Here is a 57,671-nt window from a genome sequence, read left to right as displayed (position 1 = left end):
CAGATTCGGGCGGTAATTAATTTCGAATTCTTCATCGTATGGCGCGCTTTCGGGCGTATCCTGACGTGTAATGATAAACCGTATCTTTTTCTCACTCATGATTATTTCGCCACCTTCTTCTTCGAGTAGTCGCGTTTACGGGGCGCAATCAGTGATACATCGACATCCTGATATTCAAATTCCGGAGCTTCAAACGGACCGGCATGTTTAGCCATCGTCGTTTTGAGCCACTCATCGTCATTTCTTTCAGGGAAATCCGGTTTATAGTGCGCTCCCCGGCTTTCATTTCGGTTATATGCGCCGAGCGTGATGACTCTGGCAAGCTGAAGCATATTGGAGAACTGGCGGGTGAACATCGCCCCTTGGTTGCTCCATTTTGTCGTATCGTTGATATTGATTTTCTTAAAGCGTTCCATCAGCTCTTGGATTTTGTCATCCGTTTTCAAAAGCTTGTCGTTGTGGCGGACCACCGTGACGTTGGCCGTCATCCATTCTCCGAGCTCACGGTGAAGCACGTAAGCATTTTCGTCGCCGTCCATTTTCATGATATCGGCCCATTTTTCTTCTTCTTTTTTCACATAGGAATCAAATAATGAAGAAGACAGGTCTTCCGCTGATGTTTCAAGTCCGGAAACATATTTCACCGCATTCGGTCCGGCCACCATTCCTCCGTAGATTGCGGAAAGCAGAGAGTTCGCCCCTAAACGGTTTCCTCCGTGCATTGAATAATCACATTCACCCGCTGCGAACAGTCCGCGGATGCTTGTCATCTGATCATAATCAACCCACAGTCCGCCCATTGAATAGTGAACGGCAGGGAAAATTTTCATCGGAAGCTTGCGCGGGTCATCGCCCATGAATTTTTCATAGATTTCGATAATGCCGCCAAGCTTAACGTCAAGCTCTTTCGGATCTTTGTGCGACAGATCGAGATACACCATGTTTTCACCGTTGATGCCGAGTTTCTGATTCACGCACACGTCAAAGATTTCACGTGTCGCAATATCCCGCGGCACGAGGTTTCCGTAAGCCGGATATTTTTCCTCAAGGAAGTACCAAGGTTTTCCGTCTTTGTACGTCCAGACTCTTCCGCCCTCGCCGCGCGCCGATTCACTCATCAGACGCAGTTTATCGTCCCCCGGGATTGCTGTCGGGTGAATTTGGATAAATTCGCCGTTTGCATAATAAGCGCCCTGCTGATAAACGATTGATGCGGCAGATCCCGTGTTGATCATGCTGTTTGTTGATTTTCCGAATACGATTCCGGGTCCTCCCGTCGCCATAATAACGGCGTCAGAACGGAATGACTCGATTTGCATATTGGTCAGATTTTGGGCTACGATACCGCGGCACGTGCGCTCATCGTCAAGAACGGCGCCGAGGAATTCCCAGCCTTCGTATTTTGTGACGAGACCTGCCACTTCATATCTGCGCACCTGCTCGTCCAGTGCGTAAAGAAGCTGCTGACCCGTCGTCGCTCCCGCGTATGCGGTTCTGTGATGCTGTGTCCCCCCGAAACGGCGGAAGTCCAAGAGCCCTTCCGGCGTTCTGTTAAACATAACCCCCATGCGGTCCAATAAGTGGATAATGGACGGCGCCGCTTCACACATCGCTTTTACAGGAGGCTGGTTTGCCAAAAAGTCGCCTCCGTATACCGTGTCATCAAAATGCTCAAACGGAGAGTCTCCTTCCCCTTTTGTGTTGACAGCTCCGTTTATCCCGCCCTGCGCGCAGACCGAGTGAGAGCGTTTGACCGGAACGATGGAAAACAATTTAACGGCCGTGCCTGATTCCGCTGCTTTAATTGTCGCCATGAGGCCGGCAAGACCCCCGCCGACTACGATAATGCTTGATTGACTCATGATAGCCCCTCTCCCTCTAGTAATCTAGTTCTCTTACACAAACGCAAAAATCGCTTTTAAACCTACGTATGAAAGCGCTAAAAATATAATCAGCGTCACGTAAGTCGAAATTCTTTGTGAACGCGGCGTGACCGTGATCCCCCATGTGACCGCAAAAGACCATAAGCCGTTTGAAAAGTGGAAAATGACCGATAAAACGCCTACAATGTAAAAACCGAGCATAAACGGCGAGCTCAGAATATTCGCCATCATATCGAAGTTGACTTCAGCGCCCATCTGCGCGGCAACCCGCGTCTGCCATACATGCCAGCTGACGAAAATAAGGGTGAGAATACCAGTGACACGCTGAAGCACAAACATCCAGTTTCTGAAATAACTGTAGTGGCCAGCGTTGTTTTTCGCAGTAAATGCTATGTACACACCGTAAACCGCATGATAAATTAAAGGTAAGAAAATAATAAAAATTTCTAACGCATACCTGAACGGCAGACTGTCCATAAAGCCGGCCGCCTTGTTAAACGCATCCGCTCCCCTTGCGGCAAATTGGTTGACGACTAAATGCTGGATCAAAAAGATGCCGACCGGAATAACACCGAGCAAGGAATGCAATCTTCGAAAATAAAACTCTCTGTTCCCAGACATTACTTTACCCCCTGTTTGATTTAAGTGCGAAATGTACTAAAATCTCTGCCCCCACTTCGTTTCAATTGTAAGCACTTTATTAAAATTTATTGACAATTTCATTTTACTCCTCCCTCAAAAGGGCGTCAAGAAAACGTGTACATAAATTATAATTTTCGGAATTGATTATCTGGAGGGAAAATTTTATTTTCCTGCGATATCTTTCTCACATTTTTTCGCGTGTTTTATAGGATCATCCTGTAATCCTCCCCCATGTTTAAGCTATAATAAACGAAGGAGAGAGGGGAATACATAATATGAAGAATAATTATGAAGCAGCTTTAGAACCTTTAACTGAACTCGACGTCAGCGCATACGGCTACGAATTAATCCGGGAAATCGTGCTTCCGGATATCCTCGGCCCGGAGCATTCATCCATGATGTATTGGGCGGGAAAACGCCTCGCCCGCAAATTTCCTCTTCAATCGTGGGAAGAAATCCCCGCCTTTTTTGAAAAAGCCGGCTGGGGAACTTTGACAAACGCAGGATCAAAAAAACAAGAACTGGAATTCGAACTGGAAGGACCGCTCGTATCCAGCAGGCTCAAACATCAGAAAGAGCCTTGTTTTCAGCTTGAAGCCGGTTTTATAGCCGAACAGATTCAATTGATGAACGATCAGATTGCAGAATCTTATGAACAGGTAAAAAAGAGAGCGGATAAAGTCGTCCTGACCGTAAAATGGGATATGAAGGACCCTGTATAATTGAAAAAAGGCGGTGACTCCAAGTCCCGCCTTTTTGCCTGCCCGTTTACACGGCAGACGGCTGTTTAGAAAGCTCAAACGCATCATGAAGCGCTTCGACCGCTTTCACCATATCATTTTCGCTGACAACCGCTGATACTTTTATTTCAGATGTGCTCACCATTTTGACTTGTACATTTTTTTCCGCCAGTACGGCAAACATGTCCGCGGCGACGCCGGGATTTGAAACCATGCCCGACCCGACAATAGAGACTTTCGCCAGTTTTCTTTCGGTTTCAATTTTTTCATAGTCAAGCGCGTTTTTATATTCTTCAAGCACGGCGACCGTTTGCGCGGCATCTTCCGTTTTCACCGAGAAAGAAATATCCGCTTCCCCATCGTCCGACTGTGTCTGAATAATAATGTCAACGTTGATGTTTCGTTTTGCCAGCGCGGTGAAGATTGTTGAAAGTGTTGTCAATCCGCTTGCAAGGCCTGTAACGGACACCCTCGTGATCTGGTCTTCAAATGCAATTCCTCTGACGATTAAATTCTGCTCCATTGATGATTCCTCCTCAATTAATGTTCCAGCTTCATGTTCTGTGCTTGACCGCACTTCCAAAGGCACTTGGTAGTTTTTCGCGAACTCAACCGCCCGCGGGTGAAGAACACCCGCTCCTAGATTTGCAAGCTCCAGCATTTCATCATAAGAAATTCCCGCCAGTTTTCTCGCTGACCGGACATACCGCGGATCTGTCGTAAATACGCCCTGAACATCTGTATAAATGTCGCATTTATCCGCTTCCAGCGCTGCTGCAAGAGCGACCGCCGTCGTATCGGAACCGCCCCGTCCGAGCGTCGTGATGCCTCCGTCTTCCGTTACGCCCTGAAAACCGGCAACGACTGTAATTTTGCCTTCTGCAAGCTGCGAACGAATCGCCGTGATATCAATATCCGTAATTCTCGCATTACCGTGAACGGCTTCCGTGCGGACACCCGCCTGCCAGCCCGTATAAGAGACGGCGTCATATCCTTTTTCCTGAAGCGCCATGGCCAAAAGCGAAATCGTGACCTGCTCTCCCGTAGACAAAAGCATATCCATCTCGCGTCTGCTTGGTTCAGATGTGATTTCAGCCGCGAGGTTAACGAGCGCGTCGGTTGATTTTCCCATTGCCGAAACGACGACTACGACATCATGGCCTTTTTGCTTTTCAGCAATGGCGCGATTTGCGGCATTTTGAATTTTTTCGGCAGAGCCGACGGAAGTGCCTCCGAATTTTTGTACGATAAGACCCATACTAGACCACCCTTTACATTTTGGTTCGTGCGGGTGAGGAGAAAAGAGCGTTTTGTCCACAATAAAAAAAGCAATGAGAGGAATAGCTCTCATTGCTTTTTCATATCATTACGATTGATTATGAACAACGAGATAGCCCTCCAAGAAAATGAATTCTTGACAGCCTTACATTTATTTAATGCAAGGCCAGCAAATCACACCGATGGGATGTGATACACTTCGGCGACGCTCCCCTTTCAGCCTTTTTCGCAGAATCCATCATTCTCCAAAGGCTTACTATTGAAGTTCGCACCTCTATCTTCACCATATAACACGATCTTATGAAATTAGTTCACATTCTAGCAGATTTTTCAGAAAAGCACAATACTATTTTTTTAATTTTTCAAACAGCAGCTGGGCCGCCGCGGCCGGCACACCCGCTTTTTTGATATCGTCAAGGCTTGCTTCCTTCATCTTTTTGACAGATCCGAAATGTTTTAAGAGCATTTTTTTGCGTTTTTCGCCGATTCCGGGGATATCATCCAGAACGGATTGAAAGACGCTTTTTCCCCGGATCTGTCTGTGAAAGCTGATCGCAAAACGGTGAACTTCGTCCTGAATACGCTGAAGCAGGTAAAACTCTTGGCTGTTCCGCTCCAGAAACACCGGTTCAAGCGGGTCGCCGATCAAAAGGTTGGATGTTCGGTGTTTATCATCTTTCGCCAATCCCGCTACCGGTACATCAAGGCCGAGCTCATTCTCGAGCACGTCGCGCGCCGCGTTAATCTGCCCTTTTCCGCCGTCAATGATGATTAAATCCGGCAGCGGAAGGTTTTCGCGGAGCACCCTCGTGTACCTTCTTCTGACGACTTCCCTCATTGAACCGTAATCATCCGGCCCTGTTACGGTTTTAATTTTATATTTGCGGTATTCCTTTTTATTCGGTTTTCCGTCAATAAAGACAATCATGGCCGATACGGGGTTTGCGCCTTGAATATTGGAGTTGTCAAACGCTTCAATCCGATGCGGCGTGTAAATATTCAGCGCTTCGCCGAGCCGTTCGGCTGCACCGATTGACCGTTCCTCATCCCGCTCGATTAACGAGAATTTTTCCCGCAGGGCGATTTTCGCATTTTTGTGCGCAAGCAAAAGCAGCTCTTTTTTCGGGCCTTTTTTCGGCTGATGCACGGCGGTTTCAAACAGCTCGCTGATCATGTCCCTGTCAACGCTCTCAGGCACCAGAATTTCCTTAGGCAGAAAGTGATTGTTTTTAGAATAGAACTGGCCGATGAAGGTCAGAAATTCTTCATCCGCTTCCTGATACATCGGAAACATGCTGACGTCGCGTTCGATCAGTTTTCCTTGGCGAATGAAAAAGACTTGGACGCACATCCAGCCTTTATCGTAGGCATATGCAAACACATCGCGGTCCAGAAGGTCATTCATGGTCATTTTTTGCTTCTCCATCGTCGATTCGATGTGAGCAAGCTGGTCGCGGAATTCTTTAGCCCGTTCAAATTCAAGCTTTTCCGCCGCTTCTGCCATTTTCGCTTCGAGCTCTTTTTTGATTTCGTTATGCCCTCCCTTTAAAAAACGGGTGATGTCTTCAACAATCTCGCGGTTTGTCTCCTCAGATATATCCTTTACACATGGGGCGAGGCATTGTCCGAGATGATAATAGAGACAGACGCGGTCCGGAAGCTTTGAACATTTCCTGAGCGGGTAAAGGCGGTCCAGCAGTTTTTTCGTTTCCCGCGCCGCCTGCACATTCGGATACGGGCCGAAATAGCGTCCTTTGTCTTTTTTGACATTCCGGGTGACAATCAGCCGCGGATGGCGTTCATGGGTGATTTTAATAAAGGGATAGGTTTTATCATCTTTCAGCATGACATTGTATTTCGGATCGTATTTTTTAATCAGATTCATTTCCAAAATAAGCGCTTCAAGATTGGAGGAAGTCACGATATATTCAAAGTCCTCAATCTCCGTCACAAGCCGTTGGGTTTTTGCGTCATGAGAACCGGTGAAATAAGAGCGCACCCTGTTTTTCAAGACTTTCGCTTTCCCCACGTAGATGACTGTTTTTTGACGGTCTTTCATTAAATAACAGCCCGGCTGATCGGGAAGGAGGGTCAGTTTTTCTTTCAGTTGTTTATTCATACGTTACCCTTCCTTACATTCATTTCTCGTGTCCATTCAGTGTATCACGAACATTTGTTTTTCTCCATTCTCAGCTTTTGGAAGATCAAAAAAGGCGATTCCCTTTCAAAGGAATCGCCCTGCCGTAACGGAAGCTTTCGGCTTACAGATGTTTGTTTACAAGCTCTTCAAGAGCTTCTTTCGGTTTGAAACCGACAGATGTTTCAACGACTTCTCCGTCTTTCAATACGAGAAGTGTCGGGATGCTCATGACGCCGTATTTACCGGCAGTTTCTTGGTTTTCATCCACGTCGATTTTAACGATTTTCAGTTTGTCTCCCATTTCTTGATCAAGCTCTTCAAGAACGGGCGCGATCATTTTACAAGGTCCGCACCAAGGAGCCCAGAAATCAGCCAATACGACACCTTCACTTGTTTCAGCTGAGAACGATTGATCAGTTGCTTTTACGATAGCCATTTTGTTATTCCTCCAATTGTCAAATGATGATTTTTAGTATAGCATCTCCCATTCGTTCATGCTAATTTAATGCTTATATTATTTTCTCCCGAACCCGCCGGAAATAATCTTTTTTATACAGTGTATTATAACCGGGCGGCGGGCGTTCATAACTTAAGATGGGCCCGCAGGCAGCGTGATTAATACAACCGCCATCGGAGGAAGCTCCGCCTCAAGTTTTCCGCCCTTTTGAGCAAACCCGGAAAAAGGCTTCGGTTTGACGTTTTCCGGACTGCTGAATGTATTATGGGCATTCATTTTTTCCGCGTGCAGAATCGTTCCCGAAGGCTTCCCTGTCTTTTTCATGCCCCGCAGTTCAATCTTCACATCAGCTTTGTGCAGATGATCGATATTGCAAATGCTGATATGTATGTCTCCGTTTTGCTGTTTGGACGCTGAAATGCTGACTTGCGGGAGCCGGCCGTCATTCCATTCGTACCCGGCTGCTTTTGTTTCTGTCGCCAAAAAAGAAGCGTCCTGATGCACCTTAAACATATCAAACACATGATACGTCGGCGTCAACAGCATTTCTTTCCCTTTTGTCAGGATCATTGCCTGAAGCACGTTGACGGTTTGCGCGATATTGGCCATCTGTACGCGGTCTGCGTGCTGATGAAAAATGTGAAAATGCGTGGCTGCGACAAGGGCGTCACGGATCGTATTCTGCTGATACAGAAAGCCCGGATTCGTGCCCGGCTCAGGATCAAGCCACGTGCCCCATTCATCAATGATCAGCCCGACTCTTTTTTCGGGATCGTACTGATCCATGATGGCACTGTGCCTTGTGATCAATTCATCCATATGCGCTGCTTTTTTCATCGTGATGAACCATTCATCTTCCGTAAACTCCGTCGCTGATCCTTTCCCCTTCCAGAAGTCGCCCGGTATTGTGTAATAATGAAGGCTCAGCCCGTCCATGAGATCAGCGGCTTTTTTCATTAGAGTTTCAGTCCAGCGGTAATCGTCGACATTCGCGCCGCCGGCAATTTTATAGATTTCATTACCGCTGTAATTGCGGACATAGGTTTGAAAGTTTCTGTAAAGGTCGGAATAATACTCAGGATGCATGTTTCCGCCGCAGCCCCAGTTCTCATTTCCTATTCCGAAATATTTCAGCTTCCACGGTTTTTCCCGCCCGTTTTCTTTTCTCCAGTCGGACATCGGCGTGCCCGCTTCAAACGTCATGTATTCAATCCAATCAGCCATTTCTTTAACCGTTCCGCTGCCGACGTTTCCGGCGATGTACGGTTCGCAGCCGAGCAGTTCACAAAGCATCATAAACTCGTGCGTGCCGAATTCATTGGAATCAATCGTCCCGCCCCAATGGGTATTCAGCATGGTTTTGCGTTTCCCTACGCCGTTTGCCCAATGGTATTCATCTGCAAAACAGCCGCCCGGCCATCTGAGGACGGGAATCTGAAGCTGTTTGAGGGCGTCGGCGACATCCGTCCTGATCCCGCCGGTATTCGGAATATCGGAATCTTTTCCGACCCAGATGCCCTCATATATGCCTCTTCCCAGATGTTCCGCGAAATGTCCGTATATGTTTTTATTAATGGTTCCCCGTGTGATATCAGTTTGAATGACTGCCGTATTGTGAGACAAACTTGATCATTCCTTCCCCTTAATAAGAATGAAAGCACTAGAGACGATCTATGTATCTGGGATGTGTGCTGAATGGATAAGTTTGTAAGCGCTTTACAAAAGCTTATTACATTGGTTCGTACATGTCAATCTATTGTTTTATTAATCTGTAATTTGTCCGAACCAATTAACACAAACCAAAACCCTCTGACAAATAAGCCAGAGGGTTTTGATTATGAATGAATATTGGCATTTTTAAATTCCTGGGTCAGAAGCGGAACCACTTCGAACAAATCGCCGACAATTCCGTAGTCCGCTATTTTAAATATTTCCGCTTCCGGGTCTTTGTTAATGGCAACGATGACCTTACTGTTTGACATGCCCGCCAAGTGCTGAATCGCTCCGGAAATTCCGCAGGCGATATACAAATCCGGCGTGACGACTTTTCCCGTCTGGCCGATTTGAAGGGAATAATCGCAATAGTCCGCGTCACACGCGCCGCGTGAAGCGCCCACCGCTGCTCCGAGCACCTCGGCAAGTTCTTTTAACGGTTCAAATCCATCTTTGCTTTTTACACCGCGGCCGCCTGCTACGATAATTTTCGCTTCTGATAAATCCACGCCGTCCGCCGTTTTTTTGACTACTTCTTCAATGACCGTCCGCAAATCTGCCGGAGGTGCCGCAAGCTCTTCAATATCACCCGTGCGGCTCGCGTCTTTTTCTAATGCCTGAATGTTGTTCGGACGGATTGTCGCCAAAATGAACGGATCGGTTGAAATCACCTGTTCAAAGGCTTTGCCCGAATAAATCGGTCTTGTAAAAACGATGTTGTCTCCGGTAACGCTTACATCCGTGCTGTCTGAGATCAGCCCCGTTTCAAACCGGGCCGCAAGCTTAGGTGACAAATCTTTTCCCATAGAAGTATGGCCGAAAATGACCGCATCAGGCTTTTCATTTTCGATCAGATCCCCGAGAACCGCGGCATATCCGTCCGCCGTATACTGAGTAAGCCCCGGCGCATCGGCCGTAAATACTTTGTCGGCGCCGTACTGAATGAGTTCCGGTGCTGCATCAGCCGCGCCTTTTCCCATCAGCACGCCGATGACATCTCCTCCGCCGGAAATGGTTTTGCCTGCGGCTATGGCTTCAAAGGTGACGTTCCGTAAGGCGCCGTCACGAATTTCTCCGAGTACGATCACTTTTTTTCCCATTCTGACATCCCCCAGTTTCTTTAATATCGGTTTATACGACTTTGGCTTCTTTTCTCAGCAGTGACACAAGCTCTTTCGCCTGATCAGCGGCTTCTCCTTCGATCAGTCTGCCCGCTTCTTTTTGCGGCGGCAGAAAACGTTCGATCGTTTTGAGCTTCGGTGCGGCTTCATCTTCATCAATGTCGAGATCATCAAGCTCAAGTTCTTCCAGCGGTTTTTTCTTCGCCTTCATAATGCCCGGAAGCGACGGATAGCGCGGCTCGTTTAAGCCTTGCTGTGCCGTGATGACTAAAGGAAGTGAGGTTTTAATGATTTCGGTATCCCCTTCATTGTCTTTCTCTGCCACAGCTTCATCGCCGCTGATTGTCAGTTTTGTGATCGTTGTGACGCAAGGAATGTTCAGCAGTTCGGCAAGCCTTGGAGCCACTTGGCCTGAACCGCCGTCAATCGCGACATTTCCGCCGAGAATCAGATCATATTCCCGGTCCTTAAAATAATGATATAAGATAGTTGAAATGGAGTATTGGTCAGGATCGCTCAGATCATCTTCAATATTGATTAACACCGCCTGGTCACAGCCCATCGCAAGGGCGGTTCTCAGTTCTTTCTCCGCATCTTCTCCGCCGACGGTTACGGCGGTAACGGTTCCGCCGTGCTCTTCCTTCAGCTGTATGGCTTCTTCAATGGCGTATTCATCATACGGATTGATGATAAATTCGGCCCCGTCCTCCTGAATCTTTCCTGCTTCAATGACGATTTTCTCTTCTGTGTCAAACGTCCGTTTCATCAGTACAAATAGATTCATAATCTTATCCCCTTTATCTTCGCCCACCGAATTGAGGCTTTCTTTTTTCGAGAAATGCCTGAATGCCTTCTTTTGCGTCATCTGATGCAAATGCTTCCCCAAAGCGCTTTGCTTCAAGCTTTAAGCCCCCGTCATAAGAATAGATCTTGTTTGAATAAAGGAGCTCAAGCAGATAAGCCATCGACTGCGGGCTTTTTTCCGCAAACTTGCCCGCGAGCGTTTTCGCCTTTTTCAGCAGCTCTTCCTCATGTTCGGCGCCTATCGTCACAAGGCCGAGGCTGAGCGCTTCTTCTCCGGTCACAGGTTCTGAAGTGCCGATCATTTCAAGCGCTTTCGCCGTACCGACGTACCGGGGAAGCCGCTGCGTCCCGGCAAAGCCCGGAATAATGCCGAGATTCAGCTCGGGCAGGCCAAGCTTTGCATCCAATGTAGCGATTCTGATATGGCAGGCCATGGCTAGCTCAAGACCGCCGCCGAGCGCAGCGCCGTGAATCGCTGCGATAACGGGCTTCGGAAACCCTTCAATTCTTTCCATCAGCTGCTGGCCTTTATCCGCCATGGCAGAAGATTGCTCAAGATTTTCAAGCGACGTAAATTCCTTTATATCGGCGCCCGCCGAGAAAAATTTTCCCTCACCGCGAATGATGATGCTTCTGACGCTGTCATCCGTTTCACACCTGTCGAACAGACCGGACAACTCATCTAAAACCGCACCGGACAGCGCGTTGGCCGGCTGATGATTAATGGTGATCACCGCAACAGATTGTTCTACCGCCATCGAAAGGCTGTTCATCCGTCAACCCCCTTTAGTTTTGATGAATTCCTGACACCAACAGCTCCAATACCTTGTCTGACAAATCCGGAAGATCATATTTCTGATCGTTCATCACCCATGTTGTCACTGTTTCATCTATCGTCCCGAATATCATCTGCCGGGCGAGGCGGACGTCGAGATTGTCTTTCCATTCCCCCGACTTGATTCCTTCGGTCAAAATGGTGTCCAGCATGTTTAAATAACCTTTTAAAATATCATTGATTTTCAGGCGCAGCTTGATATTCGACTGTCTGAGCTCAAGCTGGGTCACAATCGCGAGGTGGCGGTCATTGCCGAGCAGTGTGAAATGCTGCTTAATAACGAGAGCGAGTTTTTCTTTTGCCGTCGTTTTTTCTTTCACTTCTTCTTCCATGCGTTCAATGAACTGGCCCATCTTTTCTTTAAAAAGAGAAATGAGTATATCCTCTTTGTTTTTGAAATATAAATAGATGGTGCCGTCCGCAACGCCGGCCTGCTTGGCGATTTTGGATACCTGTGATTGGTGATAGCCGTTTTCCGCTATGACTTCTACTGCTGCATCAATAATCTGCATATACTTTGGCCGTTTTTGGTTCAATGTCATCGTTCCTTCCTTCGATAAATGAATGACTATTCATTCATAACTTCATGATAAAAAGGAATCCGGATTTTGTCAAGTTTTTCTTTTAAGGCACCTTGTTTTCACGGGAAGCATCTTCCTCTTCGACTAAACGCCTTCTTAATATTTTTCCGACGGCCGTTTTCGGAAGCTCTTTTCTGAATTCGTAAAGCTTCGGGACTTTGTACGGCGCAAGCCGCTCTCTTGCAAACGCATCAAGCTCATCGGCATCTGCCTCGGCGCCTTTTTTCAAAACGATAAATGCTTTCACCGTTTCCCCCCTGTAGGAATCAGGAACGCCCGCTACGACGATTTCCTGAACGGCTTCATGCTCATACAGCGCCTCTTCCACCTCTCGGGGGTAAATGTTGTATCCGCCGGCAATGATGATGTCTTTTTTCCTGTCGGCGATGTAGAAAAATCCTTCCTCATCCATATATCCCATATCTCCGGTAAACAGCCAGCCGTCTCTGATGACACGCGCGGTCTCCTCCTGCTTATTCCAGTATCCTTTCATGACTTGAGGGCCTTTTACAATCAGCTCGCCGTGTTCATACGGCTCCGCAAGCCCGCCTTTTTCTTCTGAATAGATTCCGGCGTCGGTATTGGGCCAGGGACAGCCGATGCTGCCGGGTTTGTTTTTTCCCCAGATGAAGTTTGAATGGGTAACCGGTGATGCTTCGGATAATCCGTAGCCTTCCACAAGCTTTCCTCCGGTCACTTTTTCAAATTTCTGTTTGACCTCAACCGGAAGCGCCGCTGAACCGCTCGGACAATTTTCAATGGAGGACAGATCATATTTATTCAGCTCCGGATGATGCAACAGCCCGATGTAAATCGTCGGCGCCCCGGGAAAAACCGTCGGCTTCAGCCTGTCGATTGTTTTCAAGGTATCCAAAGGATTGAATTTGGGAAGAAGGATCATTTCACATCCCTGCATAATGGAAAAATTGAGCACGGCGGTCAATCCGTACACATGAAAAAAAGGCACGATGCCGAGCACCTTTTCGGCTCCCTTTTTCATTTTGTACATCCAGGCGGCGCACATTTCTGTATTGGCCTGAATGTTCCGGTGTGTGAGCATGACACCTTTCGGATAGCCGGTTGTTCCGCCCGTGTATTGAAGCACGGCGATGTCATGCGCAGGGTCAATATCAAATGGCTCCGCTTCCTCCGCTTTTTCGTTTTTTAAAATATCCGCTAATTTGTGAATTTGTTCGCATCCGTCATAATCAATATGAACCTGCTGTTTTTGTGTGAGCGTATACAGCATATTTTTCGGAAACGGCAAAAAGTCTTTTATACTCGTTGTAATAATGCGTTCGACGAGTGATAACGTTTTCATTTTTATCACTTTCGGAAACAGCATATCGAGGGTGATGATCACGCGCGGCGCACTGTCTTTCAGCTGATACTCAAGCTCGTGTTCCGTGTAGAGAGGATTGGTCTGAACGACAATGCCGCCGGCAAACAATACGCCGTAAAAAGCGATGACCGACTGCGGACAATTGGGCAGCATAATGGCGGCTCTGTCCCCTTTTTTCAGGCCTGTTTTGCGTAAAAAAGCGGCTAGCTTTAACGAATCTGTGAGAACGTCTTGGAATGTGAGTTTTTTTCCGAGAAAATAAATGGCGGTGTGGTTCGGGAATTGAGCTGCGGAGTTTGTCAGATTGGATGGCAGGGTTTGATCGGTAAATTCAAGCTCATGCGGAATCTCTTCGGGATATTGAGAAAGCCATGGCTTTTCAGACTGCATAATACCTCTCCCTTCTGTTTTCCTATACGCTATTATTATAGCAGAAGGGTGATTGGAATTGGAAAGCGTTTCATGTGAAATTTCGAGTTTCAGGAGGTGTTGAGTTTGCTGGAAACGCTGCATTTTGAAGAAGGAGTTCCTATCCTGCGCCAGCTGCCGAAGCCGTTTACGTCAGCCGCCTTTTTGCTCCATCCCTTTGTCCGGATGCCTGATGGGTGGGAAGAGCAAAAGCGCAAACGGCCTTATGAACATATGTATCCGAGTGATGAGGAGATCATCGCGATGGGCAGACCCGTTTCCTGGCAAACCGTCATGACCGTTTGCGGATTGCGCTCTGAAAAAGAAACGGCACTTGCGCTTATGAGCGCTGTCATGGCACTTCGGGATGAATATGCACATCCTGAATCCGCCGAGCTGTTAAATCGGCTTCATCATCCCGATCTGTACTTGCCGAGCGAGGATGTCACTTCACCATTTTTAATTCCGGGACTTTTGGATGTGTTCCGTTCAAAAGGCATAAAGCGCTGCACTTATTATGAGCCTGTCGAAGAGAAAGGCATATTTTCACTCAATCAAACGGCGGCTTCGGATGTATGCGGATTGCTGCGGGCTGACATGATCATTGCCGACGAAAAACGGCGCGCCGCTTTTATGAGCATATATGATTCTTTTACGACACTCTTTCTCATGGAAGATCAAGACATGCCGTCTGTCATCCGCGCCATGAGTTGGGAAGCCGTCATTTGCTCTGATACGGCCTGCATAAACTGGTATTCTCAATAAAAAAGGCCGCCGATTTTAGTTCGGCAGCCTTTTTTCAGTATTAAGATGTCATGACCAGATAAATAAGTCCGATGAACAGAAAAATTCCCGCTGCCGACAGCAGCACTTTCGCAAGCTTCTCCATTTTTCCCCGTCCCCTTAAATCCCGGCGGCCACCACAAATGACAGGCCGACTGAGATGACAAATGAAATAAAGCCGACAGCTCTGTTATCTTTTTCAATTTCTTTATCAATTTTAAACCGGGGCGTCAGAAATTCAAAGATAAAATAGCTGATTAAAAGCATAATAAATCCGTATACGCCCCAGCCGATCATTTGCAAAAGCGAATTATGCTGGGCGATGCTGTGCTGAAAGACATTTGCGATACCGAGAATTTTCCCTCCGGTCGCCATTGCCACTGCAAGATTGCCTTTTTGGATTTCCACCCAGTTTTTATAGGATGTCACCAATTCAAACACGGTCAGAAAAATGACGAGACACAAGACGGCTACACTGTAATAAGCCGCGATTTCAACAAGCTCATTTTCCCAAAAAGCATTCATGACGTTTACTCCCTTTTTATTTTAGTTCGACAATCGTTACGCCTGATCCTCCTTCTCCCGCTTCCCCGAACCGCGAGCTTTTCACGCTGCGGTGGTTTTTCAGAAGATCCTGCACCCCTTTTCGGAGGGCGCCCGTGCCTTTTCCGTGAATGATGGACACTCTCGGATAGCCGGCAAGCACCGCGTCATCTAAATATTTTTCGACGCGGCTGAGGGCGTTTTCGTAACGCTCTCCCCTGAGGTCAAGTTCAAGGGATACGTGATAATCCTTCCCTTTTACGGCGGTGATTGCTTTTTCTTTTTTCGGTTCAGGAGCCGATTTGAGGAACTCAAGATCTTTTTCCTTCACCTTCATTTTGAGAATGCCGATTTGGACGTTCCATTCTTTCTCGCCGGTTTTCTCAAGCAGCGCCCCTTTTTGTCCGAATGTGAGCACCTTTACTTCGTCGCCCGGCTTGAGCTCGCGTTTTTTCTCTGTTTTTCTTTCCGGCTGCTTTGATTTTTCAAAAGCCGGCATCGCGTCTCCGAGACGTTTTTTGGCGTCAATCAGCTCGTGTTCCTTAAAGGATCTGTGTTCTTGCTTGATGGACCGGAGTTCGCGGATGATCTGTTCGGCTTCTTTTGCGGCGGCTTCCAGTTTTTCCGCAGCTTTCTGCTCGGCTTCTTCCATCATTTTATCTTTTTGGGCGTTCAGCTCAATGATTTGCTGCTGAAGCTCTTTGTGCAGTTTTTCTGCTTCTTTTCTGATTGATTCGGATTCAGAAAGTTCTTCATCCGCTCTTTTTTTGCTTTTTTCAAGCGATGCGATCATCAGATCGACTTCGTTATGTTCGGCGGTCATTTCTGACTTCGCCTGGCCGATGATATGCTCCGGAAGCCCAAGGCGTCTTGAGATTTCAAATGCGTTGCTTCGGCCCGGCACTCCGATCAGAAGCTTATAGGTAGGCGAAAGCGTTTCGATGTCAAATTCAACGCTGGCATTCATGACGCCTTGTCTGTTATATCCGTATGCTTTCAGTTCCGGATAATGCGTTGTCGCAAGCACTCTGGCGTTTGTCCGGTGAACTTCGTCAAGGATGCTCATGGCAAGCGCCGCTCCTTCCTGCGGATCTGTTCCGGCACCGAGTTCATCAAACAGCACAAGACTGTTTTCAGACACGTCTTTTAAAATATTGACGATATTGACCATGTGGGAAGAGAACGTACTCAGACTTTGTTCGATCGACTGTTCATCGCCGATATCGGCAAACACATTGTCAAATACGGCTGCTTCCGATCCTTCATCAGCCGGTATGTGCAATCCTGCCTGCGCCATTATCGTCAGCAGCCCGAGTGTTTTTAACGTAACGGTTTTACCGCCCGTATTCGGTCCCGTGATAACGATCGTTGAGTAATCTCCGCCCAGTTCAATATCGTTGGCCACGACTTGATCTTGGGGCAGCAGCGGATGGCGCGCTTTTTTCAGCCGGATAAAACCGTCTCCGTTCATGAGTGGTTTTGTTGCCTTCATTGCTTTTGCGTATCTCGCTTTGGCGAAAATGAAATCCAGTGTCTGCAGCACTTCCACATTTTGAGCGATTTCTTGTGTGTGTTCAGCCGTATGCTCCGTCAGCATTCGGAGAATCCGTTCGATTTCCTGTTTTTCTTTTACTTTCGCCTGCTGAAGCGAGTTGTTCATATCTACGATCGCCTGCGGTTCAATAAACAGTGTCGCACCGGATGAAGATGTATCGTGGACAATTCCGCCGTAGCTTGATCTGTATTCCTGTTTGACCGGGATGACAAAGCGGTCATTCCGAATCGTAACGATGGTGTCAGACAGCATTTTAGAAGCGGAAGATGAACGCAGCATCGATTCAAGCCGGTCTCTGACTCTTGATTCAAGCGTCCTGAGCTGCGTGCGGATTCCCCTTAAAGCGGGAGACGCATGATCAAGCACTTCACCATGGTCATCAATGCAGGAGTTAATCTCCCTTTCCAAATCGCCTAATGTAATCAGCTCTTCTGCATGGGCCTGTATCAGCGGAATGCCGACGCCGTCTTCTGTCATTTGGCTGATAAAATGCTTCATTTGTTTAACGGCATACAGCAGCCCGGACAATTCGGTGAATTCCGCCGGCGTCAGCACACTGCCGATTTCCGCCCGCCGTAAAGCGGACCTTATGTCGGTCAGGCCGCCGAACGGAGCATGGCCTCTCAAGCGCATGACCGCGGATGCTTCTTCGACTTCATCCAGCTGTTTTTGGATGTCTGAGAGATCCGTCAAAGGTTTCAGCTGCAGAAGCTTCTCCCGGCCGAGCGATGAGGCGGCATGTGCGGTAATCTGTTCTTTTACTTTATGAAATTCAAGTGATGATAACACTTTTTGCTGCACGGTTTTGTGATCCTCCTTACTTAATCATTGCGCGTCAGAAATGCTTTGACCTCGTGTAGCGGCCGGGCGTTTAACACTTGTTTTGTTTCCGTCCAGCCTTTGCGCGCAGCGGTCACGCCCGTTTTCATATCATCGAGCATCTCGATATTATGGGCATCGGTATTAATGACCAAAGTCACACCTTTTTCATTTGCTTTGATCAGATGCTCAGTCCGCAAATCAAGGCGCGCGGGGTTTGCATTCAGTTCAAGCGCCGTATTTGTTTTGGCGGCGAGTTCAATCAGCATGTCGATGTCGACTTCATAGCCGGCCCGTCTGCCGATCAGGCGTCCCGTCGGGTGGGCGATAATGTCCACGTGCTTATTCGTCAGCGCCTGTTCAAGCCGTTTCATAATGACATGCTCCGGCTGGCTGAAGCTTGAATGAATAGACGCGATGACAAGATCCATTTCAGACAGAACACTGTCATCATAATCGAGCGAACCGTCGGGGAGAATGTCCATTTCTACGCCTTTAAAAATATGAAAATTTTCAAATTCAGCATTTAACGCATCAATTTCTTCCGCCTGTTTTTTGAGCCGTTCGGCCGTTAACCCGTTGGCTACCTTTAAATATTGGGAATGGTCGGTAATCGCCATGTACTGATAGCCTTTTGCCATACAAGCTTCTGCCATTTCTCTGATGGAAAAAGCGCCGTCACTCCAGGCTGAGTGCATGTGGAGATCGCCTTTTATCGCTTTATGCTCCACAAGGTCCGTTTCTTCCCGGTACGTGTCGACCTCCTGCCCGGTTTCTCTGAGCTCAGGAGGAATAAACGGCAGACCGAAGTGGGCGTAAAACGCTTCTTCGCTCGGGAATGTTTTGACGTCTCCCGTTTCTATGGTTTCTACTCCGTATTCACTGATCCGTTCACCGCGCTCTTTCGCCAGCTGGCGCATTTTAATGTTGTGATCTTTAGAACCGGTAAAATGATGCAGTGTGGTGGCAAACTGTTCCTCTGTCACAAGCCGGAAATCCACACTCGTCTCATATTCAAAGGTCAGGATGACTGATACTTTTGTATCCCCGCTCGCTATCACGTCTTTTACGTTCGGGAGGGAAAGAAGCTGTTCTCTGACAGCCTCCGGATGATCTGTAGCGATAATGTAATCCAGATCTTTTACGGTTTCCCGCGCTCTTCTGAGACTGCCGGCCCGGGAATATTTCTGAATATCCGTCAGCCGGGCTAAATGTTCTTCAATTACTGAAGCAATACCGAGCGCATAGCCGATCGGAAACCGTTCCGGCTGTTTTCCGGCTTCTCCGAGAGCCTGAAGGATTTTCTCCTCCGTTTTTTTGCCGAAACCGGCGAGCCCCTGTACTTTTTGCTGCTCGCACGCTTCTTTCAGCGATTCCGCGTCATGAACGCCCAGTTCCTGATACAGCTTGGCGATTTTTTTGCCGCCGAGGCCCGGAAGCTTCAAAAGAGGAACCAAGCCTTCCGGAACTTCTTTCTGCAATTGGAGAAGCGTGCCGGACACACCTTCCTGCATATATTCACGAATGACGCCGTAAGTGCCTTTTCCGATGCCGGATATAGACATCATGTCGTCGATTTCCGACAGGCTGCGGTCATCCTGCTCAAGCGCCGCTGCCGCTTTTCGGAAGGCTGATATTTTAAACGGGTTGTCCCCTTTCAGTTCCATATAGACCGCAATCGTTTCAAGCAGCCTGATGATATCTTTTTTATGCATACTGTTAACCCCCAGTCGTTTCCTGCTTTTCATCATACAAATTTTTCTCCTCCGGCACAACTGGCGCAGAGCTTGAAAAAAACTTCTCCGGTCAAGAGAAGTTTTTTATGCCCCGTACTGGGCCCACAGTTCTTGCAGGAGCCCTGACAGATACGGCGTATGATGTGTGATGATATTTGCAAGCGTCGATTGTGCGAGCATATCCTGAAGCACGCTTACCGGCAGTACGGATGCGACGTATAACAGGATAAACGCAAATAAATAGACTTCCAGAAATCCGAGCACCCCGCCCAGCAGTTTGTTGATCTGTTTAATGACCGGAATGCTGGCGATAATATTAAGCGCCGCTCCGATAATCCGAAGCAGAATCTTTGCGATGATAAACAAAATGACAAACGCGATCGCGTTGTAATAAGCCGTCTCTACGTTTCCTTTAATAAAAGACAGAGCCGCCTGCCCGCCGGAAAAATCAGGCGCGGGTATAAAGCTCAGATGCGGGGCCAGGTTTTTGTAAAAAAGCGCCGCAAACGCAATCGAGAGGATGAAACTCGTTAAATATATAAATTGGAGGATAAATCCTCTTTTTAATCCAAGCAATGTGCCCATTAAGAGCAAAACTAAGATGATGATATCTATCATATGGTGTTCATTCCTTTTCTTTAAGCTGCCGCTCCAGTATTTCATATTTTTCTTGCAGTTTCATATAATCATGCACGACATTGACCGCAGTCAATACAGCGAGCTTATTTATATCAAGATATGGATTTTTCTCGTTGATTTCTCTCATTTTATCATCAACCACTCCGGCCACATGGCGCATGTGCGCTTTGCTTTCTTCCCCGATAATGGTGAAGTGCTGGCCGTAAATGTTTACTGTCGTTTTGGTTTTTTTGCCGTCAGACAACGTTTCTCCTCCATTCCGCGAGAATCCTAGTTCCTATCATACCACGATTATCGTTTGAATGGAAAGACGAGCCTCAGGCTGTTATGATACACTGGTATATACAGTGAAAAGTGCCAAAAAAGGAGATTATATCGTGTCCCATTCTGTTATAAAAGTATCCGCTTCCGCTATGGAACAAATGAAACAATCCTATGCCGGCTCCCTTACTCCCGCGGTTCCGCAGGGCGCCGTCTTCCAGGCCAAGCCTCCGGGCTGTACCATTACAGCCTACCGCTCGGGCAAGGTTCTCTTTCAAGGAAAAAACGCCGGCACAGAAGCGGCCCGCTGGGGAACGGCTGAGGCGCCGAAGGCAAAGAAAACCGTCAAAAAAGCGGCCGACCCGCTCTACGCTCCGCCGGCGGGCATTGCCTCCATGTCAGTGATCGGCTCTGATGAAGTCGGAACAGGCGATTACTTCGGGCCGATAACAGTTGCCTGCGCCTACGCCGACAAATCAAAGCTCTCTTTAATGAAAGAACTCGGTGTGAAGGATTCGAAGGATTTAAAAGATCCGCAGATTATTGAAATCGCCAAACTGTTAATTAAAACCATTCCTTACAGCCTGCTTGTGTTAAAAAACGAAAAATACAATCAGATGCAGGAAAAAGGCATGAGCCAAGGAAAAATGAAGGCGCTCCTTCATAATCAGGCGATTTCCAATCTGCTGAGAAAAATGAACGGCGTTAAACCGGAAGCGATTCTGATTGACCAATTCGCAGAGCCCGGCATTTATTTTAAGCATCTTTCCGGACGGGATATCGTAAAAGAAAAAACGTTTTTCAGCACGAAAGCGGAAAGCATACATCTTTCCGTCGCCGCAGCCTCTATCATTGCGCGATATTCTTTCTTAATTGAAATGGATAAGCTTTCCCGAGAGGCTGGGATGACGATTCCAAAAGGCGCGGGGCCGCACGTCGATGAAGCTGCCGCCAAGCTGATCATCAATAAGGGAGAAGGTGCGCTCAGAACGTTCACCAAACTTCATTTTGCCAATACGCAAAAAGCGAAACGCCTTGTTGAACGGAAGCGGTCATAATAAAAAAGCTTGCAGAGTGATCTGCAAGCTTTTTCTTTATCCCCTTAATACGGCCTGATACGTTTCTTCCAGCGCTTTCAGCACGTTTTCATGTACTTTTGTCACTTCTTCTTCTGTCAATGTTTGTTCAGGGTTAACATATTGGAGCGAGAAGGCGACGGATTTTTTGCCTTCTTCCATATGCTCACCTTCGTACACATCAAATACGGTGACTTCTTTCAGCAGCGCGCCGCCGGCTTCTTTGATCACGGCTTCGAGCTGTCCGCTTGTAACGGTTTTATCTGCCACAAGCGCAATGTCGCGCGTGACGGACGGGTACTTCGGAATCGGCGTATACACGACAGGTTCTGTTTCCTCGGTCAGAAGCGCGTGCAGATCAAGCTCGAACACATACGTTTCTTTGATATCCAGCTCTTTTTCCATTGCCGGATGCACCTGGCCGATAAATCCGGCAAGCGAACCGTTCAATAGAATGTTTGCCGTCCGGCCGGGATGCATGTTTTTGCGTTCTGACTGGACAAATTCAACCCGGTCTGACACATTCAATTGATGCAGCAGGCCTTCAACGATTCCTTTGGCGACGAAGAAATCAACCGGCTTTTTCTCACCCTGCCATAAATTTTTGCGCCACAATCCGGTTACAGCTCCGGCAACCCGTTCTTTTTCAACCGGTTTTGTGTTTTCTTCTTTCGTCAGAAATACAGAACCCGTTTCATATAAAGCAACGGAATCAGTCTGTCTGGCCAGATTGTATGAAACGGCTTCAAGAAGATTCGGCACGAGGCTGTGTCTGAGAATGCTTCTTTCTTCGCTCATCGGCAGGGCAAGCATCGTGTTGAATGATTTTTCGATCGCAAAAGCGGCCGCTTTTTTATCATTCGTTAATGAATAAGTGGTCGCTTGTGAAAGACCCGCTCCTTCAAGGAAACGTCTCACTTTCCGGCGTTTTGCCTGATACGGTGTCAAGCCGCCTGTCGTGCCGGCCGTTTCCGGAAGCGTGGACGGAATATTGTCATACCCGTACAATCTCGCCGCTTCTTCAATCAGGTCTTCTTCTATTCTAATATCTCCGCGGCGCGACGGCACCGTTACGACGAGAACGTCTTCAGCTTCACCGACTGCAAACCCGAGGCGCTTGTAAATGCTGATGATTTCTTCTTTAGCGATTGTCATGCCGAGCACGGCGTTCACTTTTTCAACAGACACGTGAATATTGTTTGCTTCGATTTTCAGATGGTTTTCTTCAACCGTGCCTGAGAGCACTTCTCCGCCGGCATATGCCTGAATGAGACTGCAGGCCCGTTCAGCCGCCAGCAAAACACGGGCCGGATCAATGCCTTTTTCATATCTGGCGCTCGCTTCGCTTCTCAGTCCGAGGTCTCTCGACGCTTTGCGGACGGTCTGTCCGTCGAAATAAGCGGCTTCCAGTAAAATCGCAGTGGTGTCTTCGCGGACTTCAGACTCAGCTCCGCCCATGACTCCCGCAACGGCTTGCGCTTTTTTTCCGTTTGTGATGACCAAATGGCTGCTTGACAGCTTGCGCTCTTGTTCATCCAGCGTCACGATGGTTTCGTTTTCCGCCGCTTTTCTGACGACGACCTCTTTTGAACCGAACCGGTCGTAATCGAAAGCGTGAAGCGGCTGTCCGTACTCAAGGAGGACGAAGTTTGTAATATCCACGACGTTATTATGCGGGCGGATGCCTGCATTCATCAGCTTCGTCTGCATCCAAAGCGGAGACGGGCCGATTTTGACGTTTTTAATGATTTTTGCGGCATAATGCGGATTGGCCTGCGTATCTTCAACCTTAACGGAAACAGCATCCGCCGCTTTTTCTGCCGCTTTTTCATATGAAGCCTCCGGAAGCTTTACCTCTGCGCCGAGGATAGCCGCAACTTCATAAGCCACGCCAAGCATGTTCATCGCGTCGGCGCGGTTCGGCGTTAAGCCCAATTCTAAAATCGCATCATCAAGCTGAAGGGCCGCCATTGCGTCAGCTCCCGTTTCAGCATCATTCGGAAAAACGAAAATGCCTTCCGCATATTCTTTCGCCACGAGCTTGCTTTCAATGCCGAGCTCCTGAAGGGAACAGATCATGCCGTGAGACGCTTCGCCGCGCAGCTTGGCTTTTTTAATTTTGAAATTGCCGGGAAGCACGGCTCCGACCGTTGCAACTGCAACCTTCTGTCCTTTATCAACATTCGGGGCGCCGCAGATAATCTGCACGGGTTCCTCCTCACCAATATCAACAAGGCATTTGTTGAGTTTGTCGGCATTCGGGTGCTGTTCGCGCTCAAGCACGTGTCCGATGACAACGCCTTTTACGCCCTCCCCTTTATACTCGATACCCTCAACTTCAATACCGGCTCTCGTAATTTTTTCTGCAAGCACGGCCGGGTCGATTCCCTGCAAGTCAACGTAATCTTCTAACCATTTATAAGAAACAAACATGTGTATCCTCCTCTTACGCCTGTTTAAACTGCGAAATGAATCTGACATCATTGGTATAGAAATGGCGGATATCTTCAATGCCGTATTTCAGCATCGCGATACGTTCAACACCCATTCCGAAAGCAAAACCCTGGTATTCCTCAGGATTGAATCCGGCCATCTTCAGCACGTTCGGGTGAACCATGCCGGCGCCGAGAATTTCGATCCAGCCTGTTTTTTTGCAGACGGAGCAGCCTTGTCCGCCGCACTTAAAGCAGGTCACATCCACCTCGACAGAAGGCTCTGTGAATGGGAAAAAGCTCGGACGGAGCCTGATTTCACGATCTTGGCCGAACATTTTTTTGGCGACCAATTCAAGCGTGCCTTTCAGGTCGCTCATGCTGATTTTGCGGTCGACGACGAGACCCTCGATCTGCATGAATTGATGGGAATGTGTCGCGTCATCGTTGTCGCGGCGATACACTTTACCGGGACAAATGATTTTGACGGGGCCTTTTCCTTTATGCTTTTCCATCGTGCGCGTCTGCACCGGTGACGTCTGCGTTCTCATCAGCATTTCTTCTGTAATGTAAAAGCTGTCCTGCATGTCGCGGGCCGGATGTTCCTTCGGCAGGTTCAGCGCCTCAAAGTTGTAATAATCCGTTTCCACTTCAGGGCCTTCTTCGACGGTATATCCCATGCCGATAAATAAATCTTCAATTTCTTCAATAACGACCGTAAGCGGATGGCGTCCACCGATGTTTACCTGACTGCCCGGCAAAGTGACGTCAATCGTCTGGCTGCTGAGTTTTTTATTCATTTCTTCTTGTTCAAGCTGTTCATTTTTCGCCGTAATGGCTGCTGCAATGCGCTCTCTCACTTCATTGGCGAGCGCTCCCATTTTCGGGCGCTCTTCGGCGGACAGTTTGCCCATGCCGCGGAGAACTTCTGTAATCGGCCCTTTTTTTCCGAGATATTGCACCCGAATGTCGTTAACTTCTTTTAATGAACCCGCCGCTTCTACTTTTTCTGCAGCTTCCAGTTCGAGCTGTTTAAGCTTCTCTTCCATCATGCATCCTCCTTTTATGTAAACCAAACCGTTCTATGCCTTTTTCAGAAAACAAAAAAACCCGCCCCTTGAGAGAAGGGACGAGTTGTGGCCGCGGTACCACCCTTTTTAAGGCAGACTTCATCTGCCGACAGCTTCATTGACATAACGGAAACGATCGTTCCGGTTCACCTTTACGCGCGTTCGGCGCGGTCCCGGTGACAACTCGAGAGGTGAAAATCAATTTTTGTGCTGCGATAAAAATGCTCTCAGTCAGCGGCATTTTCTCCCTGGAAGGCAGTGTGTGCAAAAATTGACGTCCTCTGTCACGGTTTTTACATTATTGCTATCTATTATAGTGAAATCCAAGGCTTTTCGCAACCTATCCTCTGAGATGATAAACGAGGATGGCGGCCGCTACCGCCACATTCAGCGATTCCGCCTGCCCGTACAGCGGAACGTACAAGTTGAGATCCGTTTTTTGCAGAAGGCCGGCGTCCACTCCCGCCCCCTCGTTCCCGACGATTAACGCGAACGATTCTTCAGGCTTCACGCTTTGATAAGCCGCACCGTTTTCAAGCGCCGTGCCGTAGATCGAGACGCCTTGTGATTTCAGCTCAGCGGTGAACTCATCAAGCGGACGTTTCAAAATGGGAATATGAAAATGAGATCCTTGTGCTGAACGCAGCGTTTTTCCATTGTACGGGTCTGCTGTTCCCTCACCAAGGACAACGGCGTCGATGCCCGCCGCATCTGCCGTTCTGATCATTGTTCCTAAATTCCCCGGGTCCTGCACGGCATCAATCAGAAGCAGCCGTTTCAGCTGATCAGGCTGCTTATCCGGCATATGGCAGACCGCGGCGATCCGCTGCGGCGTTTCTGTTTCCGTCACGGCTGAAAACGCGTCTTCGCTCAGCACGTAGCACGGAATGCTCATGTCCAGATCGGCCGGGATGGCGCTCTCATCGTTTACGAGAATTTCTTTTACCGTTCCCTTTGATTTGAGCGCTTCTTCTGCCAGGTGCTCTCCTTCTATCAGAAATGTATTCGTTTTAAGTCTCTCTTTTTTTGTGTGAAGTTTTTTCCAGTCCTTCACTTTTTGGTTTTTTGCAGAGTCGATTCGTTTCACTTTATGTCTGTGCTCTCCTTTTTTCATGCATGTTGTTATTATATCTTAAGAACAGCACATAATAAACCGCGTGCGCGGTAAGAATATGCGTATCACATTCAGAAAAAAGGAGCGGTTGTAATGGATCTTAATTTACGCAACGCCGTTATTGCCAATGTAACCGGCAATAACCAGGATCAGCTGGAGCATACTATCGTTGACGCCATCCAAAGCGGTGAAGAAAAAATGCTTCCGGGCCTCGGCGTCTTATTCGAAGTTCTTTGGCAGCATGCGTCGGACTCAGAAAAAAATGAAATGCTCAAAACACTTGAAGGCGGATTAAAACCTGCGCAATAAACATGAACCGGGTGATGGGACACCCGGTTTTTTTTGTATAATAATGGCGAGGGGGATCGCCATGCAGTTACAGCCGGAACTGGCAAAGAAATTGATTGCCGAAGTCAAACATATGTACAGCCGCGAAGTGATTATTGCCGATACAAAAGGCATGATCATCGCGGGCACCAACGAGGCGCGCGCCGGATGGTTTCATGAAGGCGCACTGATCTGCGCGCGCGAAAAACGGAATGTCATCATTACGAAAGAAGATGAAAAACGGCTCGAGGGCGTAAAAGCAGGACTGAACCTCCCCGTTTTTTCAGGCCATGAAGTGATCGGAGTATTCGGCCTGACAGGAGACCCTGACGATATCCTGCCTTTCGGAGAATTGCTCAGAAAAATGACGGAGCTGTTTATTAAAGAAACGCGCCATATGGAAGAAGCGCAGTGGCGTGCGAGAATGCTTGAATCCTTTATGGTTGATTGGCTGCAGCTGAAAGAATGGTCTCCGGGCTTTTTAGAAAAAGCAAAGCTCATCGGCGCAGACCTTCACGCATACCGCAGGATCATACTCATTCAAGGCCGTTATGAGCAATATAAAGCGGAGGAGCTCGGGCGGCTCTGGCAGTACGAATGCCCTGAAGACCTGTTTGTCCGCTGGGGAAATGAACGCATTCTCATTAATCATGAAGCAAATTCGGCTTCCAAAACACAGCTCATTAAAAAGATCGGGGCCGTTTTCGGGCAGCCTGTCACCGCCGGCATCGGACGGATCGTTCCGGGAGAGCGCCTCACGGAATCATACGAACAGGCGGATAAAGCACTTTCAGCCGGAATCGGTGACAAGCAGGCCGTCTTTGAAGAAGATTTAAAACTGGATATGTGTCTTGCCGATATCGCACCCGGCACGCGGTCGGAGTTTTCACGGCGGGTTCTCGAGCATGTACTGGACCGGGAAGAACTTCTGGATACGCTGCGCGCCTTTTTCGACCGGCAATTATCGTTAAAGCGCACCGCCGACGACATGCATATTCATATCAATACATTGCGCTACCGTCTTTCCAAACTGGAATCACTGACAAATATGAATCTCGACCGCCCTGAAGACATAACAGCTTTTTATTTGGCGCTGCGCTTTTTAGATCAACATACAAAAAGCACGTAATCATATCATCATTTTTCATATGTTTCTCCATAGTGTGCGGAATCGTTTTTCTTTACAATTAAATGAAAACGCTTTTCTTATCAGGGAGGTTGGGAGAACATGATTTCACGAGAGGCAAAAGAAGCGTTCATCCGGACGGTCGGGAAGGAGAATTATGATGATTCAGCGGCGGGCCGTCTTGTGTATTCTTATGATGCGGCTCCTCAGCTGCAAGCCATGCCGGATGCGGTAATCGCCCCCCGCAGCGCGGATGACGCGTCCCGTATATTAACGATTTGCAGCAGGCATGACATTCCGATCGTGCCGAGGGGTTCAGGCACAAACTTATGCGGCGGCACATGTCCGTCTGAAGGCGGGCTTGTGCTTTTATTCAAACATATGAACCGCATTCTGGAAATCGATGAAGAAAATTTGACGGCAACCGTCCAGCCAGGCGTGATCACACAAGATATGATACGTGCGGTTGAACAAAAAGGTTTATTTTATCCGCCTGATCCGAGCAGCATGAAAATATCGACGATCGGCGGGAATATTAATGAAAATTCCGGCGGGCTGCGCGGTTTGAAGTACGGCGTCACCCGGGATTATGTCCTCGGCCTTGAAGCCGTCTTGGCTTCAGGCGATATCATCCGCACAGGAGGAAAGCTGACAAAGGATGTCGCCGGTTATGATCTGACCCGGCTTTTCGTCGGATCAGAAGGTACGCTCGGCGTTGTGACGGAAGCGACTTTAAAGCTGGTTCCGAAGCCGGAAACGAAAAAAACGCTGCTTGCACTCTATGAACATATTGAAGCGGCTGCGGAATCTGTTTCTGCCATTATCGCTGAAAAAATCATTCCGGCGACACTCGAATTTCTGGATCAGCCGACACTGCAGGTCATTGAAGATTACGCCAAGATCGGGCTTCCGACCGACGCAAAAGCGGTATTGCTGATCGAACAGGACGGTGACATCGACACGGTCAGACGAGATATGGAAAAAATCGAAGCCATCTGTAAAAACGGAGCAGCCGTATCCGTCCAAACGGCTGAAACCGAGGAAGAGGCATACGCGCTTACAGAGGCCAGACGGTCCGCATTATCAGCCCTCGCCCGGCTGAAACCGACAACGATTCTGGAAGATGCGACCGTGCCGAGATCACAAATTGCCAGCATGGTCAAAGCCATTAACGAGATTGCAGAAACATACGGCTTGTCCATCTGCACATTCGGCCATGCCGGAGACGGCAATCTCCATCCGACGTGCACCACCGATATCCGAAATACAGAGGAGATGGAACGTGTCGAAAAAGCTTTTGCCGCCATTTTTGAAAAAGCGATTGAGCTGGGCGGGACGATAACGGGTGAACACGGGGTCGGCATCGTAAAAGCGCCGTATTTAGAAATGAAACTGAAAACAGAAGGCATCACCGCCATGAAAGCGATCAAACAAGCGCTTGATCCCCAAAATCTGCTGAATCCGGGAAAAATATTCGCCAATTCATCAAGGAAACGCGTGGTGGTGATGAAATGACAACGGCTAAAGAGCAGAAACACATTCAAACAGAATTCAAAAACCGCATGGATGAAGGTGAATTGCTGAACTGTATGCGCTGCGGCTTCTGCCTTCCTTCCTGTCCGACCTATATCGAATCGGGATTTCAAGAATCCCATTCGCCGCGCGGCCGGATCGCCCTGATGAAAGCCGTCACTGACGGACTGATCGAGCCTGATGAAGATGTCGAGCGCTCACTTTCGCTGTGTCTCGGATGCCGGGCATGCGAGCCCGTTTGTCCGGCAGGGGTCAATTACGGACAGCTGCTTGAAGAAGCGAGGGATATCATTCATCAAAATAAAAAACATAAGCCGGGCGTGCGCCTCTTGCGGAAAGCCGCCTTCACCGGGCTTTTCCCACACCAAAACCGCATGCAGACAGCCGTGAATCTTCTCGGAATATACCAAAGATCGGGATTGCAGACCGCCGTCAGAAAAACCGGTATGCTGCGCGTTTTGCCTGAACATCTGCGCACAATGGAACAAGTGCTCCCGCCCGTCCCGAAACGGAAAGACATGAAGGAACGGCCGCGTTTTCTTCCTGCCGCGGGTCCCGTCCAAAAACGGGCCGCTTTTTTCTCGGGCTGCTTAATGGATACGATGTTTTTAGCGACAAATCATGCGACAACGGCGCTTTTACAGGCGGCCGGGTGTGAAATCGCGGTTCCGGACGGCCAGGCGTGCTGCGGCGCGCTTCACGGGCACAGCGGAGAAAAAGAGATGGGAAAAGAACTGGCCAAGCGGAATATCGCGGCTTTTGAAGCGCTTGACGCTGATTATATCATTACAAACGCCGGCGGATGCGGCGCCTTTCTTCAGGAATATCCGCATTTACTGAAAGATGAACCCGGATGGGCGGAACGTGCCGAACAATTCGTCCGGAAGCTCAAAGACTTTTCATCCGTACTGGTTGATCTGAAGTTCCATCAAAAAAACCTGCGGGCACAGTCTCCTCATATCGTCACATATCAGGACTCCTGCCATCTCCGCAATGTGATGCATACGTCAGAGGAACCGCGCACGCTTTTGAAAAGCATTAAAGGGGCTGAGTACAGAGAAATGGAAAAGGCCGACAGCTGCTGCGGGTCGGCGGGAATTTATAATATAACAGAGTCAGAGATGTCTATGAAAATATTAGACAGCAAGATGAAAGCCGCCGGAAAAACGGAGGCGGCCGTCATCGTGACAGCCAATCCCGGATGCCTTCTGCAAATGCAGCTCGGCATTTTACGCGAAGGATTAACAGGCCGTGTCCGCGCGGTTCATTTGGCGGATTACCTTTTGGAAGCGGCGGATTTGTCATAAGATGAAAGCAGAGAGACCGATCGGCTCTCTGCTTTTTTTATGATGCTGCAATGTTCGGACGGCCGCGGATTTATCCGGGTATTGAAGCTTCCAGTCTGGCACTCGGATCACGCCATACATTCGCCCATTTTTTCACAGCCGCAATGATAATCACAAGCCCGAGAATGAGCATGATAATGGATAAAACGCCATTCAGCACGTTGTATCCCGCCGCTTCGGGGTTCAAATACACATACCGCACCATCCAATAACCCGCATAGTTGACGGTCACATACAAATAAGCGAGAGGAATCAAGCATGTCAGCATATAGCGCCGCTTATCCGCTATTTTTAATACGACGGTCGCACCGATAATTAAGCCGACAGACGCCATAAGCTGATTGGATACGCCGAACAGCGCCCAAATGGAACTGATGTCGCCCGAATACAGAAGATAGCCCCACAGCAGGCAGGCGAGCGCGCTTGAGAAAATCGAGCCCGGCAGCCAGTCTGTTTTTTTCAACGGCTTATAGACCTCTCCGAAAAACTCTTGAATCAAGTACCGGGCGACACGGGTTCCCGCATCAATCGCCGTTAAAATAAACACCGCTTCAAACATAATGACGAATTGAAAAAAGTATGAAGCCAAATGACTGAAAAACGGAATCTCCGTAAAGATATACGTCATTCCGACGGCAAGCGTAACGGCTCCGCCCGTTCTTCCTTCCAGACTGAGCCCGATTTCTTTGCTCAATTCAGGCAAATGGACGACATTCATCCCGAGGGTGCGGAATATTTCAGGCGTGCTGTTAATGGCAAAATAGTCGGCGGGCTCAAGAGCGGCAGCTGCAATGAGCGCCATAATTCCGACGAGACATTCCACAAGCATCGCTCCGAAAGCAACCGGCTTTATATCACTCCATTTATCCAGCATTTTCGGCGTTGTGCCGGAACCGACAAATGCATGAAAGCCCGAAATGGCGCCGCAGGCAATCGTTATTGAAATAAACGGCCAGACAGGACCCGCGATCACCGGGCCTCCGCCGTGAATAAACTCCGTTACGGCCGGGAATTTAATGGCGGGATTGACGAAAAAGACGCCTGCGATCAAAGCGGCAAAAACCCCGATTTTCATAAAACTGCTTAAATAGTCACGCGGAGCCAGCAAAAGCCAAACCGGAAGCGCCGCGGCGAAAAACGCATAAACAGGAAGCGCCACTGCAAGCGTTTTCGCATCCAGTGTCAGCATCTCCCCGAGAGCCGTTGTCTGCAGCCACGGCCCGATGACAACACCGGCCATTAACAAAAGAAACCCGACAGTTGATGCGAGTTTGAGATTGCCCGTTTTTTTATAATAGAGGCCGACCCCCATCGCGATCGGAATCGTAATCCCCACCGCAAACGTTCCCCACGGGTTTTTCTCAAGCGCGTGCAGCACAACCATGGACAGCCCCGCCATCGTGATCGTAATGATAAACAGCATCGAGAGACCCGTGCAAAAACCCGCCACCGGCCCGAGCTCTTCTTTGGCGACTTCAGAAAGCGTTTTCCCGTTTTTCCGCATTGATGCAAACAATACGACAATATCGTGCACGGCTCCTCCGATCACCGCTCCGATTAACAGCCATAAAAGCCCGGGCAGATAGCCGAACTGAGCTGCCAGAATCGGTCCGACAAGCGGGCCGGCAGCGGCGATTGCCGCGAAGTGGTGGCCGAATGACACCCACTTATTCGTCGGCACATAATCTTTCCCATCCTCAAGCACATGGGCCGGAGTCGGTGTCTGATCATTGATTTTTAATACTTTGACCATCATAAAGGTACCGTAAAGCCGATAGGCGATCGCCAGAATACATATAGACGCTATGACGATTGTAATCGCATTCATTTAATCCCAGCCCCTTTTCTCTTTTTCTAAATATTATCACAATTATCAGATAACAGCAGATGATTTTTACGTAAAAAAAAGCCGGCGGCTAAGCCCGGCTTTTCGGAACGCTATTTTCCTGATAAACGGATGACATTCCAGGACAGCGGCGTAAAATGAGCCGTTATTCCTTCGGCGTTTGCGGAAGACGTCCCGTTGGAGTGCGGAATGACTTCTTTTCTGTTTTTTTGATTGGTCGCTTTCATATCCTGATGCTCCAGCACGATATGCTCAATAATGCGGTAATCTTCAAACCCTCTCAGCTTTATCTCCGTTTCCATCAGTTCCTTGCTTTTGTTGACGGCAAAAATGGTCAGTGCTTCATCCTCTTCATGGTAAACGGCCGCGGCATCAACATACGGCACATCCGTAAAATCCGCTGAGTCGTATTTCGGGGAAGTGACCAGCAGCTTCATTGAAGTCCCTCTCCCGTAGACAGAGGCGTGCATGTAAGGGTAAAAGATCGGCTGTCTCCATGCTTCTCCGCCCTTTTCAGTCATAATAGGCGCAATTACGTTGACAAGCTGGGCGAGACAGGCGGTCTTTAGTCTGTCCGCATGCTGCAGCATCGTAATCAGCAGTGAACCGATCAACAGTGCGTCTTCAAAATTGTAGATGTCTTCGAGAATCGGCCGGGCCGTAATCCATGGCTCCACTTTTTTATCCGCTTCATTTGAGTGATACCACACATTCCATTCATCTAAAGAAAGGTGAATCGTTTTTTTGCTGCGTTTTTTCGCTTTCATATAATCACATACGGCTGTGACGGATTTAATAAAATGGTCTAAATCCATCGACTTCGCCAAATAGTTTTCAAGATCATTTTCATGGTTGCCGTAATACGTATGCAGTGAGATGTAATCCACATGCTCGTACGTATGCTCAAGCACCTCGGCCTCCCACTCGATGAAGGATGGCATGCCGCTGTTTGAGCTTCCGCAAGCCACCAATTCGATCGTCGGGTCCGTCCATTTCATCACCTTTGCCGTTTCAGCGGCGAGCCGTCCGTATTCATGCGCCGTTTTATGACCGATCTGCCAAGGACCGTCCATCTCATTTCCTAAGCACCATGTTTTGATGCCGTAAGGTTTTTCATATCCGTGCGATTTTCGTAAGTCGCTCCAGTACGACCCTTCAGGATGGTTGCAGTATTCGACGAGGTTCCGGGCGGCATCGATCCCTCTCGTCCCGAGATTGACAGCCATATTCACTTCGGCGTTCACTTTTTTCGCCCACGTTAAAAATTCATTCGTCCCCACTTCGTTCGTTTCTGTCGTCTGCCATGCCAAATCAAGCCTCCGCGGGCGGTCCTTCACCGGCCCTACGCCGTCTTCCCAATTGTAGCCCGAGAGAAAATTCCCTCCCGGATAGCGGATGAACGGCACTTGCAATTCCTTGATTAACTCCTGCACGTCTGTTCTGAAGCCGTCCTTGTCGGCTTTCGGGTGTCCGGGCTCATAAATGCCTTCATACACCGCCCGGCCCATATGTTCTATAAATGATCCGTACATCCGTTTGTCCACTTCACCGATGATATATTCTTTATCTGCTGTAATCCCCGCTTTTTTCATTATTTCCTCCCTCTCTCTATCCCTTCACTCCGCCTACTGTGAGGCCGGAAATGAAGTATTTTTGGAAAAACAAGAATATGATGATCACCGGCAGTATCGCAAAAACGGACCCGGAAATCAGCATGTCATAGTTGTTGCCGTACGGACTCAGCAGCCCTGAAAGTCCGATTGGAAGCGTAAACATTTCTTTCGACCGAAGCACGATCAGCGGCCATAAAAAGTTATTCCAGCTGTTTAAAGATTGAAGAATGATCATTGCCCCGAATGCCGGTTTCATGAGCGGCGCCATAATTCTGAAAAAAATGCCGAATTCGGTGCAGCCGTCCATTCTCGCTGAATCAAGCAGATCCTTCGGAAGTCCGAGCGCATATTGCCGGAAAAAGAACACGGCGACAGGCGACACAATAAACGGCAGAATCACTCCCGTATAGGAATCGATCAAATGAAGACCCACCGTCAATTTGAACAACGGAAGCATCATCACTTCAAGAGGCACCATCATAATGATCAGCACAAGAACGAAAATAATATTTCTGCCTTTAAATTCATAGACACCGAGTCCGTAGCCGATCAAAGAGGAAAAAAACAGCGTGAGAACCGTGGTAAGAACGCCGAGCAGCAGGCTGTTAAAAAACCATTTGAAATAAATGCTCCCCCCGTTGAACAAATAGGTGTAGTTATCAAGGCTCATCACATCCGGATCAAGACGCAGATTCAGCCCGATGCGCATCAGCTCAGATGACGGCTTTAAAGAACCGAGCAATAGACAGATCATCGGAAAGATATACAACAGGCTCAGCATGATAAAAAACAAGGTAAACGCAACTCTGTACACGGAAAACATGTGATTGTTACGCAACGCTTATCCCTCCCCTTTAAACGAACCGGACAGTTTCAGAGAAACAAGGCTGACTAGTAGGATGACAAGCAAAAGGACAATTCCGATTGCGGCCCCGTACCCCATTTCGTTGTATGCAAGCCCCTGCTGATATAAATAACCGACAAGTGTGAGGCCGATATTGCCCGGGGAATTATTCTGCCAAAGCACATAGCTTTCCTCAAACATTCTGAAACCGCCGATAATACTGATCGTTAACACATAAACGGACACCGGCTTTAAAAATGGAAGGGTAATATGACGGAACTTTTTCCACGTACTCGCCCCGTCAATTTCAGCCGCTTCATACAATTCTTTCGGCACGTTTTGCAATCCGGCCAGAAAGTATAGAATGTTAATGCCCATCCACCTCCATGACGCAAGCAGCACCATTAAAAACATGCCGGTACCTTTGTTGTTGAGCCAGTTTTGGGGTGATGCGCCAAGCTTCATCATCAGCTCGTTTGCAAGCGACGTATTCATTTCTCCGAACATCAGACGGAAAATAATCCCCGCTACGATCGTCGATGTTAAAGCCGGTACAAACAGAGCCGATTTAAATACATTTCTGAACCTGACGAGCTTCGAATTCAGAATCACCGCCAAAAGAAGCGGCACTGGAATCAGCACGATCAGCGTCCAGAAGGTATATTCCAATGTGTTAAACAGTGCGGTGTAAAAGGTTGGATTAAGAAGAGCGGTATAATTGGAAAACCCGACAAATGTAACTTCTCCCGGCAGTATCCGCTGAAAGCTCATGATAAACACGCTGATAATCGGATACAAAAAGAAAACGAGAAACGAAATGATAAATGGCGCCGTAAAAAGATAAGGCGCCGCTTTTTTTGAATACAGCACATTGCGCCGGCGCGGCTTCTCCCGGACTGCAGAAACGGTTTGCGCTGTCTCTGTCTTTACAGGTCTCATAAAAGCTCCCCCGCTTTCACTGTTAAATAGGGCGGCTTCTCCTATTTCTCTAATTGCTCTGCCGCCTCGTCCAAGGCTTCCTTAGGTGTTTTTTCCTGCGTCTTCAACGCATCGAACAGCACTTGTCTGACAACAAGATCAGCCGCTTTAGAGAAGTCTTCATGCAGATAAATCGGATTGATCTCATCTTTTATTTCAAGGAGCGAGGAAAAAATTGACGTACCGTTCCGGAAGAAATCCGTGTACTTGTTTTTCTCCTTCAATTCTTTTGAATCCCACACGTCCCAGCGGAGCGGGTCAAAGCCGAGCACCGTCCAAAGCTTTATGTTCCCTTCCTTTGAACCTTTCGCAAAACCGAGAAATTCTTTCGCGAGATTCAGATGTTCAGCCTGCTTCGGCACGACGGTGGCTGTTCCGCCTAAACCCGCTGATCTGTCACCGCCTTCTTTCCAGGCCGGCATAGGGTAAATCGCCATTTTCCCTTTTAAATCAGGCATATAATCGATAAACCGTCCCATGTACCAAATAGGCATCAGCACTGAGGCTGCCCCGCCCTGATTCATAAAACCGTAGTATTCTTCGCTGTGATGGCCGCCGCCGGGAGCCGGCAGAAGGGTTTTATCATTTACCATGTCCTTTACATAATTCAGTGTGTCTGTATTCGTCTTGCTGTTCAGAATCAATTTTCCGTTTTTGCTGTAGTAGCCTGACCCTTGCTGCGAAATCATGGATAGGAATGTGGCGGAGTCGTTTGTTTCAACCGTTCCCATCGGTTTCCCCGCGGCTTCACGCACTTTTTTCCCTGCCCGCCGGTAATCTTCCCAAGTCTTAATGGAGGCGGGATCAACGCCCGCTTTTTTCATGATATCCATGTTGTAAAACATGCCGGTCGTCCCCACATGTGTATCAAGGCCGTACAATTTTCCGTTTTTGCTGTATAAGGCCAGACGCGCTTCCACAAACTTATCGCGGTCTTTTTCAATCAGCGGCGTCAGATCGGCAAGCGGGATATCCTTCCCCTTCAGAAAGTTCGAGAACCGGCTTAATTCCACGTCGGCTATATCGGGAAGCCCCTCACCCGCGATCAGCGAAACCGATAAATTATCATGCATTTGTCCATAAGGATAAACAACGGTATTCAGCTTGATTTTGCGCTCCGGATATTTCTGATTCCATTCTTTGACCATTTCCTGATAAAACTGTTCGTGCAGACCGTTAAACGTCCAAAACGTCAGCTCCGTTTCTCCCGGCCGGCCGGCAGTCCGTTCTTGTGAACAGCCGGCGGTAAACACGAAGAGCATCATCAGCACCAAACATACAGCGGTCGTTTTTTTCATGTCATTACCCCTTCCACTTTAGGCCGTGCGGCTATAGATGCAAATGATGTGCAAAGAGCGCTGCATTTTCATTTATGATGGTTAAACCGGTATAACGGTCCCGCAATGTGTGCGCATGCTTAAGCGCATCGCTGACAAGCTCCTTTTCCACACCGATCTCATCGAAACAGGCGGGACCTCCCGCAGATGCGAGCCACCCGGCAATTGTCTTGCCGTCGGGAAGCCCTTCATATGCAGAATGAATCGCCTCGCGAAAGTGCGGCGGCAGTTCAGCAAGCTTTTCGTGACAAGCCAGTTCTTTGTAAATATCACTCAACACCGCGCACGCACAGCCGACCTTCGCACCGTGGAGAATCGGAGGCTGTTTTGCCTTCAGCATTTCCATCTCAATCCAATGCGAGATGTGATGTTCTCCTCCTGAGGCGGGGCGGGAGTGGTCAAGCGCAAGCATGACAAGACCCGAAACGATCAGCGCTTCCATCAGTATCTGAATGCCGGCCTCCGTTCCCATGGCAATGTCAGCGCGGTGATCAATGCACTGCCAAAGCGCGTCTTTCACATGCTTCGCCCCGGCTTCTGAGTACGGCTCACCCGCAAGCCTGCGGGAAATCTCCCAATCTGCCAGCGATGTTATTTTTCCGATCATGTCTCCGAAGCCCGCAGCTGTCATTGAACGGGGCGCTTCTTTTAATACATTCGTATCGGCAAATAAGGCGATCGGCGCTTTCGTTTGAATCGTCGTTTTGATTCCGTTTAATATGAGCGGCGCTCCCGCCGATGTAAAACCATCGACTGACGGAGCGGTGGGGAATGAGATAAACGGCAATCCGCGCTGGCAGGCGGCAAACCGCGTAATGTCGTGAATCGTTCCTGAACCGGCCGCAATGATGACATCCGTCTCTTCCGCGAGATTGATCAGCGTATAGACCAATGTCCTCTCATCAGCCGCGGCGGCCCCGGCTTCATGCTCCGGAATGATGACTTTTGACGCTTTGATCCCGCCTGCCCTCAATTCGTCCGCAAGCAGACGTCCCGCCGCCTCGTACGTGTTCCGGTCACAGACGATGACCGGATGATTCCAGCATTTTTTTTGCAGAAATCTGAGAAGCTCTTCTTTTGCATTCGCCCCGATCACGATATCTTCTATTTGAATCGGTGAGCGGCTGGCCCCTTCCTTGTCAAACTCGGATTGAATGTCCTCAGGAGAACGTTTCATAAAAGGATTCCCTCCTTCGCTAATCCTGTCAGGTCTTTAATAGAATCAAGGACGATGTCAGGTTCATATAGACGGGGCTCCCCAAGTTTGACCGACCCCGTCAGAACCAATACGCTTTTCATTCCGTACAGCCTGCCCATTGCGATATCAGATTCGAGGCTGTCTCCGATAATGGCGCATTCCTCAGGGGGAAGTCCAAGCGCTTCACATGCCGCCTCAGCCATCAGCCAAGACGGTTTGCCGATGACAAGCTCCGTTTTTGCTCCGGCGGATGCTTCAATGGCCCCGATCATTCCCGCGACGTCCATGGCATGGCCGCCTTCATTCGGAAAGGAGCGGTCCCGGTTCGTGGCGATGATGCGCGCGCCGGAGGAAGCCGCCTTAAAAGCGAGATTCAGATCTTCGTAGGTGACGGTTTCATGCAGGGAGATGACAAGCCAGTCGGCTGCCTGCGGTTTTTTCGCCAGGGCGACACCCGCTAAAGCGAGTTCATCAGTCAGCCCTTTTTCCCCTAACACCCACACCTTTGACATAGGATAATGCTTCTTTAAAAATGATGCCGTCACACTGGAGGACAGCACGATGTTCCGTTCATCCGTGCGGATACCGGCACCCAGCAGTTTCTTTCGGCACATTGCTCTTGATAGATTGCCGCGGTTGCTTAAAAAGACAACGGCTTTGCCCAGTGACTGAAGGGTATGAACGGCTTCTTTTGCGCAGTCAATCAGCTCCCGCCCCCTGAATACGGTTCCGTCTAAATCAATCAGAAACCCGGCCGCGTCAAGTTTGGCCATAATAAGCATTCGCCCCGTGTTTTCTGTAAAAATGCTTATCATGCAGCACTCTGTCGATCGGACTGAGCTGTTTGTTCAGCATAAGCGAATGGTAGGCCATTTCCGCTACCGTTTCGAGCACAACGGCGTTATGCAGGGCATTCAGCGCGTCCGTTCCCCAGCAGAACGGGCCGTGGCTGTGGACGAGGACACCCGGATTTTGTTCATACGGTTCGTTTTGAAAGGTTTCGGCTATGACTTTGCCTGTATGATATTCGTAATCTTTCACAATTTCTTCTTCATACATTTCCCTCGTGCAGGGTATAGCGCTTTCAAAGTAATCCGCGTGAGTCGTTCCGAGAGCGGGTATGTCTCTTCCGGACTGTGCCCAGCTCGTCGCCCAGCGGGAGTGCGTATGAACGATTCCGCCGATAGCCGGAAACGCTTTATACAGATAAAGATGGGTCGGCGTGTCAGAAGACGGTTTCAGCGAGCCTTCGAGAATGTCTCCGTCCTCATTCAGGACGACCAGTTTGTCAGCGGTCAGCTCACTGTAATCGACACCGCTCGGTTTAATGACGATTCTCCCGCTCTCTCTGTCAATGCCGCTGACATTCCCCCATGTAAACGTGACAAGGTTATGTTCCTCAAGCTTCAGGTTGGCGGCGAGCACTTCTTCTTTTAACGCTTCAAGCATGGCGGCTCTCCCCTTTCACAAAATCACGGTTTTTAATGGCTTTCAGGCGTTTCATAACATTGTTTTCTTTGCCGAAGTAGTGTACGAGCTCTTTATATTCCGCATATAAGCTGTCATAAATCTCAGCTCTTTCCCGGTTCGGGGCATAAAAGCCGTCTTTTAATTTCCCCATATGCGCACATGCTTCAGCAATATTGGAGAATCCCCCGTTTTCCCGTCCCGCGGCGAGCGCTCCGAAAATCGCGGAGCCCAGTGCAGGCGCCTGCGGAGACCCGGATAATTTAATATCCATATTTGTGACGTCTGCATAAATCTGCATGACAAACGGATTTTTTTCGGCGATTCCTCCGGCTGCGTAAAGCTCTTCGACCGGAACGCCGTTTTCCCGGAACGTTTCGATAATCATCCTCGTTCCGAACGCCGTCGCTTCAATCAATGCCCTGTAGATTTCTTCCGGCTTCGTGTGCAACGTCATGCCAAGCATCATGCCCGTCAAATCTGCGTCCACCAAGGTTGACCGGTTTCCGTTCCACCAGTCAAGCGCGAGAAGACCGCTTTCCCCCGGAACAAGTTCAGCTGCTTTTTTGCTGAGCAGCTCGTGAATGTCTATGTGTTTATCCTCAGCTTCCTTCTCATAGTCTCTCGGAACACACGTTTTGACGAACCATTCAAAGTGGTCGCCGACACAGGACTGTCCCGCTTCATATCCCGCATATCCGGGCAAGATGCCGTTATTGACGACCCCGCACATACCGGGGACGATATGTTCTTCGTCGCCGAGCAGCACATGGCAGGTAGACGTTCCCATGATCATCAGCATTTTCCCCGGCTCTGTAATACCGACCGCGGGCACTGACACGTGAGCGTCGACATTGGCGACGGCAACGGCCGTCCCCGGCAGAAGCCCGGTCAGCTCCGCCATTTTTTCGGTCAAACCTCCTGCTTTTTCCCCGACTGAATAAATGGAGCCGCTTAATTTATCCTTTGTAATCGTTTTCATTAACGGGTTGAGCCTTTCGAAAAAATGATCCGGCGGATACCCCGTCTCCTCATTCCAGATTGCTTTGTAGCCGGCCGTGCAGTTGCTTCGCTTCAATGAACCGCACAATTGATAGACGATCCAGTCTGCCGCTTCCACAATCTGATCTGCCGCCTCGTATATATGCGGCGCTTCTTCCGCGATTTGCATGATTTTCGGGATCATCCATTCGGAAGAAATTTTACCGCCGTATCTTTTAAGGAATGTTTCATTTGTGTCTTCGGCAATCGTGTTCAAACGGTCTGCATGTTTTTGAGCCGCATGATGCTTCCACAGCTTCACATAACTGTGGGGCTCCCGTTCAAATTCCTGAAGCATACAAAGCGGCTGCCCCGCGCCGTCTATCGGCAAAATCGTGCAGGCGGTAAAATCAATTCCTATGCCGATCACGTCTTTTGGATCAGCGCCCGCCTGCTCAAGCAGGTTCGGAATCGCCGTTTCCAGAACTTCGATATAATCGGCAGGATGCTGAAGCGCCCAGTCCCGAGGAAGTTTTTCACCCGTCTTCGGCAGCGTGCGGTCGATGACGGCATGAGTATATTCTTTTACCGCAGACGCGATTTCTTCGCCCGTGCGGACATTGACAAGCACCGCCCGGCCGGACAATGTGCCGAAATCAACACCAATCGTATACGCCATATTAATTCCCTCCCAGCCGGTATAATGCGTCATTCCATTTCAGCTCTTTTTTCAGCTCATGTATTTCGGTATTGCGGGAAATAAAGATGCTTTCAATGCCTGCCATCTCAGCCCAGTCAAGCATCTGTTCAGCCGTAAGCCGGAAGGACATACAGGTATGATGGGCGCCTCCCGCCAAAATCCATGCTTCCGCAGCTGTTTTCAGCGATGGCTCCGGCTTCCACAGCACCCGCGCCACAGGGAGATTCGGCATATCATGATCAATTTCCCTGCCTTCCGCTTCATTCAGAATGAGACGGAATCGCCCGCCGATATCAATGATGCTGGCGATGATGGCTGAACCGCCGATTCCGTTAAAGACCAACCGGGCCGGATCTTCCTTCCCTCCGATTGAGAGAGGATGGACTTCGATTTTCGGCTGATCAAGGGCGATCGTCGGACATACTTCAAGCATATGTGATCCGAGAATCATCGCACGCCCCGGTTCAAAATGGTACGTATAATCTTCCATGAAGGAGGTTTGTTCTCCGTCCGCCATTATTTTCATCATTCGCACAAGGGCAGCCGTTTTCCAATCGCCTTCGCCGGCAAATCCGTACCCTTTTTCCATGAGACGCTGAACGGCAAGACCCGGAAGCTGCTTCATTCCGTGCAAAACTTCAAACGAGGTCGAAAACGCTGTATATCCGCCCCGTTCGAGAAAGGCCGTTAATCCGAGTTCAATTTTCGCCTGTTCTTTAATGGAAGCAACTTTTGCTTCATCCCGTTTTGTTTCGTCGCTGATGACATACAAGTTGTCGTATTCCTCATAAAGCGCCTCAATTTCTGCGTCGGTGACGTTGTTCATCACCTCGGTAAGATCGCCGATTCCGTACCCGTCAACCTGCCAGCCGAATTGAATGTGGGCGCCGACTTTGTCTCCGTCAGTAACCGCCACATTCCGCATATTATCGCCGAACCGGGCTACTTTAATATTCCTGCTTTCATTCCAAGCGGCAGCCGTGTTCATCCATTGCGAAATGTCATGTTTGACTTCCTCATCATCCCAATAGCCTGCGATGACTTTTCTCGTCTGCCCCATTCTTGACTGGATATATCCGTATTCCCGGTCTCCGTGAGCGGATTGGTTGCTGTTCATAAAGTCCATATCAATCGTTTCCCACGGGATGTCGCGATGATACTGGGTATGCAGATGAAGCATCGGCTTTTGAAAAGCGGAAAGACCTTCAATCCACATTTTCGCAGGGGAAAATGTATGCATCCACATCACGACCCCGGCACAGTTTTCTTGATACTGCGCTTCCCGCAAAACCTCTCTGATTGTTTCAGATGACGTGACAACCGGTTTATGCCTGATCTTGTATCTTGATGACACCCCGCTGAGGCCGTCACATATTCCCTTTGCGTGTTTATCGACAAGCTGCAGCGTTTCCTCTCCGTATAAGTGCTGGCTTCCCGTTACAAACCAAAATTCATATTCTTTGTTCTGAAGCACATTCATTTCCCCTTCCCATCAAAATAAAGCGCTTGCATTTTTTTAAAAAATATACGTATGAATATAAACTACAAAACTTTAATCCTTTTATTTGTACGAACAATTTTATTATAGTTAAGGAGGAATCAAACTGTCAATCTTTTATTGCAAGTAAAAAAGCCGGACACACATGCCCGGCTGATCAATTAATAGGAAGGCCAGCCTGAACTCCAATCGATATCATTGATGAGCATCTTCGGAATTCCGCTGTTTTCGGCATCATACGCATGACGCACTAAAATATTCCCGTTCACAATGTCTTGACCGCCCGGGCCTTTCCAACGGTCATTGCCGGAGTCAAGAATCGTCCCTCCTCCTTCTGACATGCTTTTCCCGCTTTTATCGAGATATGGGCCGGTGATGCTTTTGCTTCTTCCATAAGCGATTTTGTACGTACTATTCACGCCTGAACAGCATTTATCAAACGACACCATTAAGTAATAGTAGCCGTTCTGGTAGGTGATCGCCGGCGCTTCCAAAGCTCCGCCGTTATTCGGTCTGGCAGCGATGGAATAAAGTGATCCCGTCGGTTTCATTGTATTTTTATCAAGCTTTGTCAGCTTAATGCCGCTCCAAAAAGAACCGAAGGCAAGCCAAGGGTTTCCGTCTTTATCAATTGTCAGCTCCGGATCAATTGCATTGTAGTTATTGGCGCTTGTTGAACGGATGACGAGCCCTTCGTCCTTCCAGTTTCCCGAACTGAGGCTTGTAGATGATGCAAGGCCGATCGCGGAGGTATTTTTGCCGAATGAAGAAACGGCATAATACAGCCAATACTTTCCGTTAAAATATTGAACATCGGGGGCCCATTGATTCAGCCCGTAATTCGGCACATAATTGCCCCACCATGACAGCGGAGAAGTAAAGATTGATTTCTGAACGGTCCATACGCCGCCGCTGCCCGCCTTTAAGACGCGAAGCCCCCTCTCCCCTTCCAAACCGGTTCCGAAAGCGTACCACGTGTTTCCTTCCTTCGCCATTGTCGGATCGTGAAGCAATTCATTTGATGCCCCCCAAAACGCGGCAGATGCCGGAGATGAAGACATCAGCAGCAGCCCGGCTGTAACGGCTGCGCACGAAAAGCGGATCATGCGTCTGAATCTGTTTTTCATTTGTAAACCCTCCCTTTTTTAAAGCGCTTTCAAAAACATGTTGTCAGATTTTTCTATGTCTTCTCTTATTGTAGACGCAGGGTTCATATTTGTACAGACAAAAAAAAGAATCTGCTTAAAAAAGCAGATTCTTCCGTATCTTTATTGATAAGTAATACGGTCAACCGTTTCCCGGTCTAATTTTTTAATCACTTCTGTGATCAATTTTACCGTATTCTCATAATCATCCCGATGCAAAATAGCGGCATGAGTGTGAATGTAGCGCGTCGCGATCGTAATGGACAGCGCCGGCACTCCGTTTGCGGTTAAATGAATGGAACCTGAATCCGTGCCCCCTCCGGCAATGGAATCGAACTGATACGGAATTCCCGCTTCTTCCGCCGTGTTCACGACAAGGTCGCGCAGCCCTTTGTGAGATACCATTGATGCGTCATACAGAATAATTTGCGGCCCTTCGCCGATTTTGCTTTGCGCCTCTTTTTCAGAAATTCCCGGTGTATCTCCGGCAATTCCGACATCCACACCGAACGCGATATCAGGCTGGATCGTATGTGCCGCTGTTTTCGCCCCGCGCAGCCCGACTTCTTCTTGAACGGTTCCGACCCCGTATACTTCATTGGGGTGATCACTGTTTTTCAGATTTTTTAATACATCGATGGCAATCGCACAGCCGATACGGTTGTCCCATGCTTTCGCCAATAAATGCTTTTCATTGTTCATCACTGTAAATTCAAAATACGGCACAATCTGGTCACCCGGAAGAACGCCCCATTCCATTGCTTCTTCACGGCTGGACGCCCCGATATCGATGAACATCTCTTTAATATCGGCGGCTTTTTTTCTGGCGTCAGGAGGCAGAATGTGAGGCGGTTTCGAACCGATGATCCCCGTGATGTCCCCTTTTTTTGTCACGACGGTAACGCGCTGGGCCAGCATGACCTGAGACCACCAGCCGCCGACGGTTTGAAAGCGGAGAAAGCCTTTATCAGTGATTTGCGTCACCATAAAACCGACTTCGTCTAAATGCCCTGAGATCATGATTTTCGGACCGTTTTCTTTGCCGGTTTTTTTGGCGATTAAGCTTCCCAGCCGGTCTGTTGTGACATCATCGGCAAATGGTTCTATGTATGATTTCATCACTTGTCTTACTTCTCTCTCATTTCCCGGTATCCCCTTTGCATCCGTTAACGCTTTCAGCATGGTGAGCGTTTCATCTAATTTTGTCATCAATAAACCTCCTTTTTTTCACTACCCTTCTTATTATACAAAACCATTGCTGAAGCATACGATTAATTCGCCTGAAAAACGGGTAAATGTTTTTATCTATTTCTTTTAAAAAAATGAAACCTTTTGTTTTGTTTTTCGTATTACATCAGATCATGACAAAGGTGAGGAGGTGCCTTCACACATATGGCCATTACAGTATTGAGGATTGTCTTGCTTGCACTTCTTATTTATTTTATTTACATGTGCATCAAATTCTACGCAAACCCGAAAAGAAGGCTCAGACTGGCACAATCAAAAGAGAATTTTTATTTTATTGACGAACAGAAAAACACGCGAAAAAATCTCCAGCTTACTTATAAAGGGGTGCTCTTTGAAGGAGAAAAGCATATCCCTTCCAAAGATCATCCGCTGTTTATCCATACAATATTTGTATGGACCGAAAATCCGGAAAAGCTGAACCGCTTTTCTGCAGGTGATTTTGAAGAAGTCGAAAAAAAGGTATTGGAGCGGTATCCGAATTGCAAGATTGATTGGGACCAGCCCATCAAAAAAGCGAAAAAAGCAGGCGAGCGATAAGCTCTCCTGCTTTTTATGTTTTATACATCAAATACATCAGCACAAGGGCGGCTTCAGTGAGAAAAAGCAGCGGCACCCCGTATAAAAAGGATTTGTGTTTCGTCTTATGCCTGAAGGTGCGCATGCCGATCCATACGCCGAGTGAGCCGAACATGGCGGCTGTGAGCCATATTCGTTTCTCTGATATTCTCCACCGGTGCGCCTTTGCTCTTCTTTTATCAGCGCCCATGATCCAAAAGCCGTATCCGTTTATCAATACGGCGTAAATGAAGAGAGCCATTGATTGTCACCCTTTACGTAAAAAAACCGCTCCCGGAAAGAGAGCGGCTTTTTCAACTTACTTGTCTAACTGAGCTTTAGCAGCATCAGCAAGCTGATTGAAAGCAGTAAGATCGTTTACAGCAAGATCAGCAAGCATTTTGCGGTTTACTTCGATGCCTGAAAGCTTAAGACCGTGCATTAAACGGCTGTAAGAAAGACCGTTCATACGTGCAGCAGCGTTGATACGAGTGATCCAAAGCTTACGGAAATCACGTTTTTTCTGACGGCGGTCACGGAATGCATAGTTTCCTGATTTCATGACCTGCTGGTTTGCTACTTTGTATAATCTATGTTTTGAACCGAAATAACCTTTTGCTAATTTAAGAACCTTTTTACGACGCTGACGCGACACAGTTCCGCCTTTTACTCTTGGCATTATATTTCCCTCCTAATTGTTCCTTGTCCGATTACTTGATGTTAGCAAGCTGTTGTTTGATACGTTTGAAGTCTCCTGCGCTTACAATAGCACCCTTGCGAAGCTTACGCTTTTGCTTTTGGGATTTGTTGGCGAATAAGTGACTTGTATATGCATGAGAACGTTTTAACTTCCCAGAACCTGTCTTTTTAAAACGTTTAGCAGATCCGCGGTGAGTTTTCATTTTTGGCATGGGATTTCCTCCTTATTGCTTTTCGTTTTTCGGCGCGAGCATTAAGAACATGCTGCGGCCGTCCATTTTTGGTTTTGTTTCGACTGTCGCAACTTCCGCACATGCTTCAGAGAAACGGTCCAATACGCGCTGGCCGATTTCTTTATGAGTGATTGCGCGCCCTTTAAAGCGGATAGAAGCTTTCACTTTATCGCCTTTTTCAAGGAATTTAATCGCATTGCGCAATTTCGTGTTAAAGTCATGCTCATCGATCGTCGGACTTAATCTAACTTCTTTTAAGTTAATGATTTTTTGATTTTTGCGTGCTTCTTTGTCCTTTTTCTGCTGCTCGAATCTGAACTTACCGTAGTCCATGATGCGGCAGACAGGCGGTTTTGCATTTGCTGCAACTAACACAAGGTCAAGATTTGCGCGGCCGGCGATTTCAAGTGCTTCCTGACGGGACTTGATGCCGAGCTGATCGCCATTTTGTCCGATCAGACGAACTTCACGTGCACGGATACCCTCATTAACCAATTGATCTTTGCTAATAATGAGCCACCTCCATAGTTTCTTCGAATTGATTCACAACGCTTTTTGACTGCATTCTGCAGGCAAACAAAAAGTGCGGGCATGACAACACACCCACACTACGAACATCTGCATAAATAAAAATGTACGGTCAACCTGCCAACTACATGAATGTGTCAATCAGGTGAGAAGCGGGTGCCTCTGCTTGTGATTTATATTCAATTCAATAACTATTCTACACAATACCGGATCATTAGTCAAGAATGACTTCTCCGGATCAACTTTTTCATTTTAACACGATGCCGGGGTGAGCGCAAGGAAAAATGTGAAATTTCGTACTTTGCCGCCCGCAGATGCTGCCGGACAATAAAAAACCCGGGTCTATGACCCGGGTTTATCCTCCGATGAGCTGAACGAATACCGGAATGACCAGCACCGTCACCACTCCTACGACGACAACCGCGATACTTGCCATTGCCGCTTCTACTTCCCCCATCTCAATACCGACCGCAACACCGAGTGCGTGTCCTGATGTGCCGAGAGCCAGTCCCTTAGAGATTGGATGCTTTACTTTAAACAGTTTTAAGAATAGAGCGCCCAGAGCATAGACGATAACGGCGTTGAAAATAACGGCGAAAGCGGTGATGTCGGTGATGCCGCCGATCCCTTTTGACAGCGGAAGGGCAATTGCCGTTGTCGCCGCCTGCGGAAGCATGCTTTTCATAACGGCCGCGTCAAGATGAATGCCTTTTGCGATCAAATAGACAATCGTGACTGAGCAGATAGAGCCGACAATGATAGAAGACATGATCTGCCACCAATATTTTTTCAGTTTGTCACGCTGTTTGTATAAAGGGATGGCAAAAGCGATCGTCGCGGGCTCCAGGAAGAATTTAATAATGTCTCCTCCGTTTTTATAATCTTCATATGAAAAACCGCCGAGCTTCAGAAAAAGGATTCCAAGCACCATCGCGACAAACAGCGGGGTGAAGAGGAAAAAGCCTCTCGTTTTTTTAAATAAATACGTGCCGATGCCAAAGGCCGCAAGTGAAACGACAATACCGAAATATGGACTCATCCGATTTCCCTCCTAATGCTGCACAAGTTCTTTTTCCTGATTGGAACGGCGCACCGTTTGTTTTTCAGGAGCAGTCTTCTGACGTTTTTGGCTGACAGACAAGATCAGCTGAGAAAAAAGGCCCGTCGCCCCTAACAGAATGATGGTGGCGAGTAAGATGACGAGTGCGATCTGCACGCCGTACTGCTGCATGACGCCAAGTGAATTCATCACGGAGATGCCCGACGGGACAAATAAAAATCCGATCAGTGACGTTAATGATGTTCCCAGCGTTTCTACTTGTTCAAGCTTAATCACTTTCAGACATAAGAGGACAAATAATAACACCAAACCTACTACGGAAGCGGGTATAGGAATGGGGACAATCGCTGCAATCCCATTAGATATGAGCATAATTACGGCAAAAATAAATGCTTGTGTCAGAAATCCGTACACTTTTTTCGCACTCATTTTCTTCACCTCTTTCTCTTTGTTAGGTCCATTATAAAAGAGAAATCGATTTTTAAAGCGCTTTCATAATAAACGGCTGAATATTCATTCTGAAATGCAAAAAACGGCTGCTGAAATGCAAAAGCCGCCTCATATAATATGAAGCAGCTTTTTTAAGTCCTTGGCGTATGTACGGCTGACGGGAATTTTAGAGCCGTCTTTTAAGATAAGATTGTACGTCGAATTAAACCAAGGATGAATTTCCGTAATATGCTCCGTATTCACGATGAACGCGCGGTGCACTCTCAAGAAACCCGTCTCAGGCAGTTTTTTCTCAATGACAGCCAAAGTTTCATGAACGGAATAAGACGCGGCAAACGTTTTGACGGAAACGTGCCCGTCTTCCATGCCGGCGAAAATAATGTCCTTCGTATCTAAAATGACAATAGATTCACCGGCTGATACAGCCAGTTTATGCGCTCCGGCTGCGGACGGCTGCTCTGAGACGGCGCCTGCCCTGTCCTGCTTCACTCTTTTAAACTTTCTGATCGTCTGGCGCACTCTTTCTTCATCAAAAGGCTTCGTTAAATAATCGAGCGCGTCGACTTCAAAGGCTTTTAAAGCAAATTGGTCATACGCCGTCGCAAAAACGACAGCCGGCGGATTTTTCATGTTTTTCAGCCGTTTGGCAATGTCAAATCCGTTTTCTCCTGACAAATCAACGTCCAAAAACAGCAGATCCGGTTTTTGATCCATCATACTGTCAAAAGCGGATTCAATATTTTCAGCTTCGTTTATGTCACTTACTTCATTCGTCCGTTTCAGCAAATAAGCTAATTCATCTCTTGCCAGCATTTCATCATCAACGATTAACACCTTCAGCATGTTCTTCTCCTTTAGTCATCAGTTTCAAAGGCAGCTCAAATGATACGTCCGTACCTTTGCCGGCCTCACTTTCCAATCGCAGGGCTGCTTTGGGGCCGAACAGCCCGATCAGCCGCTGATTTAAATTGTAAAGCGCGGTTCCCGTCCCTTCTTTAGACGGGAGCGGACGGTTTCCGAGCACGGACAGCAATTCCGGATCAATTCCCCGCCCGTTATCTCCAACCCGCATTAAAACCGATTGACCGGCGGATACCACGCTGACATTGACGGCACAGCTGTCCTGCTTTCTTGAAAATGCATGGCGGAGCGCATTTTCGACGAGGATCTGCAGCACAAAAGGAGGAATTTCGATGTCCTCCAAACCGCGTTCGATTTCAAGGCTGATTTTATATTTCCCGGGAAAACGGGCCTGCTCCAATGATAAATATGCCTGCAGATGGTTTAGTTCTTTAGAAAGCGGGATGAGCAGCTGCCTTGCCCCCTGCAGATTGGAACGGAAATAGACGCTGAGCTGCAGCAGAAGCTTTCGGGTTTTTTCCACATCCGTACGGCAAAGAGCAGAAATCGTATTGATCGCATTAAACAGAAAATGCGGATTGACCTGTGCCTGAAGCGCCTTTATTTCTGCGTCTTTCAGCAATTTGCTCTGCAGTTCCGCCTCGCCGAGTTCAAGCTGGGTGGAAAACAGCATGGCGAGTCCTTCTGCAAGCTCTTCTTCAACCCGGCTTAAACCTGACGGGCTTTTAAAGTACATTTTCAGCGTCCCGATCGTTTTGCCGTTTGACGTCAGCGGCAATACAATCGCCGCATGCAGCGGACAAGGATCGTGCGTACATTCAATTTCTTCCTTTGATGTCGCTTTCATAATATGACCCGTTTTAATGACGCGCTTTGACAATCCGGTGATCAGGCTTTCAGACGGAATATGATGGTCGGCACCCGCGCCGACGTGCGCCAAAATCTTTTCGTTATCCGTAAGCGATACCGCGTCCGTTCCTGTTTGCCTGTGAATGATGGCGGCGACGCTTTTGCATGAGCTTTCATTCAGCCCCTGGCGGAAAAACGGAAGCGTCTGATCGGCAATCATCAGCACCCTATGGGTTTCAAGGGCTCTCGCCCGTTCTTCCTTCCGGATAATCGACTGAATGATCGAAAGAAAAATAAAAGTCCCTGACCCGTTTACCAATATCATCGGGATGCCGATGATGCTCACAAGCGTCCAAGCATCAGAAAACGGCTTGGCCATCAAGAGGATGAGCAGCATTTGCAGTGATTCCATCCCGAGTCCGACAAGCGCGGCCACCCGCGGTGTCGGCATCGCATAGCGTTTTCTGAAATACCGTCCGATCCAGCCGGACAAAATGCCCGCTAAAACGGATGAGACGGCACAGCTGACTGCGGTCGCGCCGCCGAGTGATAGACGATGCAGGCCGGCCAGTATGCCGACGCCGATCCCCACATACGGGCCGCCTAAGAGTCCGCCGATTTCAACGCCCATAATTCTTGTATTGGCAATTGAACCGGACGGATTAATTTGAAACACCCAGTCATTATTCATGATTGTATTCCGCTGGATTTCTATTCCCGTATAGTTGCTGATGATACTGAACAGCGAGAAAATTGAAATCAGCACCGCTTTGCCTTTATAGCTCTCAGGCTGCTGGAGCGCCTGTCTGAACAATCTGGTATGAGCCAGAACAAATCCCAATATGACGATAATTCCGACTCTTTCCAGCATCATGATGATCAAATGCAGCATACTTTTCACCTGTTCTTTCAAATTTTATTTTATCACGTTTTAGAGCCTGAGACAGAATCTGACACAAACCTGCCTGTTTTTTTCAAATCATCTGAAAACAAATCTTTCACAGTCTATATATCTATTGTAGAATAAACGGGAGCCTTGCGGCAGAGAGTTTCAGAATATAACAAAGAGGAGAAGATCATGAAAGCCGTATTTTTTGATTTGGACGATACACTGTTATGGGATGAAAAAAGCGTCAGAACAACATTCAGAGAAACATGTTTACAAGCGGAAAAAAAATATGGCCTTGACCCGCATACATTTGAAGAAGCGGTTCGGAAAGCGGCACGGGAATTGTATATGTCATACGAAACCTATCCTTATACGGTCATGATCGGCATTAATCCGTTTGAAGGATTATGGGCGAATTTTTCCGAGCCGGTCAGCGAAGGATTTAAACAGCTGAATCGGATTGCGCCGGAATACAGACGAAACGCCTGGACGAACGGCTTAAAAAGCGTCGGTATAGACGATGCGGCTTACGGCGAATATTTGGCGGAGTTTTTCGCGGCGGAACGCAGACAGCGTCCGTACGTGTATGATGAAACGTTTGCGGTGCTTGATAAGCTGAAAGGTGTTTATGAATTGCTTCTGCTGACAAACGGCGACCCCAGCCTGCAGAAAGAAAAACTCGCCGGCGTTCCTGAGCTCGCGCCTTATTTTAATGAAATCGTCATCTCAGGCGCTTTCGGAAAAGGGAAACCCGACGCCTCCATATTCGAACATTGCCTCGGCCTCCTGAACCTGGAAAAAGAAGACGCCATTATGGTCGGAGATAACCTCAATACTGATATATTGGGAGCGAAACGGGCAGGCATTACGACAGTCTGGGTAAACCGGACGCAAAAGAAAAATGATACGGACATTGCGCCTGATTACGTGATCAGCGATCTTCACGAGCTGTTTGCGATTATAGAGAAACAAAAAGAAAGATAATTTTATACGCAAAAAAACCCCATTCTGAATGAACGGGGTTTTTTGTATTTCCGGTTATTTTTTCGCTTCGGCTACAGCCTTTTTCACAAAATCGTCCAATGAGACGGTTTCTGATTTCTGCTCGCCGTATTTCCGGACGTTTACCGCGCCGTTTTCCGCTTCTTGGTCACCGACCACAAGCATGTACGGGATTTTTTGCATTTGCGCTTCACGGATTTTATAGCCGATTTTTTCGTCCCGGCTGTCAAGCTCGACACGCAGGCCTTCACGCTGCAGGCGCTCCTGCACTTTTTTCGCATAGTCAAGATGCACGGACGGTGATACAGGAATGACTTGGAACTGCACCGGTGCAAGCCATGTCGGAAGGGCGCCTTTGTGCTCTTCGATTAAGAAAGCAACGAAACGCTCCATCGTTGACACGACGCCGCGGTGAATAACGACAGGGCGGTGCTGTTTGCCGTCTTCTCCGACGTAAGTGAGATCAAAGCGTTCCGGAAGAAGGAAGTCAAGCTGTACAGTTGACAATGTCTCTTCTTTGCCGATAGCCGTTTTCACCTGCACGTCAAGCTTAGGGCCGTAAAACGCCGCTTCGCCTTCCGCTTCATAGTAGTCGTGCCCCATCTCATCCATTGCCGCTTTCAGCATGGATTGCGCTTTGTTCCACATCTCATCATCATCAAAATATTTTTCCGTATCTTCAGGATCGCGGTAAGACAGGCGGAATGTGTAATCACTCAGGCCGAAGTCTTCGTATACGTCTTGAATCAAACGGACAGTGCGGATGAATTCTTCTTTAATCTGGTCAGGGCGGACGAAAATGTGCGCGTCATTTAACGTCATGCCGCGTACGCGCTGAAGACCTGAAAGCGCCCCGGACATTTCATAACGATGCATCGTTCCGAGCTCGGCGATGCGGATCGGAAGCTCGCGGTAGCTGTGAATGTCCTGTTTGTAAATCATCATATGGTGAGGACAGTTCATCGGACGGAGCACGAGTGTTTCATTGTCCATTTCCATCGGCGGGAACATCGTATCCTGATAATGATCCCAGTGCCCTGATGTTTCGTACAGGTCTTTGCTTCCGAGAACAGGCGTATAGACGTGCTCATAACCGAGGCTCAGCTCTTTATCCACAATGTAGCGCTCGATCACGCGGCGGATGGTTGCGCCTTTCGGCAGCCAGAGCGGCAGGCCTTGTCCGACTTTTTGAGAGTTGGCGAACAATTTTAATTCTTTGCCCAGTTTTCGGTGGTCACGCTCTTTCGCTTCTTCAAGCATCCGCAAATGCTCTTTCAAGTCATCCTTTTTAAAGAAGGCCGTGCCGTAAATGCGCTGAAGCATTTGGTTTTTGCTGTCGCCGCGCCAGTATGCGCCCGCAAGGCTCAGCAGCTTAAATTCTTTAATTTTGCCTGTAGACGGCACGTGCACGCCGCGGCACAGGTCAAAAAATTCGCCCTGCTCATAAATGGAGACCGTTTCGTCTTCCGGGATGGCATCCAGCAGTTCAAGCTTCAGATTATCGCCGATTTCCGCAAACATGGCTTTTGCTTCATCACGGCTCACTTCTTTTCGGATAATCGGCAGATTTTCACCGACGATGCGTTTCATTTCTTTTTCAATCTTCGGAAGGTCATCCGGCGTCAGCGCCTGCTCCATTTCAACGTCATAATAGAACCCGTTTTCAATGACGGGGCCGACACCGAATTTCACATCTTTATAAATGCGTTTAATCGCCTGGGCCAATAAATGCGCCGTGCTGTGCCGCATGATGTTCAAGCCTTCTTCTGTGCCTTCTGTAATGATTTCTACGGCACCATCCTCTTGAATCGGCGTTCTTAAATCAATTTCCTGTCCGTTCAGTTTTCCGGCTAAAGACTTTTTCTTTAATCCCGGACTGATGGATGCCGCGATATCTTCTGTTGTTGTTCCTTTCGGAAATTCCTTTACCGCTCCGTCCGGAAATGTGATGTTGATCATATCTGACATCTTCGTCACTCCTTTTTTTATGCAAATCAAAAACCCCGCCCCCTATGAAAGGGACGAGGTTAAATAAACGGAATCGTGGTTCCACCCTTTTTTCCGCGCGGCCGATTGTTTCGGCACCTGCGGCTCTAAACTCTGTAACGGGAGTTCCCGTCAGCTATTACTGGCGCTTCTTCCGGCGTTCACAGCTGAAGTTCAAAGGCGGTAAAGACAATGATCCATAGCTGGAAAGCTTTCAGCCTAGGGCTCTCCTCTCTTATAAAGCCGGTATCAATGCTTCATGTCCTTATCAATACGTGTAGCAATCATTAATCTTTTATGTATTATAAAATGTCTGCGAGAAAAATGCAACTCGGTTTTCCGTCTGATTTCGCACAGACAGCCCTGCCGCCTACACAAGGCCGTCCGTGCAGCTATCCTTCTGTCTTCTCGGCTGCAAACGCGCCCAGCGGAAAAAGGCGCACCCTCTCCTGAAACACGTTTTGAATCGTTCTGGACATCATATGCTCCGGTTTGTCCGTATACAGTTCTACCGTCTCAGGCGCAATGGAGATCAGCGGCGCAAGGAGATGGGAATCTATATACATCGGGTGCTCCCGCACAAACCGTCTGTCTATGTATTTTTTCTGTTCCCGTTCTGACAAATAGCGCAGCTCCCACAGCGTAAAAGCCCGGTCATGTACGATGCTGACTTTCTTCATCCGCGGCGGATTGGATGTCACATAATCTCTCAGAGACTGGATAAAGTTTTGATATTCCTGTTCCATCCGATATTCATCTATCGCAGCCTCCGCGTATTCTCTGAGCCGCTCATAATACCTGCCGAGCCGGAACGTCTGAAACGAACGCACGGAAAAAACACCCGCATCAAGTGAAATCGTCCGGAGCGCATCTGAAATAAACTGTGTGCGCGGCTCTTTCTTCGGCTCGAACGGATGATCCTCAAGCTCTCCTTCCATAATGCTGTGTGCAAGCTGAAGGATTTGCTGCTGTTCATCCTGATCGGTGAAGCAGTATGCGTCCTCAATAAGCGAAAGCATATGCTCGTCTTCTTTGCATTCCAAAAAAAACCTGACAAGTATCGGCTCAATAAAGCGCTGAACGCAAAAAGCCGTTTCAGACCTTGCGATTCCGACTTTTTTTATGCCTTCACGGACAATAAAATGTCTCCGGTCGTCCGATTGCTGAATGAGATGTAAAAAAGCGGCGGTATCGTGGTCATCTTCAAAGATCACTTCAAGCATATTTGTCCCCCCTTACGGCATCTGTTACAAGTATATGGGGGATGTTTTTAAAATAGACGTAAAGGTTAGCTTTCACCGCCGAACAAATGGCGCACCTTCTTTTTAAATATAACGGGAAGCGATAAAAATACGATGTAAAGACACATCACGCCGAGTACGGTCAGCACATTGCCGGACATAAAGCTCGCGCCGAGCACATTCAGGACGATCGTCCCCGGAATAATGCCCGCTGCGGTCGCCAAAAAATACGTCATCGGCCTGACTTTCGATAGGCCTGCGGCATAGCTGATCACATCAAAGTTAACAGGCAGAATGCGCAGGATAAAAATATAAAAGAAGCCATTGGTTTTCATCTGCTTTTGAATGGCTTCCATTTTTCCATGACGGCTTTTCTCATTAAAGGCAAACAGCCCCGCCGCAAAAAATGACGCGGCGGCAGCGCCCATTGAGCCCGCCAGCGTATACACGGTGCCGAAAAACGGGCCGAACGCCAATCCTCCGGCGACGGAAACGATTGATACGGGAAACAGCACAAAAGGCCTGACGATGGAAATTCCGATAAACACAAGCGGCGCAAAAATACCGAACGATAATACCCACAGCCGGATCTCCTTAGGCGACAGATTCAGATATTTGCGGTTTGCCCACAGCAAAAGGCCCGCTCCCGCCGCAGCCGCAGCCCAAGTGACAGCCTTCTTATTCCTCATTCCCTCAAATCCTTCCCATTGGACGCCGGCATCATGAACGGCGGCGGTTTTCCCCGTCAAGACGGACGGGCGAAGCCAAATATAAAATCCGCTCCATCAGTCTTGCCGCTTTTACTTCTTCCTTTTCTCCCCGCTGTGAATACGTAAAATGATGCTTCAGCTCGTCTGGTGAAAAATTAGACGAGAAGAAAGTGGGAAGCTGCTGGCTCATTCTGTGCTGAAGCACGGTGCCGATGACCTCATCTCTGACCCAGCTTGTCATTGACTCCGCTCCGATGTCATCAAGCATCAGTACGGGCGTCGTTTTTACCATATTCAGTTTCGCCTCCAACGACTGATCCTGGAGCGAGTTTTTCAGCTCTCTGACAAATTCGGGAACATATACGATCATTGATGAATACTCTTTTTCCGCCAATTCGTTAGCAATGGCGGCTAAAATAAATGTCTTTCCGATTCCGAATTTTCCGTACAGGTACAGCCCTTTGCCTTTTCCCGTTTCATTATAGCTCTTCAGAAAATCCGTCACATGCTGGAAGATGCCGAGTCTGCTCGGATCGGTAATGTCGATCTGCTGAAACGTCGCGCCGAGAAGATCCTGCTGGATATACATGCTCTTCATCAGGGACTTTTGCCTTTTCTGGCGGTCGAGCTTTCTCTTTTCCGGACATTCGTAATATTCAATATCAATGGAACGCCCGTTGATCACAAGCTTCGGATGATAGCCTTCAAGCAGGCTGTTCGTCCGGCTGTCTTTCGAACAGAAGGCGCACTGTTTGCTTTGCTGAACGAATTCGTACAGTTTATTTAACCCTCTGTCAATCATGCTTTGATTGATTACATCTTTCTGTTCCTTCAAAAAAGCCTGGACGTCTTCGTCGGCCATGACTTGCTGCTGCATTTGTTCCAGGCGTTTTTGAAAGTCAGGTCTTTTCGTCACGCCTTCTAAGGATCGGCTGATCGGTTCCATTCAATATCACCCCGCTTCTCTGTCTCAATAGGCAGAGTATTTTTTCAGTTTTTTCATTTCTTCCATCATTTTTTTCTTCTGTTCCTCAAGATCCTGCGCGGAAAGAGCCGGCTGTTCTTGTTTCTTCCCGGTTTCTTCTTCTTTCATCCAATCAGGGCGCTTTTCTTCCCGGACGGTTTTTTTGCCGCGCGCCGCGCCGTTTGTTTTGCCGTCCGCCCAATCAAGATATTGCCTATGCTCTTCTATTGCGAGCTTCATTGCTTCCCGTACCGTTTTGACTTTCTTTCTGGCCCAGTGGGCGGCGATTTTTTGGATATAGTTTTTGGACAGCTTCATATCCGTTTTCAGCATGACATAATAAATCAGCACATTGGTGACGCCGGGCTCAAGCTTTTGTTCGAACATAATATCGGCGATAATCTGCAAGTCGGCTTTTGACGGCTCGGTTCCGTCCGCAATGTCCTGAAGAAGCTTTCTCGGTGATATGGTCTCAAGCTGTGCGA

Annotated in this window: 54 protein-coding genes, 1 riboswitch and 1 other annotated feature (2 of these 56 running past the window's edge); of the genes, 9 read left to right on the top strand and 45 right to left on the bottom strand. The window is 48.3% G+C overall.

Annotation, left to right across the window (positions count from 1 at the left end; genetic code table 11):
• The 3 genes in view from sdhB to sdhC are tightly spaced (at most 33 nt apart) and all read right to left on the bottom strand, a layout consistent with a single transcriptional unit that may run on beyond the window.
• A protein-coding gene (sdhB, locus tag BXO87_RS12135) for a succinate dehydrogenase iron-sulfur subunit (protein WP_003152575.1) crosses the window boundary here: on the bottom strand, positions 1–99 show its start. Its footprint begins 660 nt before the window's first position; 99 of the gene's 759 nt are visible here — the first part of the coding sequence; its start codon is at positions 97–99; the stop codon falls past the left edge of the window.
• Positions 100–101: 2 nt separating this feature from the next.
• Positions 102–1,862: a succinate dehydrogenase flavoprotein subunit gene (gene sdhA, locus BXO87_RS12130; protein ID WP_003152573.1), complete on the bottom strand. Its 1,761-nt coding sequence runs from the start codon at positions 1,860–1,862 to the stop codon at positions 102–104.
• A gap of 33 nt (positions 1,863–1,895) precedes the next feature.
• Positions 1,896–2,504, bottom strand: coding sequence for a succinate dehydrogenase cytochrome B558 (sdhC, locus tag BXO87_RS12125; RefSeq protein WP_038459406.1), 609 nt, complete (start codon positions 2,502–2,504; stop codon positions 1,896–1,898).
• Positions 2,505–2,800: 296 nt separating this feature from the next.
• On the opposite strand from sdhC, the gene BXO87_RS12120 reads away from it, so the two are divergent.
• Positions 2,801–3,247 (top strand): YslB family protein, encoded by a 447-nt coding sequence (locus BXO87_RS12120; protein ID WP_007612940.1) that lies wholly within the window; start codon positions 2,801–2,803, stop codon positions 3,245–3,247.
• A gap of 46 nt (positions 3,248–3,293) precedes the next feature.
• Here the strand turns inward: BXO87_RS12120 and BXO87_RS12115 are convergent, their stop codons facing one another.
• The 9 genes from BXO87_RS12115 to BXO87_RS12070 all read right to left on the bottom strand — a co-directional run bounded on the left by BXO87_RS12115 (position 3,294) and on the right by BXO87_RS12070 (position 13,926).
• Positions 3,294–4,523, bottom strand: a complete 1,230-nt coding sequence (locus tag BXO87_RS12115; protein ID WP_038459408.1) for an aspartate kinase — start codon at positions 4,521–4,523, stop codon at positions 3,294–3,296.
• Positions 4,524–4,648: 125 nt separating this feature from the next.
• Positions 4,649–4,828: riboswitch (Lysine riboswitch) on the bottom strand.
• A gap of 61 nt (positions 4,829–4,889) precedes the next feature.
• Positions 4,890–6,662 carry an excinuclease ABC subunit UvrC gene (uvrC, locus tag BXO87_RS12105; RefSeq protein ID WP_038459410.1) on the bottom strand — a complete coding sequence of 591 codons (1,773 nt, stop codon included), beginning with the start codon at positions 6,660–6,662 and terminating at the stop codon, positions 4,890–4,892.
• Positions 6,663–6,804: 142 nt separating this feature from the next.
• Entirely contained in the window at positions 6,805–7,119 is a 315-nt protein-coding gene (trxA, locus tag BXO87_RS12100) for a thioredoxin (protein WP_003152560.1), read from the bottom strand.
• Positions 7,120–7,272: 153 nt separating this feature from the next.
• Positions 7,273–8,763, bottom strand: coding sequence for an alpha-N-arabinofuranosidase (locus BXO87_RS12095; protein WP_038459412.1), 1,491 nt, complete (start codon positions 8,761–8,763; stop codon positions 7,273–7,275).
• Between the two features lie 212 nt (positions 8,764–8,975).
• Entirely contained in the window at positions 8,976–9,953 is a 978-nt protein-coding gene (locus tag BXO87_RS12090; RefSeq protein ID WP_007612948.1) for an electron transfer flavoprotein subunit alpha/FixB family protein, read from the bottom strand.
• Between the two features lie 31 nt (positions 9,954–9,984).
• The gene (locus BXO87_RS12085) at positions 9,985–10,758 is read right to left on the bottom strand and encodes an electron transfer flavoprotein subunit beta/FixA family protein (RefSeq protein WP_038459413.1); all 774 of its coding nucleotides are present in this window, start codon (positions 10,756–10,758) and stop codon (positions 9,985–9,987) included.
• Positions 10,759–10,771: 13 nt separating this feature from the next.
• Positions 10,772–11,551: an enoyl-CoA hydratase gene (locus tag BXO87_RS12080; RefSeq protein WP_015417952.1), complete on the bottom strand. Its 780-nt coding sequence runs from the start codon at positions 11,549–11,551 to the stop codon at positions 10,772–10,774.
• Between the two features lie 13 nt (positions 11,552–11,564).
• Positions 11,565–12,149, bottom strand: a complete 585-nt coding sequence (locus tag BXO87_RS12075; RefSeq protein ID WP_007408119.1) for a TetR/AcrR family transcriptional regulator — start codon at positions 12,147–12,149, stop codon at positions 11,565–11,567.
• An 88-nt stretch (positions 12,150–12,237) separates the two neighbouring features.
• Positions 12,238–13,926, bottom strand: coding sequence for an AMP-binding protein (locus BXO87_RS12070; RefSeq protein WP_038459415.1), 1,689 nt, complete (start codon positions 13,924–13,926; stop codon positions 12,238–12,240).
• Between the two features lie 105 nt (positions 13,927–14,031).
• Here BXO87_RS12070 and BXO87_RS12065 point away from each other — a divergent pair, with 105 nt between their 5' ends.
• A complete protein-coding gene (locus BXO87_RS12065; RefSeq protein WP_038459417.1) occupies positions 14,032–14,709 on the top strand; it encodes a DUF2711 family protein in 678 nt (225 codons plus the stop codon).
• A gap of 138 nt (positions 14,710–14,847) precedes the next feature.
• Here the strand turns inward: BXO87_RS12065 and BXO87_RS12060 are convergent, their stop codons facing one another.
• The 5 genes from BXO87_RS12060 to zapA all read right to left on the bottom strand — a co-directional run bounded on the left by BXO87_RS12060 (position 14,848) and on the right by zapA (position 20,263).
• Positions 14,848–15,252: a DUF350 domain-containing protein gene (locus BXO87_RS12060; RefSeq protein ID WP_003152541.1), complete on the bottom strand. Its 405-nt coding sequence runs from the start codon at positions 15,250–15,252 to the stop codon at positions 14,848–14,850.
• A gap of 16 nt (positions 15,253–15,268) precedes the next feature.
• Complete coding sequence (locus BXO87_RS12055; RefSeq protein ID WP_038459419.1) at positions 15,269–17,626, bottom strand: endonuclease MutS2; 2,358 nt, start codon at positions 17,624–17,626, stop codon at positions 15,269–15,271.
• Positions 17,627–17,646: 20 nt separating this feature from the next.
• Positions 17,647–19,359, bottom strand: coding sequence for a DNA polymerase/3'-5' exonuclease PolX (polX, locus tag BXO87_RS12050; RefSeq protein ID WP_038460859.1), 1,713 nt, complete (start codon positions 19,357–19,359; stop codon positions 17,647–17,649).
• Positions 19,360–19,464: 105 nt separating this feature from the next.
• Positions 19,465–19,998, bottom strand: a complete 534-nt coding sequence (locus tag BXO87_RS12045) for a CvpA family protein (protein ID WP_038459421.1) — start codon at positions 19,996–19,998, stop codon at positions 19,465–19,467.
• 7 nt (positions 19,999–20,005) lie between these two features.
• Entirely contained in the window at positions 20,006–20,263 is a 258-nt protein-coding gene (zapA, locus tag BXO87_RS12040; protein WP_007408114.1) for a cell division protein ZapA, read from the bottom strand.
• 133 nt (positions 20,264–20,396) lie between these two features.
• Here zapA and rnhC point away from each other — a divergent pair, with 133 nt between their 5' ends.
• Positions 20,397–21,338 carry a ribonuclease HIII gene (rnhC, locus tag BXO87_RS12035; protein WP_007408113.1) on the top strand — a complete coding sequence of 314 codons (942 nt, stop codon included), beginning with the start codon at positions 20,397–20,399 and terminating at the stop codon, positions 21,336–21,338.
• A gap of 36 nt (positions 21,339–21,374) precedes the next feature.
• Here the strand turns inward: rnhC and pheT are convergent, their stop codons facing one another.
• The 3 genes from pheT to BXO87_RS12020 all read right to left on the bottom strand — a co-directional run bounded on the left by pheT (position 21,375) and on the right by BXO87_RS12020 (position 25,945).
• Complete coding sequence (gene pheT / locus BXO87_RS12030) at positions 21,375–23,789, bottom strand: phenylalanine--tRNA ligase subunit beta (protein ID WP_038459423.1); 2,415 nt, start codon at positions 23,787–23,789, stop codon at positions 21,375–21,377.
• A gap of 13 nt (positions 23,790–23,802) precedes the next feature.
• Positions 23,803–24,837, bottom strand: a complete 1,035-nt coding sequence (gene pheS / locus BXO87_RS12025; RefSeq protein WP_003152530.1) for a phenylalanine--tRNA ligase subunit alpha — start codon at positions 24,835–24,837, stop codon at positions 23,803–23,805.
• 361 nt (positions 24,838–25,198) lie between these two features.
• Positions 25,199–25,945 carry a TrmH family RNA methyltransferase gene (locus BXO87_RS12020; RefSeq protein ID WP_038459425.1) on the bottom strand — a complete coding sequence of 249 codons (747 nt, stop codon included), beginning with the start codon at positions 25,943–25,945 and terminating at the stop codon, positions 25,199–25,201.
• Between the two features lie 120 nt (positions 25,946–26,065).
• Here BXO87_RS12020 and sspI point away from each other — a divergent pair, with 120 nt between their 5' ends.
• The 4 genes from sspI (at position 26,066) to BXO87_RS12000 (ending at position 30,265) form a co-directional block, all read left to right on the top strand.
• Complete coding sequence (sspI, locus tag BXO87_RS12015; RefSeq protein WP_003152527.1) at positions 26,066–26,281, top strand: small acid-soluble spore protein SspI; 216 nt, start codon at positions 26,066–26,068, stop codon at positions 26,279–26,281.
• A gap of 61 nt (positions 26,282–26,342) precedes the next feature.
• On the top strand, positions 26,343–27,428 hold the full coding sequence (locus tag BXO87_RS12010) for a CdaR family transcriptional regulator (protein ID WP_038459427.1): 1,086 nt from the start codon (positions 26,343–26,345) through the stop codon (positions 27,426–27,428).
• 99 nt (positions 27,429–27,527) lie between these two features.
• Positions 27,528–28,940 (top strand): glycolate oxidase subunit GlcD, encoded by a 1,413-nt coding sequence (gene glcD, locus BXO87_RS12005; RefSeq protein ID WP_038459429.1) that lies wholly within the window; start codon positions 27,528–27,530, stop codon positions 28,938–28,940.
• Complete coding sequence (locus BXO87_RS12000) at positions 28,937–30,265, top strand: (Fe-S)-binding protein (RefSeq protein ID WP_015240341.1); 1,329 nt, start codon at positions 28,937–28,939, stop codon at positions 30,263–30,265. Before glcD ends, BXO87_RS12000 begins: the two co-directional genes overlap by 4 nt.
• Before the next feature lie 70 nt (positions 30,266–30,335).
• Here the strand turns inward: BXO87_RS12000 and cstA are convergent, their stop codons facing one another.
• From cstA to BXO87_RS11940, 12 genes are all read right to left on the bottom strand, one after another.
• Positions 30,336–32,132 carry a carbon starvation protein CstA gene (gene cstA / locus BXO87_RS11995; RefSeq protein WP_038459431.1) on the bottom strand — a complete coding sequence of 599 codons (1,797 nt, stop codon included), beginning with the start codon at positions 32,130–32,132 and terminating at the stop codon, positions 30,336–30,338.
• A gap of 110 nt (positions 32,133–32,242) precedes the next feature.
• Positions 32,243–33,742, bottom strand: a complete 1,500-nt coding sequence (arfA, locus tag BXO87_RS11990) for an arabinosylfuranosidase ArfA (protein ID WP_038459433.1) — start codon at positions 33,740–33,742, stop codon at positions 32,243–32,245.
• 16 nt (positions 33,743–33,758) lie between these two features.
• Positions 33,759–34,586, bottom strand: a complete 828-nt coding sequence (gene araQ / locus BXO87_RS11985) for an arabinooligosaccharides ABC transporter permease AraQ (protein ID WP_007612991.1) — start codon at positions 34,584–34,586, stop codon at positions 33,759–33,761.
• A gap of 18 nt (positions 34,587–34,604) precedes the next feature.
• Positions 34,605–35,546, bottom strand: a complete 942-nt coding sequence (gene araP / locus BXO87_RS11980) for an arabinooligosaccharides ABC transporter permease AraP (protein WP_038459435.1) — start codon at positions 35,544–35,546, stop codon at positions 34,605–34,607.
• A 41-nt stretch (positions 35,547–35,587) separates the two neighbouring features.
• Positions 35,588–36,883 (bottom strand): arabinooligosaccharides ABC transporter substrate-binding protein AraN, encoded by a 1,296-nt coding sequence (gene araN / locus BXO87_RS11975; protein ID WP_038459437.1) that lies wholly within the window; start codon positions 36,881–36,883, stop codon positions 35,588–35,590.
• A 31-nt stretch (positions 36,884–36,914) separates the two neighbouring features.
• The gene (locus BXO87_RS11970; protein WP_038459439.1) at positions 36,915–38,099 is read right to left on the bottom strand and encodes a sn-glycerol-1-phosphate dehydrogenase; all 1,185 of its coding nucleotides are present in this window, start codon (positions 38,097–38,099) and stop codon (positions 36,915–36,917) included.
• On the bottom strand, positions 38,096–38,902 hold the full coding sequence (locus BXO87_RS11965; protein WP_373692065.1) for an HAD-IIA family hydrolase: 807 nt from the start codon (positions 38,900–38,902) through the stop codon (positions 38,096–38,098). Before BXO87_RS11965 ends, BXO87_RS11970 begins: the two co-directional genes overlap by 4 nt.
• Positions 38,880–39,569, bottom strand: a complete 690-nt coding sequence (gene araD / locus BXO87_RS11960) for an L-ribulose-5-phosphate 4-epimerase (protein ID WP_003152509.1) — start codon at positions 39,567–39,569, stop codon at positions 38,880–38,882. The genes BXO87_RS11965 and araD overlap by 23 nt, the downstream gene beginning before the upstream one ends.
• Positions 39,562–41,247, bottom strand: coding sequence for a ribulokinase (gene araB, locus BXO87_RS11955; RefSeq protein WP_038459444.1), 1,686 nt, complete (start codon positions 41,245–41,247; stop codon positions 39,562–39,564). Before araB ends, araD begins: the two co-directional genes overlap by 8 nt.
• A gap of 1 nt (position 41,248) precedes the next feature.
• The gene (araA, locus tag BXO87_RS11950) at positions 41,249–42,742 is read right to left on the bottom strand and encodes an L-arabinose isomerase (protein ID WP_038459446.1); all 1,494 of its coding nucleotides are present in this window, start codon (positions 42,740–42,742) and stop codon (positions 41,249–41,251) included.
• A 185-nt stretch (positions 42,743–42,927) separates the two neighbouring features.
• The gene (abnA, locus tag BXO87_RS11945) at positions 42,928–43,893 is read right to left on the bottom strand and encodes an arabinan endo-1,5-alpha-L-arabinosidase AbnA (protein ID WP_015387871.1); all 966 of its coding nucleotides are present in this window, start codon (positions 43,891–43,893) and stop codon (positions 42,928–42,930) included.
• A 141-nt stretch (positions 43,894–44,034) separates the two neighbouring features.
• Entirely contained in the window at positions 44,035–45,120 is a 1,086-nt protein-coding gene (locus BXO87_RS11940) for a M42 family metallopeptidase (RefSeq protein WP_007408096.1), read from the bottom strand.
• A gap of 183 nt (positions 45,121–45,303) precedes the next feature.
• Between BXO87_RS11940 and BXO87_RS11935 the strand changes: the two genes are divergently transcribed.
• Positions 45,304–45,696, top strand: a complete 393-nt coding sequence (locus BXO87_RS11935) for a hypothetical protein (protein ID WP_038459448.1) — start codon at positions 45,304–45,306, stop codon at positions 45,694–45,696.
• 13 nt (positions 45,697–45,709) lie between these two features.
• Here BXO87_RS11935 and BXO87_RS11930 read toward each other — a convergent pair whose 3' ends face one another.
• The 8 genes from BXO87_RS11930 to BXO87_RS11895 form a co-directional block, all read right to left on the bottom strand.
• On the bottom strand, positions 45,710–45,976 hold the full coding sequence (locus BXO87_RS11930; protein WP_007613018.1) for a DUF1294 domain-containing protein: 267 nt from the start codon (positions 45,974–45,976) through the stop codon (positions 45,710–45,712).
• 57 nt (positions 45,977–46,033) lie between these two features.
• Positions 46,034–46,393: a 50S ribosomal protein L20 gene (rplT, locus tag BXO87_RS11925; RefSeq protein ID WP_007613019.1), complete on the bottom strand. Its 360-nt coding sequence runs from the start codon at positions 46,391–46,393 to the stop codon at positions 46,034–46,036.
• Positions 46,394–46,424: 31 nt separating this feature from the next.
• Positions 46,425–46,625, bottom strand: a complete 201-nt coding sequence (gene rpmI / locus BXO87_RS11920) for a 50S ribosomal protein L35 (protein WP_003152493.1) — start codon at positions 46,623–46,625, stop codon at positions 46,425–46,427.
• Positions 46,626–46,637: 12 nt separating this feature from the next.
• A complete protein-coding gene (gene infC, locus BXO87_RS11915) occupies positions 46,638–47,159 on the bottom strand; it encodes a translation initiation factor IF-3 (RefSeq protein WP_071543361.1) in 522 nt (173 codons plus the stop codon).
• A gap of 58 nt (positions 47,160–47,217) precedes the next feature.
• Positions 47,218–47,348 (bottom strand) — a sequence feature (ribosomal protein L20 leader region).
• Positions 47,349–47,529: 181 nt separating this feature from the next.
• Positions 47,530–48,213 carry an antiholin-like protein LrgB gene (gene lrgB, locus BXO87_RS11910; protein WP_007613020.1) on the bottom strand — a complete coding sequence of 228 codons (684 nt, stop codon included), beginning with the start codon at positions 48,211–48,213 and terminating at the stop codon, positions 47,530–47,532.
• Positions 48,214–48,225: 12 nt separating this feature from the next.
• Entirely contained in the window at positions 48,226–48,663 is a 438-nt protein-coding gene (lrgA, locus tag BXO87_RS11905; RefSeq protein WP_007613022.1) for an antiholin-like murein hydrolase modulator LrgA, read from the bottom strand.
• Positions 48,664–48,792: 129 nt separating this feature from the next.
• Positions 48,793–49,527: a LytR/AlgR family response regulator transcription factor gene (locus BXO87_RS11900; RefSeq protein ID WP_007613024.1), complete on the bottom strand. Its 735-nt coding sequence runs from the start codon at positions 49,525–49,527 to the stop codon at positions 48,793–48,795.
• Complete coding sequence (locus BXO87_RS11895; protein ID WP_007408090.1) at positions 49,505–51,286, bottom strand: sensor histidine kinase; 1,782 nt, start codon at positions 51,284–51,286, stop codon at positions 49,505–49,507. The genes BXO87_RS11900 and BXO87_RS11895 overlap by 23 nt, the downstream gene beginning before the upstream one ends.
• 186 nt (positions 51,287–51,472) lie before the next feature.
• Between BXO87_RS11895 and BXO87_RS11890 the strand changes: the two genes are divergently transcribed.
• On the top strand, positions 51,473–52,267 hold the full coding sequence (locus BXO87_RS11890) for an HAD family hydrolase (RefSeq protein WP_032873721.1): 795 nt from the start codon (positions 51,473–51,475) through the stop codon (positions 52,265–52,267).
• A gap of 54 nt (positions 52,268–52,321) precedes the next feature.
• On the opposite strand, the gene thrS is transcribed toward BXO87_RS11890, so the two are convergent.
• The 5 genes from thrS to dnaB form a co-directional block, all read right to left on the bottom strand.
• Positions 52,322–54,253, bottom strand: coding sequence for a threonine--tRNA ligase (gene thrS / locus BXO87_RS11885; RefSeq protein WP_025649713.1), 1,932 nt, complete (start codon positions 54,251–54,253; stop codon positions 52,322–52,324).
• 410 nt (positions 54,254–54,663) lie between these two features.
• Positions 54,664–55,494 carry a putative sporulation protein YtxC gene (gene ytxC, locus BXO87_RS11880; protein WP_021494427.1) on the bottom strand — a complete coding sequence of 277 codons (831 nt, stop codon included), beginning with the start codon at positions 55,492–55,494 and terminating at the stop codon, positions 54,664–54,666.
• Positions 55,495–55,559: 65 nt separating this feature from the next.
• Complete coding sequence (locus BXO87_RS11875) at positions 55,560–56,201, bottom strand: TVP38/TMEM64 family protein (RefSeq protein WP_038460864.1); 642 nt, start codon at positions 56,199–56,201, stop codon at positions 55,560–55,562.
• Between the two features lie 31 nt (positions 56,202–56,232).
• Positions 56,233–57,168, bottom strand: coding sequence for a primosomal protein DnaI (gene dnaI, locus BXO87_RS11870; protein WP_038459451.1), 936 nt, complete (start codon positions 57,166–57,168; stop codon positions 56,233–56,235).
• A gap of 24 nt (positions 57,169–57,192) precedes the next feature.
• Positions 57,193–57,671, bottom strand: the 3' end of a protein-coding gene (gene dnaB, locus BXO87_RS11865) for a replicative helicase loading/DNA remodeling protein DnaB (protein WP_038459453.1). 931 nt of this gene lie beyond the right edge of the window; only the last 479 of its 1,410 coding nucleotides appear in the window; its start codon lies beyond the right edge, outside the window — the gene reads right to left on this strand; the stop codon is at positions 57,193–57,195.

It is taken from the genome of Bacillus sp. GZB (assembly GCF_001975995.1).
Lineage (GTDB): Bacteria > Bacillota > Bacilli > Bacillales > Bacillaceae > Bacillus > Bacillus velezensis.
Note: the sequence above shows the minus strand (reverse complement) of the source record. Positions and strands in the feature narration are given on the sequence as shown.

Coding starts and splice junctions, on each gene's coding strand:
- sdhA (WP_003152573.1), bottom strand. CDS start 1,862: ATGAGTCAATCAAGCATTATCGTAGTCGGCGGGGGTCTTGCCGGCCTC.
- sdhC (WP_038459406.1), bottom strand. CDS start 2,504: ATGTCTGGGAACAGAGAGTTTTATTTTCGAAGATTGCATTCCTTGCTC.
- BXO87_RS12120 (WP_007612940.1), top strand. CDS start 2,801: ATGAAGAATAATTATGAAGCAGCTTTAGAACCTTTAACTGAACTCGAC.
- BXO87_RS12115 (WP_038459408.1), bottom strand. CDS start 4,523: ATGGGTCTTATCGTACAAAAATTCGGAGGCACTTCCGTCGGCTCTGCC.
- uvrC (WP_038459410.1), bottom strand. CDS start 6,662: ATGAATAAACAACTGAAAGAAAAACTGACCCTCCTTCCCGATCAGCCG.
- trxA (WP_003152560.1), bottom strand. CDS start 7,119: ATGGCTATCGTAAAAGCAACTGATCAATCGTTCTCAGCTGAAACAAGT.
- BXO87_RS12090 (WP_007612948.1), bottom strand. CDS start 9,953: ATGGGAAAAAAAGTGATCGTACTCGGAGAAATTCGTGACGGCGCCTTA.
- BXO87_RS12085 (WP_038459413.1), bottom strand. CDS start 10,758: ATGAATCTATTTGTACTGATGAAACGGACGTTTGACACAGAAGAGAAA.
- BXO87_RS12080 (WP_015417952.1), bottom strand. CDS start 11,551: ATGAACAGCCTTTCGATGGCGGTAGAACAATCTGTTGCGGTGATCACC.
- BXO87_RS12070 (WP_038459415.1), bottom strand. CDS start 13,926: ATGCAGTCTGAAAAGCCATGGCTTTCTCAATATCCCGAAGAGATTCCG.
- BXO87_RS12060 (WP_003152541.1), bottom strand. CDS start 15,252: ATGAATGCTTTTTGGGAAAATGAGCTTGTTGAAATCGCGGCTTATTAC.
- polX (WP_038460859.1), bottom strand. CDS start 19,359: ATGCATAAAAAAGATATCATCAGGCTGCTTGAAACGATTGCGGTCTAT.
- BXO87_RS12045 (WP_038459421.1), bottom strand. CDS start 19,998: ATGATAGATATCATCATCTTAGTTTTGCTCTTAATGGGCACATTGCTT.
- pheT (WP_038459423.1), bottom strand. CDS start 23,789: ATGTTTGTTTCTTATAAATGGTTAGAAGATTACGTTGACTTGCAGGGA.
- pheS (WP_003152530.1), bottom strand. CDS start 24,837: ATGGAAGAGAAGCTTAAACAGCTCGAACTGGAAGCTGCAGAAAAAGTA.
- sspI (WP_003152527.1), top strand. CDS start 26,066: ATGGATCTTAATTTACGCAACGCCGTTATTGCCAATGTAACCGGCAAT.
- BXO87_RS12010 (WP_038459427.1), top strand. CDS start 26,343: ATGCAGTTACAGCCGGAACTGGCAAAGAAATTGATTGCCGAAGTCAAA.
- glcD (WP_038459429.1), top strand. CDS start 27,528: ATGATTTCACGAGAGGCAAAAGAAGCGTTCATCCGGACGGTCGGGAAG.
- BXO87_RS12000 (WP_015240341.1), top strand. CDS start 28,937: ATGACAACGGCTAAAGAGCAGAAACACATTCAAACAGAATTCAAAAAC.
- cstA (WP_038459431.1), bottom strand. CDS start 32,132: ATGAATGCGATTACAATCGTCATAGCGTCTATATGTATTCTGGCGATC.
- arfA (WP_038459433.1), bottom strand. CDS start 33,742: ATGAAAAAAGCGGGGATTACAGCAGATAAAGAATATATCATCGGTGAA.
- araQ (WP_007612991.1), bottom strand. CDS start 34,586: ATGTTTTCCGTGTACAGAGTTGCGTTTACCTTGTTTTTTATCATGCTG.
- araP (WP_038459435.1), bottom strand. CDS start 35,546: ATGAGACCTGTAAAGACAGAGACAGCGCAAACCGTTTCTGCAGTCCGG.
- araN (WP_038459437.1), bottom strand. CDS start 36,883: ATGAAAAAAACGACCGCTGTATGTTTGGTGCTGATGATGCTCTTCGTG.
- BXO87_RS11970 (WP_038459439.1), bottom strand. CDS start 38,099: ATGAAACGTTCTCCTGAGGACATTCAATCCGAGTTTGACAAGGAAGGG.
- BXO87_RS11965 (WP_373692065.1), bottom strand. CDS start 38,902: ATGCTTATTATGGCCAAACTTGACGCGGCCGGGTTTCTGATTGATTTA.
- araD (WP_003152509.1), bottom strand. CDS start 39,569: ATGCTTGAAGCGTTAAAAGAAGAAGTGCTCGCCGCCAACCTGAAGCTT.
- araB (WP_038459444.1), bottom strand. CDS start 41,247: ATGGCGTATACGATTGGTGTTGATTTCGGCACATTGTCCGGCCGGGCG.
- abnA (WP_015387871.1), bottom strand. CDS start 43,893: ATGAAAAACAGATTCAGACGCATGATCCGCTTTTCGTGCGCAGCCGTT.
- BXO87_RS11940 (WP_007408096.1), bottom strand. CDS start 45,120: ATGACAAAATTAGATGAAACGCTCACCATGCTGAAAGCGTTAACGGAT.
- BXO87_RS11935 (WP_038459448.1), top strand. CDS start 45,304: ATGGCCATTACAGTATTGAGGATTGTCTTGCTTGCACTTCTTATTTAT.
- BXO87_RS11930 (WP_007613018.1), bottom strand. CDS start 45,976: ATGGCTCTCTTCATTTACGCCGTATTGATAAACGGATACGGCTTTTGG.
- rplT (WP_007613019.1), bottom strand. CDS start 46,393: ATGCCAAGAGTAAAAGGCGGAACTGTGTCGCGTCAGCGTCGTAAAAAG.
- rpmI (WP_003152493.1), bottom strand. CDS start 46,625: ATGCCAAAAATGAAAACTCACCGCGGATCTGCTAAACGTTTTAAAAAG.
- lrgB (WP_007613020.1), bottom strand. CDS start 48,213: ATGAGTCCATATTTCGGTATTGTCGTTTCACTTGCGGCCTTTGGCATC.
- lrgA (WP_007613022.1), bottom strand. CDS start 48,663: ATGAGTGCGAAAAAAGTGTACGGATTTCTGACACAAGCATTTATTTTT.
- BXO87_RS11900 (WP_007613024.1), bottom strand. CDS start 49,527: ATGCTGAAGGTGTTAATCGTTGATGATGAAATGCTGGCAAGAGATGAA.
- BXO87_RS11895 (WP_007408090.1), bottom strand. CDS start 51,286: ATGCTGCATTTGATCATCATGATGCTGGAAAGAGTCGGAATTATCGTC.
- BXO87_RS11890 (WP_032873721.1), top strand. CDS start 51,473: ATGAAAGCCGTATTTTTTGATTTGGACGATACACTGTTATGGGATGAA.
- thrS (WP_025649713.1), bottom strand. CDS start 54,253: ATGTCAGATATGATCAACATCACATTTCCGGACGGAGCGGTAAAGGAA.
- ytxC (WP_021494427.1), bottom strand. CDS start 55,494: ATGCTTGAAGTGATCTTTGAAGATGACCACGATACCGCCGCTTTTTTA.
- BXO87_RS11875 (WP_038460864.1), bottom strand. CDS start 56,201: ATGAGGAATAAGAAGGCTGTCACTTGGGCTGCGGCTGCGGCGGGAGCG.
- dnaI (WP_038459451.1), bottom strand. CDS start 57,168: ATGGAACCGATCAGCCGATCCTTAGAAGGCGTGACGAAAAGACCTGAC.